This is a genomic window from Streptomyces sp. NBC_00620 (genome assembly GCF_026341825.1).
GTDB lineage: Bacteria > Actinomycetota > Actinomycetes > Streptomycetales > Streptomycetaceae > Streptomyces.
The window spans coordinates 971719-1029389 of sequence record NZ_JAPENY010000002.1; the positions used below are offsets into that span (position 1 = coordinate 971719).

Sequence of the window (57671 nt, forward strand, 5' to 3'; positions counted from 1 at the left end):
GCTGCAGACCAAGTCCAGCCTGGTCGGCGCGCGCCGTGCGATGGAGGCGCTGGGTCTGGAAGTGCCGCTGATCTGTTCGCTCGCCTTCGAGACCACCGGCGTCATGCTGCTCGGCTCGGAGATCGGTGCGGCGCTGACCGCGCTGGAGCCGCTCGGTATCGACCTGATCGGCCTGAACTGCTCGACGGGCCCGGCCGAGATGAGCGAGCACCTGCGCTATCTGGCCCGGCACTCGCGTACGCCGTTGATGTGCATGCCGAACGCGGGCCTGCCCATCCTGACCAAGGACGGCGCGTACTTCCCCCTCACCCCGCCCGAGATGGCCGACGCGCAGGAGAACTTCGTCCGCGACTACGGCCTTCAGCTGGTCGGCGGCTGCTGCGGTTCGACGCCGGAGCACCTGCGCCAGGTGGTCGAGCGCGTCCGCGAGTTGGAGCCGGGGACGCGTGACCCGCGCCCCGAGCCGGGCGCCGCCTCCCTCTACCAGACGGTGCCGTTCCGTCAGGACACCGCCTATATGGCGATCGGTGAGCGGACGAATGCCAACGGGTCGAAGAAGTTCCGTGAGGCGATGCTGGAGGGCCGCTGGGACGACTGTGTGGAGATGGCCCGCGACCAGATCCGCGAGGGCGCGCACATGCTCGACCTCTGTGTCGACTACGTGGGCCGCGACGGCGTCGCGGACATGAAGGAGCTGGCCGGCCGCTTCGCCACCGCCTCCACCCTCCCGCTCGTGCTGGACTCCACCGAGGTCGACGTGCTGCGCGCGGGCCTGGAGAAGCTCGGCGGCCGTGCGGTCATCAACTCCGTCAACTACGAGGACGGTGACGGCCCGGAGTCGCGGTTCGCGAAGGTCACCCAGCTCGCGCAGGAGCACGGTGCGGCGCTGATCGCGCTGACCATCGACGAGGAGGGCCAGGCTCGCACGGTCGAGCACAAGGTCGCGATCGCCGAGCGGCTGATCGGGGATCTGACCGGCAACTGGGGTATCCACGAGTCGGACATCCTCATCGACACCCTGACCTTCACGATCTGCACCGGCCAGGAAGAATCCCGCAAGGATGGCATTGCGACGATCGGGGCGATCCGCGAGCTGAAGCGGCGTCACCCGGACGTCCAGACCACGCTGGGGCTGTCGAACATCTCCTTCGGCCTGAACCCGGCCGCCCGTGTGCTGCTCAACTCGGTCTTCCTGGACGAGTGTGTGAAGGCGGGCCTGGACTCGGCGATCGTGCACGCGAGCAAGATCCTGCCGATCGCCCGGTTCACCGAGGAAGAGGTGCAGACGGCCCTCGACCTGGTCTACGACCGCCGCGCGGAGGGTTATGACCCCCTGCAGAAGCTGATGGCTTTGTTCGAGGGCGCCACCACCAAGTCCCGGACGGCGGGCCGGGCCGAGGAGCTGGCCGCCCTGCCGCTGGACGAGCGGCTCAAGCGGCGCATCATCGACGGCGAGAAGAACGGCCTGGAGGCCGATCTCGCCGAGGCCCTGCAGAGCCGCCCCGCCCTGGACATCGTCAACGACACACTCCTGGACGGCATGAAGGTGGTCGGCGAGCTGTTCGGCTCCGGCCAGATGCAGCTGCCGTTCGTGCTGCAGTCCGCCGAGGTGATGAAGACCGCGGTGGCCTATCTGGAGCCGCACATGGAGAAGTCGGACGCGGAGGGCAAGGGCACCATCGTGCTGGCCACCGTGCGCGGCGACGTCCACGACATCGGCAAGAACCTCGTCGACATCATCCTGTCGAACAACGGCTACAACGTGGTCAACCTGGGGATCAAGCAGCCGGTCTCGGCGATCCTGGACGCCGCGCAGGAGCACCGGGCCGACGTGATCGGCATGTCCGGGCTGCTGGTCAAGTCCACGGTGATCATGAAGGAGAACCTCCAGGAGCTCAACCAGCGCAAGATGGCCGCCGACTACCCGGTCATCCTCGGCGGTGCCGCTCTCACCCGCGCCTACGTCGAGCAGGACCTGTACGAGATCTACGAGGGCGAAGTCCGCTACGCCCGTGACGCGTTCGAGGGCCTGCGCCTGATGGACGCGCTCATCGGGGTCAAGCGGGGTGTCCCCGGAGCCGTGCTGCCCGAGCTGAAGCAGCGCCGGGTGCGTCCGGCGGTCGCCGCCACCGAGGTCGAGGAGCGCCCCGAGGAGGGGCACGTCCGTTCCGACGTCGCCGTCGACAACCCCGTGCCCACCCCGCCCTTCGCGGGCACCCGCGTCATCAAGGGCATCCAGCTCAAGGAGTACGCCTCCTGGCTCGACGAGGGCGCGCTCTTCAAGGGCCAGTGGGGCCTGAAGCAGGCCCGTGCGGGCGATGGGCCGACCTACGAGGAACTGGTCGAGACCGAGGGCCGGCCCCGGCTGCGCGGTCTGCTGGACAGGCTGCAGACCGACAACCTGCTGGAAGCGGCCGTGGTCTACGGCTACTTCCCGTGCGTGTCCAAGGACGACGACCTGATCATCCTGGACGACGCCGGCAACGAGCGGACCCGCTTCACCTTCCCGCGCCAGCGCCGCGGCCGCCGACTGTGCCTGGCGGACTTCTTCCGCCCGGAGGAGTCCGGCGAGATCGACGTCGTCGGCCTCCAGGTCGTCACCATGGGCTCCCGGATCGGCGAGGAGACCGCCAAGCTCTTCGAGTCCAACTCCTACCGGGACTACCTCGAACTGCACGGCCTGTCCGTCCAGTTGGCCGAGGCGCTCGCCGAGTACTGGCACGCCCGGGTGCGCTCCGAACTCGGCTTCGCCGGCGAGGACCCGGACGCGATGGAGGACATGTTCGCCCTGAAGTACCGGGGCGCCCGCTTCTCCCTCGGCTACGGAGCCTGCCCCAACCTGGAGGACCGCGCCAAGATCGCCCAGCTCCTCGAGCCGGAGCGCATCGGCGTCGTGCTCTCCGAGGAGTTCCAGCTCCACCCGGAGCAGTCCACGGACGCGATCATGATCCACCACCCGGAGGCGAAGTACTTCAACGCGCGCTGATCGGACACGACGTACACTGGTCGGTCCACTGCAGGCCGGTTGCCCCTTTGGCAAAAAGGGCGACCGGCCTGATCGTCCCTCAAGGAGGTGCGCCCGGATGACCAGTACGGTCCCCGCGCTCGGTACCCGTACGGCCGAAGGCTCTGCCCTGGAGGCCGTGCTCCTCGACATGGACGGCACTCTGGTGGACACCGAGGGCTTCTGGTGGGAGGTGGAGGCCGAGGTCTTCGCGTCCCTCGGCCATGTGCTCGACGAGTCCTGGCGCCATGTGGTGGTCGGCGGCCCGATGACCCGCAGCGCCGGCTTCCTGATCGAGGCCACCGGCGCCGACATCACCATCGCCGAGCTGACGGTGCTGCTCAACGACGGGTTCGAGGCCCGGATCGGCCACTCGCTGCCGCTGATGCCGGGGGCGGCCAGACTGCTCGCCGAGCTGGCTGCGCACGAGATCCCCACCGCCCTGGTCTCGGCCTCGCACCGGCGCATCATCGACCGCATCCTGGCCTCGCTCGGCCCCCAGTACTTCGCGCTGACCGTGGCGGGCGACGAGGTGGAGCGGACCAAGCCGTTCCCCGACCCGTATCTGCTGGCGGCCGCGGGACTCGGCGCGGCACCGGCCCGGTGCGCTGTCATCGAGGACACCGCGACGGGCGTCGCGGCCGCCGAGGCCGCCGGCTGCCAGGTGGTCGCCGTGCCCTCGATCGCCCCCATCGCGCCCGCCGCGCGGCGTACGGTCGTGAACTCTCTGGAAGAGGTCGACCTGCCTTTTCTCCGCGGCTTGATGACGGAAATGCGCTAGACGTTCACCCAGCGTGCGGAACCGAATGCGCGAATAGGCCCGAGCGCCTCCCGAAGGGCGCCCGGTGGATCTGCGCCAGAACCCCCTGAGGGAATTCAATCCCGGCGGGATGGCTGAATTCCGGTGCTCCCCGGCTGAGTTGATGCTGTGAGGTTCGCCACTCGCCGGGGGGTCGACATCGGGTCTGGCATATGCCATCGACACCCTTTGGGGGGTGGGTGACGTGCCCTTGTGTCCCGATTGATGGAAGGCTGCACGAATCCTTCCACTGCCGCGTTATCGGTGTGTCCACGCCCGGTCTCGCAGCGTGATGGGAGCTCAACTCCAGTCACTGGGGGCCTCAGTGGCCCTGCGGACTAATGTCATCGCGAGAACATCGCCGTATCCCTGTGACCCCGCAACACCACCCCTGTATGCCGGGTCGCGGAATCTACAGCTCTGGAGAAACTCGAGCATGAACCGCAAGACTTTGGTGCTGCCGGCCGTGATCGGCCTGCTCACCCCGGTGCTCGCCGCATGTGGGGGGTCCGGCAGTGGGGGCGACAGCGGCGACCCGATCGTCGTCGGTACCACCGACCGGTTCATCGCCTCGAAGGATGCCCCGGCTCCCCTCGACCCGGCGTACGCCTACGACGTCGGCAGCTGGAACATCCTCCGCCAGACCGTGCAGACGCTGATGATCATCCCGCGCGGCGACGGAGAGCCCCAGCCCGAGGCCGCCGAGGAGTGCGGCTTCACCGACACGGGCAACGAGCGCTACGCCTGCACCCTGCGCAAGGACCTGAAGTTCGCGAACGGCGACCCCGTCACCGCGAAGGACGTCAAGTACTCGATCGACCGCGCCTTGTCGATCCAGGCCGACAGTGGTGTGTTCGCGCTGCTGTCCACCGTCGACACCGTCGAGACCCAGGGCGACCGCGAGGTGATCTTCCACCTCAAGACCGCGGACGCCACCTTCCCGTTCAAGCTGTCGACCCCGGTCGCCGGCATCGTCAACCCCGACGACTACGAGAAGGACAAGCTGCGCGACGGCTTCAGCATCGACGGCTCCGGCCCGTACACGTTCAAGGCCGACGTGAAGGACGACGAGCTCGTCAACGGCGTCTTCACCAAGAACCCCAACTACAAGGGTGTTCTGTCGGTCAAGAACAGCCAGGTCGAGATGCGCTCCTTCGCGGACGCCGACAGCATGGGTTCCGCGCTCAACAAGGGCGACATCGACCTGATGACCCGCTCGATGACGCCGGAGCAGATCAAGAAGCTCGGCGCGGCCACGGACAGCGACATCGACCTGATCGAGATGCCCGGCCTCGAGATCCGCTACCTGGCCTTCAACACCGACGACCCGGCGGTCAAGTCCACGGCCGTCCGCCAGGCCATGGCCCAGGTCATCAACCGCAGCGAGCTCGTCGCCAAGGTGTACGGCACGGGCGCCGACCCGCTCTACTCGCTGGTCCCCGCCACCATCACCGGCCACTCCAACTCGTTCTTCAACAAGTACGGGGACCCGAGCGTCAGCAAGGCCAAGGCGATGCTGACCGCGGCCGACATCACCACTCCGGTGAAGCTCACCCTGAACTACACGACCGACCACTACGGCTCGGTCACCGCGGACGAGTTCGAGCAGCTGAAGAAGCAGCTCAACGCCAGCGGCTTGTTCGACGTCGACATCAAGGGCACGCCCTGGGACACGTTCGTGCCGGCCGAGCGCAAGGGCGAGTACGAGGTCTACGGCATGGGCTGGTTCCCGGACTTCCCGGACGCCGACAACTACCTCGCGCCGTTCCTCGACAAGGACAACTTCCTCAAGTCGCCGTACTTGAACAGCGCGATCATCGACAACCTGATCCCGGAGTCCCGGCGCGAGGCCGACCGCCTCACCGCCTCGAAGAGCATCACCGAGATCCAGGACATCGTGGCCGACGACGTACCGGTGCTGCCGCTGTGGCAGGGCAAGCAGTACATCGCCGCGCGGGACGACATCACCGGTGCCGAGTGGGCGCTCAACTCCTCCTCGACCCTCCAGCTGTGGGAGCTCGGCCGCGGAGTGAGCGGCTGACCCGGTTTGCCGTCGCCGGGCCTGCCAACAGGCCCGGCGCCCGCTTGATCCGGTGCTCCGGGACCCGGTGCCCCGAGATCCGGCACTTCTGAGAATCAACGACAAGGCACACGCAAGTGAACATGCGCAACCAGTGGCCAGTCCTGTCCGTCGCGACGGGGCTGGCCGTCGGCCTGCTCACCGGCTGCGGCTCGCAGTCGGGCGGCTCCGGGAACAGCGGCTCCTCCATCGTGATGGGGATGTCCGACGACGTCCTGGCCACCGACCCGGCGTCCGGCTACGACCCGGGCTCCTGGCTGCTGTTCAACAACGTCTTCCAGTCGCTGCTGAGCTTCCCCAAGGGCGGTACGGAACCCGAGCCCGAGGCCGCCAAGGAGTGCTCGTTCACGGACACAGCCACGAAGGTTTACTCGTGTACGTTGCAGAGCGGGCTGAAGTTCAGCAACGGTGACGCGCTCACCTCGGAGGACGTCAAGTTCTCCTTCGACCGCATGCTGAAGATCAACGACGACGCCGGTCCCGCGATCATGTTCCCGATGCTCGCCACGGTGGAGACACCGGACGCGAAGACCGTCGTCTTCAAGCTCAAGTACGCCGACGCCACCTTCCCGAGCAAGATCGCCTCCGGCGCCGGCTCGATCGTGGACCACCAGCAGTACGCCGACAACGGACTGCGCACGGACAACGAGGCCGTCGGCTCGGGACCGTACAAGCTGGAATCGTTCGGCGAGGACGAGGCCGTCTTCTCCGTCAACGAGAGCTACAAGGGCACCGCCAAGGTGAAGAACTCCGGCGTGACGCTGAAGTTCTTCCACGGCGACCAGGCCGCCCTGAAGACCGCGATCGAGAACAACGAGATCGACATCGCCTACCGAGGCCTCGCCGCCGACGACATCGCGGACATCGAGAACGACACCGCCACAGGCACGGGCGTCAACGTCGTCGAGGGCACCAGCGCCGAAGTGCAGCACCTGGTCTTCAACATGGACGACCCGGTGGCGGGCCAGCTCTCGGTGCGCAAGGCCATCGCCTACCTCCTCGACCGCCAGGCCCTGGTCGACGAGGTCTACCAGGACACGGCGACGCCGCTCTACTCGATCATCCCGGCCGGCATCGCGGGCCACAACACGGCCTTCTTCGACACCTACGGTGCCAGCCCCTCCCGCTCCAAGGCCCAGGCCGCGCTGCGCGCCGACGGCATCACCGACAAGGTGAAGCTGACCCTCTGGTCGACGCCGTCGCGCTACGGACCGTCCACCGACCAGGAGTTCAAGGCGATCGCCAAGCAGCTCAACGCCAGCGGACTCTTCGAGGCGACCGTCAAGTCCGTCGCCTTCGACGAGTACGAGCAGGACATCGCCGACGGCAAGTACGGCGTGTACGTGAAGGGCTGGGTGCCCGACTACCCGGACCCGGACAACTTCACGGCGCCCTTCTTCGGCGAGGGCAACGTGCTGAGCAACAACTACACCAACAGCACGATCACCGGCCGGCTCATCCCGGACACCGCCGCCGAGAGCAACCGCGCCTCGACCGAGGCCGACTACGGCAAGCTCCAGGACATCGTGGCCGACGAACTGCCGATCATCCCGCTCTGGCAGGCCAAGCAGTACGCCGTCGTCCGCGACAACGTCTACGGCCTGGAGTACTGCCTCGACGCCTCGACCGTCTTCCGCTTCTGGGAGATCAGCAAGGACTGACCCCGGCTCCGCGTACGCAGAGGGCGGCCCCTTCCTCCCGGAGGAAGGGGCCGCCCTCTGCGCTGTTGTGCGGGTCTACTGCGCGCCGGGGCGCACCAACCCGCTCTCGTACGCGTACACCGCCGCCTGTACCCGGTCGCGCAGCCCCAACTTGGTGAGGACGTGCCCGACATGCGTCTTGACGGTGGTCTCGCTGACGAACAGGTCGGCAGCGATCTCGGCGTTGGACAGTCCGCGCGCCACCAGCTTGAGCACCTCGACCTCGCGGTCGGTCAGCGTGTGCAGTGTGTCCGGCACCGGCTCGTCACCGGACGGCAGATGGCTCGCGTACTTGTCGAGCAGCCGGCGCGTGATGCTCGGCGCGAGCATGGCCTCACCCGAGGCGACCACCCGGATCGCCTGCACCAGCTCATTGGCCGGTGCGTCCTTGAGCAGAAAGCCGCTGGCGCCCGCGCGCAGCGCCTCCACCACGTACTCGTCGAGGTCGAAGGTCGTCAGCACCAGCACCTTCGCCGGACCGTCCCGGCCGGGGCCGGTGATCTGCCGGGTCGCCTCGACACCGTCCATCCGCGGCATGCGGATGTCCATCAGAACCACATCGGGCTGCAGGGCGCGGACCTGGTCGAGCGCCTGGAGACCGTCGCCGGCCTCGCCGACGACCGCAAGGTCCTGCTCCGCTTCCAGGATCATCCGGAAGCCGGTGCGCAGCAGTGGCTGGTCATCGACCAGTAGGACGCGGATGGCCACGTAAGTCTCCTTCGCTAGTCCGGCCCCATTCTGCCCTGCGGGGTACCACCGGACTCCGGCGCCCTGACCTGCAGGGGGTAGGGCGGGGGAGTACCGCCGAATTCCGGACATACCGCTTGGTGATCGCACCAGCCGCAGAGTTTGGTGGGCCGGGGCCGCCAGTCGCCCGTCTCGGTGGCCTCCCGGATCGCGTCCCACAGCGCGTGCAGCTTGCGCTCGACGCGCTCCAGGTCCTCGATCACCGGGTCGTACGTCAGGACGTCACCGCTGCCGAGATAGACGAGCTGGAGCCGGCGCGGGACCACCTGCTTCAGCCGCCACACCACCAGGGCGTAGAACTTCATCTGGAACAGGGCACCCTCGGCGTACTCGGGTCTGGGGGCCTTGCCCGTCTTGTAGTCGACGATCCGCACCTCGCCCGTCGGCGCCACGTCGACACGGTCGATGATGCCGCGCAGCTTGAGCCCGGAATCGAGCCGCGCCTCGACGAACAGCTCCCGCTCGGCGGGTTCGAGCCGGGTCGGGTCCTCCAGCGTGAACCAGCGCTCCACCAGCTGCTCGGCCTCGCCGAGCCAGCGCGCAAGACGCTCGCCCTCGGGATCGTCGGCGAACAGCTCCACGACCTCGGGCCGGGTCTCGCGCAGCCGGTCCCACTGGCCGGGGATCAACGACTTGGCGCGCGGCGCCGTACGCTCCGTCGCAGGGGCGTCGAAGAGCCGCTCGAGCACCGCGTGCACCAGCGTGCCGCGGGTGGCCGCCTCGCTCGGCTTCTCTGGGAGCTTGTCGATCACCCGGAACCGGTAGAGCAGCGGGCACTGCATGAAGTCGCTCGCGCGCGAGGGCGAAAGGGACGCGGGTGCCACGGCCGCCCGGGCCGCCACGGGTTCGCCGGGCTCGGCGCCGGTGCCGGTCCCGACCACGCCCTCGGCACTGGTCTCCACGACGCCCTCGGTGCTGGTTTCCATGACGACAGACCTTACGGCTCACCACTGACAGTGACCCACCCGCGGCTCGTGCGACGGCGCGGAAAACAGAGGGGGTGCCGGGGCGGAACGCATCGCGACGGCCGCATACCATCGACCACAGACCCTCCTGCTCCGCATGATCGGGAGCGGGGGACGCTTCGAACGAGGGGACATCGTGGACGAGAGCGGCGGGAGCGGGCAGCCGCGGTCCGGTACCGACGAAGCGACCGAGCGCCACGAGGGGCCCCAGGCCTCCACGGGTCCGGCCGCGGACGCCCCGCGCCCCGGACCGGAGAGTCCGGAGGACCCCACCGGGCCCAAGCCCACGGAGCCGGGCGGCAGCACCGAGACCCCGCGACCCGCGGAGGGGACCGAGCCTGCCACCCGTCCCTCGGACGAGTCCCCGGCCACCCCCCGTCCCTCCGACGAGCCCCCGGCCACCCCCCGTCCCTCCGACGAGCCCCCGGCCCACCCTGACCCCACGGACGACACCCCTTCGCACTTTGGTGCCCCGAGTGACCCCGAGACCACGGGATCCGCCCGGACCTTTGCCAAGTCCGGCTCCGGCAAGGGACGGCCACCGCGGCGCGAGAAGGGACCCGGCGGCGGGCTGCTCATGGGACGTCCCTTCGGCGTACCCGTGTACGTGGCGCCCAGCTGGTTCCTCGTCGCCGCCCTGATCACCTGGGTGTTCGGCGGCCAACTCGACCGTGTGCTGCCCGAGCTCGGCGCCCTGCGCTACCTCGTCTCCCTCTTCTTCGCGGTTGCCTTCTACGCCTCCGTACTCGTCCACGAGCTCGCCCACACGGTCGCCGCCCTGCGCTTCGGGCTGCCGGTGCGCCGGATCCAGCTGCAGTTCTTCGGCGGGGTGTCGGAGATCGAGAAGGAGTCCGAGACCCCGGGCCGGGAGTTCGTGCTGGCCTTCGTCGGGCCGCTGCTCTCCCTCGTCCTCTCCGGTGTCTTCTACCTCGCCATGCAGACCGTCGAGCCGGGCACCGTGCCCGGCGTCCTGCTCGGCGGCCTGATGATCTCCAACCTGATCGTGGCCGTCTTCAACCTGCTGCCCGGGCTGCCCCTCGACGGCGGCCGCATGCTCCGCGCCGTCGTCTGGAAGATCACCGGCAAGCCGATGAGCGGCACGATCGCCGCCGCCTGGGTGGGCCGCGCCCTTGCCGTCTCGGTACTGATCGGGCTGCCCCTGCTGACCCAGTCCGGAGCACTCGGCGACGCCTCCGAGGACATCGGCGGCATGGACACCGTCATGGACGCGCTGCTCGCCGCCATCCTCGCCGCGATCATCTGGACCGGCGCCGGAAACAGCCTCCGGATGGCCCGCCTGCGCGAACACCTCCCGGAACTGCGCGCCCGCGCGCTCACCCGGCGCGCGGTCCCGGTCGAGACCAGCACCCCGCTCTCGGAGGCGCTGCGCCGCGCCAACGACGCGGGCGCCCGCGCCCTGGTCGTGGTCGACGCCGACGGCCAACCGCTGTCCCTCGTCCGCGAGGCCGCCATCGTCGGCGTACCCGAGCACCGCCGCCCCTGGGTCGCGGTCAGCGGCCTCGCCCAGGACCTCACCGACGGCATGCGGGTCTCCGCCGAGCTCGCCGGCGAGGACCTCCTCGACGCCCTGCGCGCGAACCCCGCCACCGAGTACCTGGTGGTCGAGGAGTCCGGCGAGATCTACGGCGTCCTGTCCGCCGCCGACGTGGAGCGCGCCTTCGTGAAGGCCATGGCCCGCCCCTCCTAGTGGTGGCCCGCGGAGTGGTCCACGGCCCCGTCCAGGACCGGTAGGCTGGTCACATGTCCGAACCGACCGGTGCCGCCCGCAGGCGCGGGCCCTTCAAGGTCGGGGACCAGGTTCAGCTGACCGACCCCAAGGGCCGCCACTACACGTTCACGCTCGAAGCCGGAAAGAACTTTCACACCCACAAAGGTTCCTTCCCGCACGACGAGCTGATCGGTGCTCCCGAGGGCAGCGTTGTCCGCACCACGGGGAACGTCGCCTATCTCGCGCTGCGCCCCCTGCTCCCCGACTACGTCCTGTCCATGCCCCGCGGCGCCGCCGTGGTCTACCCCAAGGACGCGGGGCAGATCCTGGCCTTCGCCGACATCTTCCCCGGCGCCCGCGTCGTGGAGGCGGGCGTCGGCTCCGGCTCCCTCAGTGCCTTCCTGCTGCGCGCCATCGGCGACCAGGGAATGCTGCACTCCTACGAGCGCCGCGAGGACTTCGCCGAGATCGCCCAGCAGAACGTGGAGCGCTACTTCGGCGACAAGCACCCCGCCTGGCAGCTCACCGTGGGCGACCTCCAGGACAACCTGTCGGACACCGACGTCGACCGCGTCATCCTCGACATGCTGGCCCCCTGGGAGTGCCTGGAGGCCGTCTCCAAGGCGCTCGTCCCGGGCGGCATCCTCTGCTGCTACGTCGCCACCACCACCCAGCTCGCGCGGACCGTCGAGTCCATCCGCGAGATCGGCTCCTTCAACGAGCCGACCGCCTGGGAGTCGATGGTCCGCAACTGGCACGTCGAGGGCCTGGCCGTCCGCCCGGACCACCGGATGATCGGCCACACCGGCTTCCTGCTCACCGCCCGCCGCCTCGCGGACGGAGTCGAGCCGCCCATGCGCCGCCGCCGCCCCTCCAAGGGCGCCTACGGCGACGACTACACCGGTCCGAACGCCGACGGCGGCATGGGCCGCTGAGGTAACCAACGCACCACAACTGTGGCCGAGTTCCCGGGACAGCCGGGGAACTCGGCCACAGTGCTTTCCTGTTGACGCGCCGCCAGAACTCCGTCGGAAGTCCCTCAGAAGTCCTGACCCCGCCGTTCCACCGCACTGTGACGTGTGGCACCATGCGGGACACCCCCACCGGCACAGCCCTCACAGGAGACACTCCTAGTGCAGCAATCCGCCGTCCCGGAACTGGCACACACGCACACCAGCCCCATCCAGTGGGTCGCCACGGCCACCGCCATCGCCGGAGTCGTCGCGTTCTCCTCCGTACTGCAGCCCGACCCGGCGACAGCGGCCCAGGCCGCCGGTCCCGGCGCGAAGCCGGCCCAAGCCTCCGCCGCGGCTCCCGATCCGTCCGGCGTCGACTTCCCGATCGAGTGCGGGCCCACCAAAGTCCTCGTCCAGAAGAAGGCCTCTGGAGACCTCGACGGCGACGGGCGCCCGGAGACCGTCGCCGTGGTCCGCTGCGACGCGGGCTCGGGGACCCCGCCCAACGGCGTCTACGTCCTCACCCAGGCCGCGGACGAGGCCAAGCCCCGCGTCGTGGCCACCCTGGTCGACCCCAAGGACCGCCTGAGCGTCACCGACTTCGCGCTGAGTGACGACGCCGTCACCGCCACACTCCTCGGCTACTCCTCGTCCGACGTACCGAGTTGCTGCCCGGACGTGAAGGATCTCGCCAAGTGGCAGTGGACGAACGGCGCGTTCGTCCGCTCGACACCCGCCGGAGCCCAGGGCGTCTGAACGCCCTCCGAAGCTCCGGGCATATGAGAACACCCTCCGCGCCGCGGAGGGTGTGAGAAAACAGACTTCGGTGACGCCGGGTGCACCTCAGGTCACTCCGCGTCAGGTCCGTACACCTCGACCTTGTCCGAAACCCGACGTACGTGGATACAGTCGCCCGGACACTCCTTCGCGGAGTCCGTCACATCGCGCAGAAGCGGCAGCGGTACGGGCGTTGTGGCGCCCGGGACCTGCAGCAGTTCGTCGCCTGAGCCCTTCACGTACGCCAGGCCGTCAATGTCCAGCTCAAAGACCTCGGGCGCGTACTGGACGCAGATCCCGTCTCCGGTACAGAGATCCTGGTCGATCCAGACCTCGAGCTCCTCGGCGCCGACTCCGGCCTCCTGCTGCACGGTCACTTCTCCTGCCGTTTCCTGCGCCGAACGACCCGATATCCCTGCAAGTCGGGCCAGCTCTGACGGGTGTTGAACACTTCGACCCTACCTCCGTCCGCTTCCCAATCATGTTGGGTGGGTATTCCACTGGCGTGAGGGAGAGCGCAAGGGTGAAGATCGGACACACCCCGACAGTCTTTGTGATCTAGGGGTTTCAATCGACACCCACCCAGGTAGGGTCTGGAAGCGTCCAGCTCCCCTTGGAGGAGGTGAGGACCGTGGCAGCCCACGACGACGACATGAACCGCGGCATCCGCCCGGGAAGAGGGTCCGATGACCCCGCCGGGCAGATTGCCTACCTTGAGCAGGAGATCGCCGTCCTGCGACGCAAGCTCGCCGACTCTCCGCGACACACGAGGATTCTCGAAGAGCGGATCGTCGAGTTGCAGACGAACCTGGCCGGCGTGTCCGCTCAGAACGAGCGGCTCGCCAACACGCTCCGTGAGGCCCGCGACCAGATCGTGGCCCTCAAGGAAGAGGTCGACCGGCTCGCACAGCCGCCGGCGGGCTTCGGTGTCTTCCTCGTGGCCAACGAGGACGGCACGGCGGACATCTTCACCGGGGGCCGCAAGCTCCGGGTGAACGTCAGCCCCAGCGTGGAGCTCGAAGAGCTCAGGCGCGGCCAGGAAGTGATGCTCAACGAAGCTCTCAACGTGGTCGAGGCCATGGAGTACGAGAGCGTCGGTGAGATCGTCACCCTCAAGGAGATCCTCGAGGACGGCGAACGCGCCCTGGTACAGGGGCACACCGACGAGGAAAGGGTGGTGCGGCTCGCCGAGCCGCTCCTGGACGTCGTCATCCGCCCTGGCGACGCCCTGCTTCTCGAACCCCGTTCCGGCTATGTCTACGAAGTCGTTCCGAAGAGCGAGGTCGAGGAACTCGTCCTCGAAGAGGTCCCGGACATCGGCTACGAGCAGATCGGCGGCCTGGGCAACCAGATCGAGATGATCCGCGACGCGGTCGAGCTCCCGTACCTCTACCCCGATCTGTACAAGGAGCACGAACTGCGGCCGCCCAAGGGCGTCCTGCTGTACGGGCCCCCCGGATGCGGAAAGACCCTCATCGCCAAGGCCGTCGCCAACTCGCTGGCCAAGAAGGTCGCGGAGGTCACCGGGCAGGGCGCCGGCAAGAGCTTCTTCCTCAACATCAAGGGCCCCGAGCTCCTGAACAAGTACGTCGGTGAGACCGAGCGGCAGATCCGCCTCGTCTTCCAGCGTGCACGTGAGAAGGCCAGCGAGGGCACCCCCGTCATCGTCTTCTTCGACGAGATGGAGTCCCTCTTCCGCACCCGTGGATCAGGCGTCAGCTCGGACGTGGAGAACACCATCGTCCCCCAGCTGCTCGCCGAGATCGACGGCGTGGAGGGCCTGGAGAACGTGGTCGTGATCGGCGCCTCGAACCGCGAGGACATGATCGACCCCGCCATCCTCCGCCCCGGCCGACTCGATGTGAAGATCAAGATCGAGCGCCCGGATGCCGAGGCCGCGAAGGACATCTTCGCGAAATACCTCACCGAGCGACTTCCGCTGCACTCCGACGACCTCGGTGAGCACGGCGGTGACCGGGCGGCGACGGTCAACAACATGATCCAGACCGCCGTGGAGCACATGTACGACGAGTCCGAGGAGAACCGCTTCCTCGAGGTCACGTACGCCAACGGCGACAAGGAAGTCCTGTACTTCAAGGACTTCAACTCCGGCGCCATGATCGAGAACATCGTCGGCCGCGCCAAGAAGGCGGCCATCAAGGCCTTCCTCGACCAGAACCAGAAGGGTATTCGGGTCTCCCACCTCCTCCAGGCATGCGTGGACGAGTTCAAGGAGAACGAGGACCTGCCGAACACCACCAACCCGGACGACTGGGCCCGAATCTCCGGCAAGAAGGGCGAACGGATCGTTTACATCCGTACCCTGGTCACCGGAAAGCAGGGCGCGGACACCGGACGCTCCATCGACACGGTGGCCAACACCGGTCAGTACCTGTAAAAGACAGGGCGGCTGCGGGTGCCCTTCGCGGGTACCCGCAGCCGACTGTTTTTCGGGTCAAGGCTGGAGCGAGGCAATGACGCAAATGATCTCCCCACCAGCGCAAAGGCGCTCTAGGCTCTTTCGTACCGCCGAGTCGCGCGTTGCGGGGTCGGGCACCGCACACGCACCGGAGCACCAGCGGTACTTGAGCAGCGTCCCCGACCGAGGACGCTGCCGGGCAAGGAGGGCCGCATGACCGTACGGCGAGTAATGGGCATCGAAACGGAGTACGGGATCTCCGTCCCCGGCCACCCCAACGCCAATGCCATGCTCACCTCGTCCCAGATCGTCAACGCGTACGCGGCGGCGATGCACCGGGCCCGGCGGGCCCGCTGGGACTTCGAGGAGGAGAACCCGCTGCGGGACGCGCGGGGCTTCGACCTCGCCCGCGAGGCCGCCGACTCCAGCCAGCTCACCGACGAGGACATCGGTCTGGCCAACGTCATCCTCACCAACGGGGCGCGGCTGTACGTGGACCACGCACACCCGGAGTACAGCTCGCCGGAGGTCACCAACCCGCTGGACGCCGTCCTGTGGGACAAGGCCGGCGAGCGCATCATGGCGGAGGCCGCGGAGCGCGCGGCCCAGCTCCCCGGCGCCCAGCCGATCCACCTCTACAAGAACAACACCGACAACAAGGGCGCCTCGTACGGCACGCACGAGAACTACCTGATGAAGCGGGAGACCCCCTTCTCGGACATCGTGCGCCACCTCACGCCGTTCTTCGTCTCACGCCAGGTCGTCACCGGAGCGGGCCGCGTCGGTATCGGTCAGGACGGGCACGAGCACGGCTTCCAGCTCAGCCAGCGCTCCGACTACTTCGAGGTCGAGGTGGGCCTGGAGACCACCCTGAAGCGCCCGATCATCAACACCCGCGACGAGCCGCACGCGGACGCCGAGAAGTACCGCAGGCTGCACGTGATCATCGGCGACGCGAACCTTTCCGAGATCTCGACCTATCTGAAGCTGGGCACGACGGCCCTGGTCCTCTCGATGATCGAGGACGGCTTCATCGCCGTGGACCTGGCGGTCGACCAGCCCGTACGCACTCTCCACCAGGTCTCGCACGACCCCACGCTCAAGCGACTGGTCACGCTCCGCAGCGGCCGGACACTCACCGCTGTCCAGCTGCAGATGGAGTACTTCGAGCTGTCCCGCAAGTACGTGGAGGAACGGTTCGGGTCGGACGCCGACGAGCAGACCGTGGACGTCCTGCTCCGCTGGGAGGACACTCTTAACCGCCTGGAGAACGACCCGATGAGCCTCTCCGGAGAGCTCGACTGGGTCGCCAAGCGGGAGGTCATGGAGGGCTACCAGCGCCGTGACGGCCTCGACTGGGACGCCGCCCGGCTGCACCTGGTCGACCTCCAGTACGCCGACGTACGCGCCGAGAAGGGCATCTACAACCGTCTCGCGGCGCGCGGCAAGATGAAGCGACTCCTGGACGAGCAGGACGTCGAGAGGGCCCGTACGAAGCCGCCTGAGGACACCCGTGCCTACTTCCGCGGACGCTGCCTGGAGCAGTACGCGGACGACGTCGCGGCGGCCTCGTGGGACTCGGTGATCTTCGATCTGCCGGGCCGGGACTCGCTCCAGCGCGTCCCAACCCTTGAGCCGCTTCGCGGAACGCGTAATCACGTCAAGGAGCTCCTCGACCGCTGCCGCACGGCTGAAGACCTGGTCAAGGTCCTGTCGGGCGGCTGAGCGGCCGCGCCGGGGCCTGCACGGCCGAAGCGGCGGATCGGGGTGGAAAGAAGCCGCGTCCGGGAATCATCGAGGTGGCTCCCGGACGTTGTAGCAACTGCGGGGCCGATGTCGGACCCTGCTTGTAGGGTCTGATCAAGAACGTCGAACCGAGCGGGGTGAGGGTTTATGGCGACCAAGGACACCGGCGGCGGACAGCAGAAGGCCACGCGTTCCACCGAGGAGGTCGAGGAGCAGGCGCAGGAGGCGCAGGCTTCCGAGGACCTCAAGGAACGCCAGGAGAAGCTGAGCGACGATGTCGACTCCGTACTGGACGAGATCGACGACGTCCTCGAGGAGAACGCCGAGGACTTCGTGCGTTCCTTCGTTCAAAAGGGCGGAGAGTAACGCCAGTTGTCCGCCCCGGAGTCGGCCTGATCCAGCGGGTCGGCGCCGGGACGGATGATCGGCGTTCGCGCGGGTATGGTCCGTGCACAGATTTGATGATCGGCTCGGCCGTCCACGGCGGGCCGCAGCCTACGTGGAAGGAATCGCGTGGAAGCCAACCCTCGTAGCACCGGGCGTCTGCCGGCTGCCTTCCTGACGCCCGGGTCGTCGTCCTTCATGGACTTCCTGTCCGACCACCAGCCGGACATGCTCCCGGGCAGGCGGCAGCTGCCGCCCACCCAGGGTGTGATCGAAGCCCCGCACGGCACGACCATCGTGGCCGTCACCTTCCCCGGTGGTGTGGTCCTCGCCGGTGACCGGCGGGCCACCATGGGAAATGTCATCGCGCAGCGTGACATCGAGAAGGTCTTTCCCGCCGACGAGTACTCGGCGGTAGGCATCGCCGGTACGGCGGGTCTGGCCGTGGAGATGGTCAAGCTGTTCCAGCTGGAACTCGAGCACTTCGAGAAGGTGGAGGGCGCCACGCTCTCCCTGGAGGGCAAGGCCAACCGCCTCTCCACCATGATCCGTTCCAACCTCGGCATGGCCATGCAGGGCCTCGCCGTGGTTCCCCTCTTCGCGGGCTACGACGTGGACCGCGAGAGGGGCCGCATCTTCTCCTACGACGTCACCGGCGGCCGTTCCGAGGAGCACGGCTTCGCCGGCACCGGCTCCGGCTCGGTCTTCGCGCGCGGTGCCATGAAGAAGCTCTACCGCAAGGACCTTTCCGAAGCGGAGGCCACGACCCTCGTCGTCCAGGCCCTGTACGACGCGGCCGATGACGACTCGGCGACCGGTGGTCCCGATGTCGCCCGCCGGATCTACCCGATCGTCACCGTGATCACCGAGGACGGATTCCGCCGTCTGGGAGACGAGGAGTCCTCCGAGATCGCCCGCTCGATCCTGGAGCGGCGCCTTGAGCAGCCCGACGGTCCGCGGGCCGCGCTGCTCTGACAGCGGCTTCTCGACGGCCGCTCCGGCAGCGGTTTCCTGACAGCCGCTCCGGCAGTGGCTTCTTGGCAAAGTGATCCAGTGACTTCGATAGAAAGGGACGGATAACCGGTGTCGACGCCGTTCTATGTCTCACCCCAGCAGGCGATGGCCGACCGGGCGGAATACGCCCGGAAGGGCATCGCCCGTGGCCGCAGCCTCGTCGTGCTGCAGTATGCCGACGGCATCGTGTTCGTCGGCGAGAACCCGTCCCGTGCGCTGCACAAGTTCAGCGAGATCTATGACCGGATCGGCTTCGCCGCCGCCGGCAAATACAACGAGTACGAGAATCTGCGGATCGGCGGTGTTCGTTATGCCGATCTGCGGGGTTACACCTATGACCGTGACGATGTGACCGCCCGCGGTCTTGCCAATGTGTATGCCCAGACGCTCGGCACGATCTTCTCCAGTGCGGCCGAGAAGCCGTACGAGGTGGAGCTCGTGGTCGCCGAGGTGGGGGACACCCCCGAGGGCGATCAGATCTACCGGCTGCCGCACGACGGGTCGATCGTGGATGAGCACGGGTCGGTCGCGGTGGGTGGCAATGCCGAGCAGATCAGCAGTTATCTGGACCAGCGCCATGAAGACGGCATGTCGCTTGCCGAGGCGTTGAAGCTGGCCGTGCAGTCGCTGTCCCGTGAGGCGAACGGGGGGGAGCGGGAGATTCCCGCGGAGCGGCTCGAGGTTGCGATTCTTGACCGGACGCGGCCGCAGCAGCGGAAGTTCAAGCGGATTGTTGGGCGGCAGCTGGCTCGGTTGCTCGAGGCGGACGGGGCGTCTACGGCTACCGAGGCGGAGGATCCTGAGGACGACGAGTGAGTCTCGTCCTTGCCTTGCTCGGCGTGTGCCCCGGTCCCTTGTGGTCGGGGCGCGCGGCGTTTTGGGGCGTCTGCGGGTGGGTGGGTCGGGGCCGGGGGCCGGTACATCCGCCCGTCGCCGATGGGCACTTTTGTTGGTTGTAGGGCTTGGGGGCGGTGTGACCACGTACGCGACGGGCATTTGATGTACCGGCCCCCGGCCCCTTCCGCCGGTGGGCGGCTGCGGGTGCCTGGGGGTGCGCCGTGGTGCTCAGGCAGTGGGGCTTGGCGGGGCTGTGGAGCCTCGTACGACCAGTTCCACTGGGATGTCGCCCTGTGGGGGTGTCTTGCCCTCCAGGACGGCCAGGAGAGCTTGCATGCCTCGTTCGCCGAATAGTTCTGCGTTCAGGCGGACTGTGGTGAGTTCTGGGTCGATGGCTCTGGAGAGGGCCAGGTCGTCCAGGCCGGTGATGGAGAGGTCGTCCGGGATGTGCAGGCCCAGGCGGCGGGCGGCCTTGTAGGCGCCTGCGGCCAGTTTGTCGTCGTCGCAGACCAGGGCTGTTGGGCGGGGGCCTGGGGCTCTCAGGGCGGTCTCGGCGGCCTCCAGGGCGCCCTCTATGGAGATGGGGGCGCGGGCTGTGCGGAGTTCTGTGCCGGGGACCTCTGCCAGGCGTGCGGACAGTTCGTGGGCTCGTACCTCGAAGGTCCAGGAGGGGATGTCGGCCGCCAGGTGCAGGAAGCGGCGGTGGCCGAGGGTCAGGAGGTGTTCGGCCACCTGGCGTACGCCGTCCCTGATGTCCAGGTTGACGGTCGCGGCGCCCAGGCTGCCTGCGGGGTCGCTGTCCAGCATGACCAGGGGGAGCTGGTCGCCGCGGATCGCGGTGAGGGCGTCTGCGGCCATGGAGGAGGCGATCACGCCGTCCAGGGCCGCGGGTGCCGAGCCGAAGGGGTCACGGGCGGGGCCGATGCCTTCGGGGGAGGGGTAGAGGACTACTCCGAAGCCGTGCTCGGACGCCACCCGGGCGGCGCCCGTGTAGACGCCGGCGAAGAACTCGGTGGTCAGCGCGGGGACCACTAGGAGGACGGTGCGGGTGCGGCCGAGGCGGAGGTTGCGGGCGGCGACGTTCGGGCGGTAGCCGAGCTCCTGGGCGGCTTCCCGGACCCGTTCCGCTGTGGCTTCGGAGACCCGGCCGCGCCATTTGTCGCCGAGCACCAGCGAGACGGCGGCCTGGGAGACCCCGGCGACCTGGGCGACGTCCCGGCTCGTGGGGCGCGTGCTACCTCGTGCCACCGTCGACCTGCTCCCTCGTCTGGACTCGCGGACTGCGCACATGGTACGTATGGGAGAGGACGTTATACGTAAAACTTCAGGCGTCACGGGATTACGAGAAGGGCACGTCATGGCCGCGGGATATCTGGAGATCCTCCGGGCGAGGCATGCTGCCCGGCTGCTCACCGGGACGCTGATAGGGCGGCTGCCGAACGCGACCGCTGCCATCGCCGTCGTGCTCTTCATCCGCGCGGAGGGCGGCAGCTACAGCCTGGCGGGTGCGCTGGCCGCCGTGTACGGGGTGTCCAACGCGGTGGGGCAGCCGCTGCTCGGGCGGCTCGTGGATATGTACGGGCAGCCGCGTGTGCAGTTGCCTGCCGCGCTCGTCTCGGCTCTCGGGATGGCTCTCTTCGCGTTCGCGGGCACGGACCCGCTGCCGGTCGCGTACGTCGCGATGGCGGTCGCCGGGCTCTTCACGCCGCCCCTGGAAGGCGGTCTGCGAGCGCTGTGGCCCTCCGTCCTCCGCAAGGAGGAACAGGTGCACACCGCGTACGCGATGGACGCCGTGGCGCAGGAAATCATGTTCACCGTCGGGCCGTTGCTCGTGACGCTGTGCGTGGCGCTCTGGTCCGCCCAGGCAGCGCTGCTCGTCCTGAACGTCATCGGCGTCCTGGGCGCCCTCTCCGTGGTCGTGTCGCCCCCCTCGCGCGCGTGGCGCTCGGCTCCCCGCGAGGCGCACTGGCTCGGAGCGCTGCGTTCGGCGGGTCTTGTGGCCCTGCTCGGCGCGTTCCTGTTCGTCGGTATCGCGCTCGGCTCGATCACGGTCGCAGCGTTGTCGTACTCCGACAGCCATGGCGGGGACGCGGTGTACGGCTGGCTGATGGCGGGCATCGGGCTCGGGGCCCTCGTCGGCGGCACGGTGTACGGCGCGCGCCGGTGGACCGGTGCGCCCGAGCGGCGACTGAGCCTGCTCGTGGCGCTCCTGGCGGTGTGTTACGTGCCACTGATGCTGGTGCCGGGTCCGGTCGCCATGACGGCGCTCACCGCGCTCGCAGGGGTGTTCCTGGCGCCCTGCATCGCCTGCGCGTTCGTGCTCGTCGTCCGGCACGCTCCCAGGGGCACCGTCACCGAGGCGTTCTCCTGGCTTGTCACGACGTTCACCGTCGGCGCGTCCGTCGGAACGGGCCTCGCGGGCCCCGTCGTCGAGTGGGGCGGGGCGGTGTGGGGCTTCGCCGTACCGGGTGTCGCGGGGGCCGCCGCGCTGGTGGTTCTGCTGGCCACGGGGCGGGTCCTCGCAGCTACCGGGAACACGGAGGTGGTTGCGGTCTCATCGGAAAATGATCCAAACCGTGCCGTCGAACCCCGTTTGCGGTCAGGGGATCGGGCGTAATGTTCAGTCATGGACCGCCGCATTTTCGGGCTGGAGAACGAGTACGGCGTCACGTGTACGTTCAGGGGACAGCGACGCCTGTCTCCCGACGAGGTGGCGCGGTACCTCTTCCGCCGTGTCGTGTCATGGGGCCGCAGCAGCAATGTCTTTCTGCGGAACGGCGCCCGCCTCTATCTCGACGTGGGATCACATCCGGAATACGCGACACCCGAATGTGACAACGTGACCGAACTGGTCACCCACGACAAGGCCGGCGAGCGCATTCTCGAAGGACTCCTGGTAGACGCCGAACGACGCCTGCACGAGGAAGGAATCGCGGGCGACGTCTACCTGTTCAAGAACAACACCGACTCGGCAGGCAACTCCTACGGGTGCCACGAGAACTATCTGGTGGCCCGGCACGGGGAGTTCTCCCGGCTCGCGGACATTCTTATTCCGTTCCTCGTCACCCGCCAACTTCTGTGCGGGGCGGGCAAGGTCTTGCAGACCCCGCGCGGTGCCGTGTACTGCGTGAGTCAGCGGGCCGAGCACATCTGGGAGGGCGTCTCCTCCGCGACGACCCGCTCCCGGCCCATCATCAACACACGCGACGAACCGCACGCGGACGCAGAGCGCTACCGCCGGCTGCACGTCATCGTCGGCGACTCGAACATGTCCGAGACGACCATGCTCCTCAAGGTCGGTGCCACCGACCTCGTGCTGCGCATGATCGAAGCGGGCACGGTGATGCGCGACCTCACCCTGGAGAACCCGATCCGGGCGATCCGCGAGGTCAGCCACGACATCACGGGCCGGCGCAAGGTGCGCCTGGCCAGCGGCCGGGAGGCCTCCGCGCTGGACGTGCAGCGCGAGTACTACGAGAAGGCCGTGGACTTCGTGGAGCGCCGCGGTATCCGTACCGGAGTCGTCGAGCAGGTTCTGGAGCTGTGGGGTCGCACGCTGGACTCGATCGAGTCCGAGGACCTCGACCGGATCGGCACCGAGATCGACTGGGTCATGAAGTACCAGCTCATCGAGCGGTACCGGGCGAAGCACAACATGACCATGTCCAACCCGCGCGTCGCGCAGATAGACCTCGCCTACCACGACATCCACCGTCGGCGAGGTCTTTACTACCTCCTGGAGAGGAAGGGACAAGCCGCCCGTATCTGCAACGACTTGAAGATCTTCGAGGGCAAGTCCGTGCCCCCGCAGACCACTCGGGCGCGGTTGCGCGGCGATTTCATCCGGCGTGCTCAGGAACAGCGCCGGGACTTCACGGTCGACTGGGTGCATCTCAAGCTCAACGACCAGGCGCAGCGCACCGTGTTGTGCAAGGACCCGTTCCGTAGTGTCGACGACCGGGTGGAGAAGCTGATCGCGGGAATGTGAGCCGAGTGTTCCGGCCATGTCCCCCACTCTCGACTTCGCTCGAGAGTGGGGGCCCTCACCGGAACGCAACGCGGGGCGCCGTACGTTTTCCGTACGGCGCCCTTCTCAGGTCGTAGAGTTGCGCGCACTCCATCAACCAAGATCGACCGATACGAGGGCCCCCACCGTGCGCCGACGCTCACTCCTTCTAGCCGTACCCGCTGGACTTGTCACACTCGCCGGATGCGGTGACGACGACTCGGACACGGCCAAGTCCAGCAGCAGCCCGTCGGATGCGGCCTCGGATTCGGCCTCCGCCTCGGCGGCACCACCGCCGAAGATCGTCGACGGTCCGCTGCCCGGCATCACGGCCGGTACGAAGTTCGGCGAGAAGCCCACCGTCGCCAAGGGCAGCGGTGACCCGTCGAAGGACCTGGCCGTCAAGACGGTCATCGCGGGCAGCGGCAAGACGGTCGCGGAGAACGACTACGTGCAGGCCCACTACCTCGGCCAGGTCTGGGCGACGGCGAAGGTCTTCGACAACTCCTACGACCGCAAGACGCCGCTGCTCATCCAGCTCGCGCAGGGCAGCATCATCGACGGCTGGCGCTACGGCCTGGTGGGCAAGAAGGTCGGCAGCCGCGTCGAGATGGCCGTGCCGCCGACCTGGGGCTACGGCACGGAGGGGAACACGCAGGCGGGCATCAAGGGCACCGACACCCTGGTGTTCGTCGTCGACATCCAGAACACCTTCAACTCCAAGAGCTCCGCCGCGGGCAAGACGGTCGCGCAGGACAACATCGACCTCCCGAAGGTCGGCACCAACACCGACGGCAAGGCCCCCTCCATCGACGTGCCGAAGGCGGACGCCCCGACGAAGCTCGTGGCGAACTACGTCCTCGAGGGCGACGGCGCGGAGCTCGCGGCCGACAGCACCGTCCTGGTGCAGTACAAGGGCGTGCTCTGGGCCGACGGCAAGGAGTTCGACTCGACGTACAGCAGGGACGCGCTGACCTCGTTCTCGCTCACGCAGGTCGTCAAGGGCTGGGCGCAGGGTCTGACGGGCAAGAAGGTCGGCAGCCGTGTCCTGATCGTCGTCCCGCCGAGCCTGGGCTACGGCGACAGCCCCCCGGAGGGAAGCGGCATCAGCAAGGACTCCACGCTGGTCTTCACGGTCGACATCCTGGCGAAGATGTAACGCCTTCGGGGATGTGAGACTGTCGGTGTTGCTTTAAGGCCTTTACGCGAACAAGCAGGAGCTAGAGACGTGAGCATCGAGAAGCCCGAGATCGACTTCCCGGGCGGCGAGCCCCCGGCGGACCTCGAGATCAAGGACATCTGGGAGGGCGACGGGGCGGTGGCCAAGGCCGGCGACTTCGTCAAGGTCCACTACGTGGGCGTGGCCTTCTCCACCGGCGAGGAGTTCGACGCCTCCTGGAACCGCGGCACCCCGCTCGAGTTCCAGCTCGGCGTCGGCCAGGTCATCAGCGGCTGGGACAAGGGCGTGCAGGGCATGAAGGTCGGCGGCCGCCGCCAGCTGGTCATCCCCTCGCACCTCGCGTACGGCGACCGCGGCGCCGGTGGCCGGATCGCCCCGGGCGAGACGCTGATCTTCGTCTGCGACCTCGTCGCGGTCTGATCGAGAGGATCGAGAGGGTCACGGTCCGATCTTCGTACATCATCTGGCGAAGTCTGACCGGACTTGATCATCTGGGGCCCATGCCTGTCCGGGCATGGGCCCTCGGCTTTTGCCACGACTGTCCGGAGCGGTACGGTCATCGGTCGGAAGCACCATAGGAAGGGCGTCGATGGCCATTGCCAAGGCCGAGCGGCTGATGAACCTGGCGCTGTGTCTGCTGGGGACACGGCGGCCGCTCAGCAAGCGCGAACTTCGCGAGTCCATCGAGGCCTACCTCGAGGCGAGCTCGGACGACTCCTTCAACAGGATGTTCGAGCGCGACAAGGACGATCTGCGCGAACTCGGCCTGGTCATCGAGACGGTGGAGAACCTCGACGGTGAGGTCGGCTATCTCGCGCGCCGCGACAGCAACCGGCTGCCGGCCATCACGCTCGACGCCGAGGAGGCCGCCGCCCTCGGGCTGGCCGCCAAGGTCTGGCAGCAGGCCCGCCTTGCGGGTGCCGCCAGCGGCGCCCTGCAGAAGCTGCGCGCCGCGGGACTGCCCGAGGACGTCGACCCGTACGAGCCCCATGGCGCCCTGGAACCACACATCCCCGTGCACGAGGCGGCCTTCGAGCCGCTGATGCTCGCCTGCCGCGACCGCCGCCCGGTCGCCTTCGACTACCGCAAGGCCACCGCCGTGCGGCCCGAGCCCCGCCATGTCGAGCCGTGGGCCCTGGAGTGCTGGCGCGGTCACTGGTACCTGGCGGGCTGGGACCGCGACCGCGGAGCCGAGCGCGTCTTCCGGCTCTCGCGGATCACCGGCAAGGTCCGCACCCGGGCGGGCCGGTACACGGCCGAGGTGCCCGACGTCGTCACCGTGCGCGAGACGGTCGCGGGCTGGGCGGGCGAGATCGCCGACCGCTCCGCGCTCATCCGGCTGCGCACCGGGTCCGGCTACCCGCTGCGGGCCAAAGCCGTCTCCGTACGGGAACTGGGCGGGGGCTGGGACGAGTTGGAGATTCCGTACGGGCATGGCCTGGACGCCTGGCTGGTCGAGTTCGGGCCCGATGTGGTGGTCCTGGAACCGTCCGAGCTGCGGGCGGATGTCGTGGACCGGCTGCGCGCCGTGGCCAAGGGCTGAGGGGGAACGTAAGAAAGTGGCAGGAAAACCGGCCAGGCCGACGAACGCGATCGACCAGACCCGGCGGATGCTCTCCCTGGTGACGTATCTGCGTGAGCGCCCCGGCGCGCGCGTCAGCGATGTCGCCCGGGCCTTCGGGATCACCGAGGACGAGCTGATCTCCGACCTCGACGTGCTGCCGCTGTGCGGGACCAGCTTCCGCGGCGGCGATCTGCTCGACATCGACACCGACGGCGACCGGATCTGGTGGCGCAACCCGGGTGCCCTCGGCGCGGACGCGGCCGAGCCCCTGCGGATCGCCGCCGACGAGGCGACCGCGCTGCTCGTCGCCGCCCGTGCGGTGTCCACACTGCCCGGACTGCGCGAGGGCGACCGGCAGGCACTGCTGCGCGCCACCGCCAAGGTGGAGGCCGCCTCGGGCGAGGCGGCCGGGGCCAGCTCCCGGCTGTCGGTCACCTTCGAATCCGAGGGCGGCGTCTTCGCGGACGTCGACCGGGCCATCTCCGAGCGGCGCCGGCTGTGGATCCGCTACTACTCGCCCTCGCGCGACGAGCTCTCCGAGCGTGAGATCGACCCGATCCGCCTGGTCAGCGTCGGCCACACCTATGTGGAGGCCTGGTGCCGCCGCTCCGAGGCGCGCCGCACCTTCCGGCTGGACCGGGTCGCCGAGATCCGCATCCTGGACGAGCCGTCCGCGCCGCCCGAGATCGAGATGCGGGACCTCTCCGAGGGGCTTGTGCAGCCGGCGGCCGAGGACCCCGAGGTGGTCGTGGAGGTCGGCCCCGGCGGACGCTGGGTCGCCGAGTACTACCCGCACGACAGCGCGGACGAGCTGCCGGACGGCGGGCTGCGCATCACCTTGCGGACCCCCGATCCCACCTCGCTGCGACGGCTGGCGCTGCGCCTCGGCCGCGACGGCCGGATCGTGTCGCCGCAGGATCTCGCGGACAGCGCCCAGCAGGCGGCCCGTGAGGCCCTCGCGGCCTACGACGGGCCACAGGGAGCTCAGGACGGGCCGTACGACAGGCAGGAGCAGGGGCTTTGAGCACGTCGACGATGTCTGGTGCGTCGGAGAAGACCGGTGTGGCGGGGAGGACCGGAGCCTCGGAGCGGGCCGGTGTGTCCTCGGGCGCACCGGAGATGTCGGTCGTCACCGCGTTCGCCGGGATGAGAAGAGTGGTCGAGACGGTGTTCAGGGCCGGCTGCCCCGACTGCCGGACCGACTTCGAGCTCAGGGCGAGCGCCCTGATGCTGGCCATCGGCGCCTCCAGCCGCACCACCTTCTACTCCTTCACCTGCCCGGAGTGCGGCGCCGCCGTCCGCAAGCCCGCCGGTGAACGCATCGTCGAACTCCTCACGGTGGGCGGCGTACGGACACTGCGTCTGCACTCGACCGGCTAGGACGGTCTAGGGTCGGCTTCATGTTCTGGCCGATGTTTGCGATCGCTGTGGGTTTCCTGGGAATCGCCGTTCTCGGCGTGCTCGCTGTCCGTGTCTTCCTGGAAGCGGAGCGTCTGGGGCGACAGGTTTCCGACTCCGCTCTGCGCATCGGCAGGGCCGCCGAGGACCTGGAGCGCGCGGCTGTGACCACGGCTCGCTCTGTGGATGCCCTGTGAGTAGTGGCGCACGCCGCGGTTTGTATGGCTTTCGCCCTGTCACCTATCCGGCAACGGCAGGTACGCTCATGGTCGCGGCCCGGATAAACGAGGCGCGGGTCGCGAACTGGGAGTACGCACAGGGATTGCCCCGCGTTTACCCCTGAGCGTTACGATCGCTGTCAGCGCGACGATCGGACACATGTCCGACCGATCGGACAGCCCCCATTCCATGCCGCCTCGGTGAGAAGGTAAAGACTTATGTTCGGAAGGCTCGGCGCTCCCGAGATCATTCTCATCCTCGTCGTCATCATCCTGCTGTTCGGCGCGAAGAAGCTTCCGGACATGGCGCGCTCCCTCGGCAAGTCCGCGCGCATCCTGAAGAGCGAGGCCAAGGCCATGAAGACGGAGGGCCAGGACACGGCCGCCGCTCCGGCCGCCCCGCCGGCCACCGACGAGCAGCCCCCGGCTCAGCGCACCATCCAGGCCGCACCCGGCGACGTGACCAGCTCCCGCCCGGTCACCGAGCCGACGGACTCGACGACCAAGCGCTGACGCAGGGCCGGTGACCTCCGGCCCGCCGCACGAGATGGGAACGTGGGTTGCTGAAGCCTGCCCGCCAGAAGGAGAAGGATCCCGAGGGGCGGATGCCCCTCGCGGAACACCTTCGTGAGCTCCGCAACCGGCTTGCGAAGGCGATGCTGGCCATCGTCGCCATCACTGTCGTCGCCGCCTTCTTCTACAACGACATCATCAACCTCATCACCAGGCCGATCCTCGACTCGGTCGGTTGCGAGCAGAGCTTCGAGCAGCTGGCGAAGTCGACGTCCACCGAGCCGTGCGCGCAGATCACGATCAACGGTCTGCTCACCCCCTTCACGCTCGCGCTGAAGGTGTCGCTGATGGCCGGTGTCGTCCTGGCCTCGCCGGTCTGGCTCTACCAGCTGTGGGGCTTCGTCGCCCCCGGTCTGCACCGGCACGAGAAGAAGTACGCCTACGCGTTCGTCGGCACGGGCGCCCCGCTGTTCCTGGGCGGCGCCTACTTCGCGTACTCCGTACTGCCCACCACGGCGAGGGTGCTGATCGAATTCACCCCGAGCGGTACCGACAACCTCCTGCCGCTGGACGATCTGCTGGACCTCGTCACGCGCATGGTGCTCGTCTTCGGCCTCTCCTTCGAACTGCCCCTGCTGCTGGTCTTCCTCAACCTCACCGGGGCGATCACCGGCAAGCGGATGCTCGGCTGGTGGCGGGGCATGATCATGGGCATCACGGTCTTCGCGGCCGTGGCCACGCCCAGCACGGACCCGCTGACCATGCTGGCGCTCGCCGGCCCGATCTGGATCCTGTACTTCGGCGCGGTCGCCTTCTCGCTGCTGAACGACGGGCGCAGGCGCCGGCGCGACGCCGCGGGACCGGCCGACGACGAGGCCTCCGAACTGGACCTCACGCCCGAGGCCATCGGCGAGGTCGAGACGGTGTCGGCCAGCCGGGCGGCCCTGCCGGAGCAGGCGAGCTCGGACCGTGTCAACGGTTATGACGACGTGACCTGACCAGACGCGGAGAACTCGTAGGGTCAGGCTTGTGACCAGCGAGATCACCCTCTTCGTCAACCCCACCGCGGGACGCGGCCGGGGCGCCCACGCGGCGCAGCCGGCCGCTTCTGCTTTGCGTGCGGCGGGGTTCTCCGTCCGTACGGTCCTCGGCGAGAACGCCGAAGACGCCCTCACGCGCGCGCGTGCGGCCGTCGCGGACGGGACGGGCGCCCTGATCGCCGTCGGCGGCGACGGCATGGCGAACCTGGCCCTGCAGGCCGTCGCCGGGACGCGCACCCCGCTCGGCCTGGTCGCCGTCGGCACCGGGAACGACTTCGCGCGGGCCCTGGGCCTGCCCGTACGCCAACCGGCGGCCGCTGGGCGGCTGATCGCCGAGGCCCTCAAGGGGGCCCGGCTGCGCGATGTCGACCTGGGGCGGGTCGGCGGCACCTGGTTCGGCACCGTCCTCGCCTCCGGCTTCGACTCCCGGGTCAACGACCGCGGCAACCGCATGCGATGGCCCACCGGCCGCTTCAAGTACGACCTCGCGATGCTCGCCGAACTGGCCGCCTTCAAGCCCTTCCCCTACCGGATCACACTCGACGACGGCAAGGTCCAGGAGGTCGAGGCGACGCTGGTGGCGGTCGGCAACGGACCGTCGTACGGCGGCGGCATGAAGATCTGCGCCGGCGCGGATCTGGAGGACGGGCTGTTCGACATCACGGTGGTCGGGGACTGCAGCCGTACGACCCTGCTCAAGGTGTTTCCGAGGGTCTACCGGGGTACGCATCTCGATCATCCGAAGGTCGCCGTGCACCGGGCGGCGAAGGTGGAGCTTGTCGCCGAGGGCGTCACGGGGTACGCGGACGGGGAGCCGTTCGGCCCGCTGCCGCTCACTGCTGAGTGTGTGCGCGGTGCTGTGCGGGTGGCGATTCCCTGAGCTGCGGGGATTCCGGGTTTCACAGGTGCGGATCCGGATATTGATCGTCCTGTTGTCAGTGCCTCCCGGTAGTCTCGAAAGCACGATGACAGAGGACCTCTCCCCGGCCGAGCGGTACGCGGCAGCACGGAAGCGCGCTGTCGAGCAGGCCACCGCGCTCGCCTCCTTCCGCGAGATGTACGACTTCGGCCTCGACCCCTTCCAGATCGAGGCCTGCCAGGCGCTCGAGGCGGGCAAGGGTGTGCTTGTCGCCGCGCCCACCGGCTCCGGCAAGACGATCGTCGGCGAGTTCGCCGTCCACCTCGCCCTCCAGCAGGGCAAGAAGTGTTTCTACACGACGCCGATCAAGGCGCTCTCCAACCAGAAGTACGCCGATCTGTGCCGCCGTTACGGCGCGGACAAGGTCGGCCTCCTCACCGGTGACAACAGCGTCAACTCCGAGGCTCCGGTGGTCGTGATGACCACCGAGGTGCTGCGCAACATGCTGTACGCGGGCTCGCAGACCCTCCTTGGACTCGGTTATGTAGTGATGGACGAGGTGCACTACCTCTCCGACCGGTTCCGGGGCGCCGTCTGGGAGGAAGTGATCATTCACCTCCCCGAGTCGGTGACGCTGGTGTCGCTCTCGGCCACGGTGTCGAACGCGGAGGAGTTCGGCGACTGGCTGGACACCGTGCGCGGCGACACCCAGGTGATCGTCTCCGAGCACCGGCCCGTGCCGCTCTTCCAGCATGTGCTGGCCGGGCGCCGGATGTACGACCTCTTCGAGGAGGGTGAGGGTCACAAGAAGGCCGTCAACCCCGACCTCACGCGCCTCGCGCGGATGGAGGCGAGCCGCCCGTCGTACCAGGACCGCAGACGGGGCCGCGCCATGCGCGACGCGGACCGTGAGCGCGAGCGCAGACAGCGCTCGCGGGTGTGGACGCCGAGCAGGCCCGAGGTCATCGAGCGGCTCGACGCCGAAGGGCTGCTGCCCGCCATCACGTTCATCTTCAGTCGCGCCGCCTGCGAGGCCGCAGTCCAGCAGTGCCTGTACGCGGGCCTCAGGCTGAACGACGACGATGCCCGCGTGCGGGTGCGTGAACTCGTCGAGGAGCGCACGGCCTCCATCCCGACCGAGGACCTGCACGTCCTGGGGTACTACGAGTTCCTCGAGGGCCTGGAGCGTGGCATCGCGGCCCACCACGCGGGCATGCTGCCGACGTTCAAGGAGGTCGTCGAGGAGCTGTTCGTACGCGGCCTGGTGAAGGCGGTGTTCGCGACCGAGACCCTCGCCCTTGGCATCAACATGCCCGCCCGCTCGGTGGTGTTGGAGAAGCTCGTCAAGTGGAACGGCGAACAGCACGCCGACATCACACCCGGCGAGTACACCCAGCTGACCGGGCGCGCCGGACGCCGCGGCATCGATGTCGAGGGCCACGCGGTCGTGTTGTGGCAGCGCGGCATCAGCCCCGACCACCTGGCGGGACTCGCGGGCACCCGCACGTATCCGCTGCGCTCCAGCTTCAAGCCGTCGTACAACATGGCGGTCAACCTGGTCGAGCAGTTCGGGCGGCACCGCTCGCGCGAGCTCCTCGAGACGTCCTTCGCGCAGTTCCAGGCCGACAAGTCGGTCGTCGGGATCTCCCGGCAGGTGCAGCGCAACGAGGAGGGGCTCGACGGCTACAAGGAGTCGATGACCTGCCACCTCGGGGACTTCGAGGAGTACATGGGGCTGCGCCGCGAGCTCAAGGACCGCGAGACCGAGCTGGCCAAGCAGGGCGCGGCGCAGCGGCGCGCGGAGGCGGCCGTCGCGCTGGAGAAGCTCAAGCCCGGCGATGTCATCCACGTCCCGACCGGCAAGTACGCGGGGCTCGCCCTGGTGTTGGACCCCGGGTTGCCCGCCGGACGGTCGAACGGCCACCGGGGCTTCGAGCAGCATGACGGCCCGCGTCCGCTGGTGCTCACCGCCGAGCGCCAGGTGAAGCGGCTCGCCTCGATGGACTTCCCGGTGCCGGTCGAGGCGCTGGAGCGGATGCGGATCCCGAAGTCCTTCAACCCGCGCTCGCCGCAGTCCCGCCGCGATCTGGCCTCCGCGCTGCGCACCAAGGCCGGGCACATCGTCGCGGACCGGCACCGCAAGAAGCGGGCCGATGCCGCCGACGACCGCGAGATCGCCAGGCTGCGCACGGCGATCCGGGCGCACCCCTGCCACGGGTGCAACGACCGGGAGGACCACGCCCGTTGGGCCGAGCGTTATCACCGGCTGCTGCGCGACACCTCGCAGCTGGAGCGGCGTATCGAGGGCCGGACGAACACCATCGCCCGCACCTTCGACCGCATCGTCGCGCTTCTCACCGAGCTCGACTACCTGCGGGGCAACGAGGTCACCGAACACGGCAAGCGGCTCGCGCGGCTGTACGGCGAACTCGACCTGCTCGCCAGCGAATGCCTCCGTGCCGGGGTCTGGGAGGGGCTCAGCCCTCCCGAACTCGCCGCCTGCATCTCGGCGTTGGTGTACGAGTCGCGGGTCGCCGACGACGCGATGGCGCCGAAGGTGCCGTCGGGCAAGGCGAAGGCCGCGCTGGGCGAGATGGTGCGGATCTGGGGGCGGCTCGACGCCCTTGAGGAGGACTTCGGGATCACCCAGACCGAGGGGGTCGGGCAGCGCGAGCCGGATCTCGGGTTTGCCTGGGCCGCGCACGAGTGGGCCTCCGGCAAGGGGCTCGACGAGGTGCTGCGGGAGGCGGAGATGCCTGCGGGTGACTTTGTGCGCTGGTGCAAGCAGGTCATTGATGTGCTGGGGCAGATCTCGGCCGCGGCGCCTGTTTCCGGAGCGGCCGGATCGAGTGTCGCCAAGAATGCGCGTAAGGCGGTGGATGGGCTGCTGCGGGGGGTGGTGGCTTACTCGTCGGTCGGGTGACCGGTTGTGGGGCGGGGGAGTTTTTTCGCCCCCTCCGCCCCTACCCTTCCCGTCTTTCTGGGGCTCTGCCCCAGGCCCCGCCAGGGGGCGCTGCCCCCTGGACCCCCGCTCCTCAAACGCCGGAGGGGCTAATAGAGCGCAGGTATGCGCGCCAGCCTCCGTGTGTCGTGATGTCCTCGGCTCCTTCGAGTGCGGACGGTTCGCAGAGGAAGCCGGGGACGTGACTGCCGTCGGTGAGTTCGACGCGGCCCAGGGTCATCGGGCGGGGGAGCTCGGCGAGTAGGCGTCCTAGGCCCTCGGCGGGGAGTCGCCATACTTCGGCCTCGATGGCGGCGCCGGGGTCTTCCGTGCCGACGTGGACCAGGCCCGGCTTGGGCGGTGTGGTGGACAGGGCGTGCAGGCGGTAGACGGGTGCCGTGGTTGTCGTACGTTCCAGTTCCGCGCCCAGGGAGAGGAGCTGGGGGTTGAGCGGCTGGCCGGACAGGTGTGCGCCAAGCACCGCGATCCGGAGCTGCGGCTGCAGCAGGCCCGCGATCCGGGCGAGGCGTTCGTCGGTGAACGCCGGGCCGATCAGCATCACGCCGAAGGGCAGGCCGTCCACCATGCCCGCGGGGACGGCTACCGCGGCCAGGTCGAAGAGGTTCGTGGAGTTGGTGAAGCGGCCCAGGCGGGCGTTGGCGCCCAGTGGGTCGGCGGCGACCTCGGCGAGGGTGGGGTGGCCGGGGGCCGTCGGCAGCAACAGGGCGTCCGCGTCGCCGAGTTGGGCGAGGGCGCGGGTGCGGAGGTCCGCAAGGCGGTCCTGGTCGGCGTACAACTGGTGGGCCGGGATGTCCCGGGCCCGGGTGATGATCCCGGCGACGGTCGGGTCGAGCCCCTCACCGCCCTCAGTGATCAACTTGTCGACAAAGCTCCCCACGGCTGTGTAGCGCTCGGCGACGAACGCGCCCTCGTAGAGCATCGCCGCGGCCTCGGTGAACGGGGTGAGGTCGAGGGTGCGCAACTCGGCGCCCGCCGCGGTGAGTTGCGCCACGGCCGCTTCGTACGCCGCCGCCCAGCCCTTGTCCAGCTCTCCGAGCTGTTCGGGTGCGGCGACGGCGATGCGCCATGGGCCGGGCGTCCGCTGGGGGAGTGCCGGGAGGTCGCGTCCCGAGGGGGAGGTCATGTACGCGAGGGCCTGCTCGGCCTCCGGGAGCGTACGGGCGAAGACGGTCACGCAGTCGAGGGAGGCGCAGGCGGGGACGACGCCGGTCGTCGGCACCAGGCCGCGGGTCGGCTTGAGGCCGACGATGCCGTTGAAGGCGGCGGGGACGCGGCCCGAGCCTGCGGTGTCCGTGCCGAGGGCGAGGTCGACGATTCCCAGGGCTACGGCGACGGCCGATCCGGAGCTCGAGCCGCCGCTGATTCTGGCCGGGTCGTAGGCGTTGCGTACGGCGCCGTGGGGGGAGCGGGTGCCGACCAGGCCTGTGGCGAACTGGTCCAGGTTCGTGGTGCCGAGGACGATCGCGCCGGCGGCTCGGAGGCGGGCGACTGCGGGCGCGTCGCCTTCTGGGGTGTACGCGTATGCCGGGCAGCCGGCGGTGGTCTTGAGGCCTGCCACGTCGATGTTGCCCTTCGCGGCGAGGAGCTTGCCTGCGAGGGGGAGGTGCTCGCCTGCGGCGACGCGTTCGTCGATGGTCCTCGCCTCTTGGTCGACCTCCGCCTGGGGGCGGAGGTCGATCCAGAGCTCGGGGCGGTCGGTGGCCTCGATGCGGGCGTATGCCCTCTGGACTCGGGTGACGGCTGACATCGGTGCTCCTTGGCTGGGGTCTCGTGCTCGACTGCGGGCCGGTGGGTGGTGTGTGCCCACCCGTTCCGCCCTGCGGAACGCCTGCCCACACACCGCGCCATGGGGACGTCAGGTCACCGGCGCCAGCACTATCAGTGCTGTCCCCGCCTCCACCTGGTCCCCCGGTTTTGCGAGAATCTCGGTCACCACGCCGTTCATCGGGGCGGGGACCCTGGACTCCATCTTCATGGCCTCCAGGGCCAGGAGGGGCTGGCCCCGGGTCACCTTGTCGCCGGGGCGGACGTTCAGCTGCCAGACCGAGGCGGCGAATTCGGCCTCTATCAGGCGGCCGCCCTCGGGGACGGTCACCTCGGCGGGGGGAGCCGCGGGGGCCGACACGGACTCCGCCCGGGTGAACTCGCCCGCTGCTTCCCACGCGTCCCGCTCCGCGGAGAACGCGCCGCCCTGCCGGACCCGGAACTCCGCGATGGAGCCGGCGTTCTCGGCGAGGAAGGACTCGTACCCGGCGAGGGAGAACTCGCCCTCCTCGATCCGGGGGACGAAGCGGCCGGAGATGATGTCGGCGCGCAGGTCGAGGAGTTCGTCGGGTTCGACGGGGTACCACTTGACGCGGTCGAAGAAGCGCAGCAGCCAGGGCGAGCCCGGCTCGAACGCGCCGCGTTGCTGCCAGGGCGACCACACCTGGGTCGTACGGCCGACGAACTGGTAGCCGCCTGGACCCTCCATGCCGTAGATGCAGAGGTAGGCGCCGCCGATGCCGACCGAGTTCTCGGCGGTCCAGGTGCGCGCCGGGTTGTACTTGGTGGTGACCAGGCGGTGGCGCGGGTCCAGCGGTGTCGCCACCGGCGCGCCCAAGTAGACGTCGCCGAGGCCCAGTACGAGGTACTCCGCGTCGAAGACCGTCCGGTACACGTCGTCCACCGAGTCGAGGCCGTTGACGCGGCGGATGAACTCGATGTTCCAGGGGCACCAGGGCGCGTCGTCGCGGACGCCCGCCATGTAGCGGGCGATCGCCTCACGGGTGGCCGGGTCGTCCCAGGAGAGGGGGAGGTGGACGGTGCGGGAGGGGACGACGAGTTGGTCGCTCGGTGGGAGCGTCGCCACGATCTGCCGTACGGCCGCGAGGAGTTCGCGCTGCGGGAGCCGCCGCGGATCCGTCTGGATCTGCAGGGAACGGATGCCCGGGGTGAGGTCCGTGACCCCGTCCAGTGCGGCGCCCGCCACCGCCTCCATCAGCGCGTGCACCCGCATGCGCAGGGCCAGGTCCAGCTGCATGGGACCGAATTCGACCAGCAGGTTGTCGTCGCCGCTGCGCCGGTACGTCACGTCGCCGTCCCGGGCGAGTACGCCGCTGTCGACGATCGCGGCCCGCGGCGAGCCGTCGTCGGCGACCGGCGTGAAGCGGACCGTGTCACCGGGGCGCAGCTGCCCGAGCTTCCAGCGCTCCGAGCTGACGACCGTCGCGGGGCAGACGAAGCCGCCGAGCGAGGGACCGTCCGGGCCGAGCAGCACCGGCATGTCGCCGGTGTAGTCGACGGCACCCACCGAGTAGGGCGTGTCGTGGATGTTGGACGGGTGCAGCCCCGCCTCGCCGCCGTCCTTGCGAGCCCAGCGGGGCTTGGGACCGACCAGCCGTACGCCCGTGCGCGCCGAGTTGAAGTGGACCTTCCAGTCGGCGGCGTAGAACTCGTGGATGTCCTCCTCGGTGAAGAACTCCGGTGCGGCATGCGGGCCTTCGAGCGCGCCGATGTGCCAGCGCGCCCCGAAGACCGGTCGGTCGGCAGCTGCCACCGCGGTGCCCGGGACCACCGCGCCCCCGTGCAGCACATCTCCCGTCCGCAGCGTCCGGCCACCGTGCCCGCCGAACCGGCCAAGGGTGAAGGTGGACGCGCTGCCCAGGAACGCGGGCACGTCCAGGCCGCCGCCCGCGAAGAGCACGTACGTGCGCAGGCCGTGCTGGGTGGGAGCGCCGACCTCCAGGACGGACCCCGCCGGCACCGTGACCGGCTCCCACTGCGCGGCCGCCGTGCCGTCCACGGTGACCGCCGCCGGAGCACCCGTCACGCAGACGGTCGTGGCGTGCGTGAAGCGCAGGGCCGGTCCCTGAAGGGTGCACTCCAGACCGGGTGCCCCTTCGTGGTTGCCGAGGGCCCGGTTGCCGAGCCGGAAGGACAGGTCGTCCATCGGGCCGCACGGCGGCACCCCGACCTGCCAGTAGCCGGTGCGGCCGGGCCAGTCCTGGACGGTGGTGAGCGTGCCGCCCGAGACGACCTCGACGCGCGGTGTCGGATCGGAGACGGCGGCGAGTGTCGCCGTCGAATGCGTCGCGGCCCGGAAGGAGCTGTCCGACAGTGCCGCGCGCACCAGCCCGAGGTTCGTCTCGATACCGTCGACGCGGGTCCTGGCCAGCGCCTCGTCGAGCCGTTCCAGCGCATGGGCGCGGTCCGAGCCGTAGGCGATGACCTTCGCGAGCATGGGGTCGTACGAGGTCGTGACCTCCGTCCCCGTCTCCACCCAGCCGTCGACCCGGACCCCGCCGGGGAACTCGACGCGCGTCAACAGGCCTGCGCTGGGCCGGTGTTCGCGCGAGGGATCCTCGGCGTAAACCCGTGCCTCGACGGCATGACCGCGGGGCGCCCCCGGGTCCCGTACGACATCGGACTCGCCGCGAGCCAGCCGCAGCATCCAGGCGACGAGGTCGACTCCGTAGATCTCCTCGGTGACCGGATGCTCCACCTGGAGACGGGTGTTGACCTCCAGGAAGTACGCCTCCTGGCGGGCGGCGTCGTACACGAACTCGACGGTTCCGGCCGAGCGGTAGCCGACCGACGCGCACAAGTCGCGTGCCGCCGACGCGAGTTGCTCGCGTACGGGGGAGGGGAGCCCGGGCGCGGGAGCCTCTTCCAGCACCTTCTGATTGCGACGCTGGAGCGAGCAGTCGCGGTCGCCGAAGGTGACCACGCGGCCCCGGCCGTCGCCGAAGACCTGTACCTCCACATGGCGGGCCCGCTCCACCAGCCGTTCCAGGAAGACCCCGGCCGAGGAGAATGAGGCAGCGGCGACGCGCTGCACGCTCTCCCAGGCCTCGGTCAGTTCATCGGCTGAGCGACATGCCGACATACCGATGCCACCGCCACCGCCGGTGGCCTTGAGCATCACGGGATAGCCGATGCGGTCGGCTTCGAGCAGGGCTTCAGCGAGGTCGGAGAGCAGTCCTGTGCCCGGTGCCAGGGGCACTCCGGCCGCCTGAGCCGCCGCCCGCGCCGTGTGCTTCGCCCCGAACAGCTCCAGCTGCTCCGGCGTCGGCCCCACGAACACGATCCCCGCCTCCTCGCAGCGCCGCGCGAAGTCCGCGTCCTCGGAGAGGAAGCCGTACCCGGGGTGGATCGCCCCGGCGCCGGTCTCCTTCGCCGCCTTGAGGACGAGGTCGGCGTCGAGGTACGACTCCTTGGCGGGCGCGGGTCCGAGCCGTACCGCCTCGTCGGCCAGCCGTACGTGCGGTGCCGAGCGGTCCGGGTCGGAGTACACCGCCACCGTACGCAGGCCGAGTTCGCGGGCCGTCCGGATGATCCGGACCGCGATCTCGCCCCGGTTGGCGACGAGCAGCGTGTCGAAGCTCATTCCGGAGCCCCAAGGGTCATCTGGACCGCGGTCGGCTCGAAGCCGTTGCAAGGGTTGTTGATCTGGGGGCAGTTGGAGACGAGTACGAGTACGTCGCGCTCGGCGCGCAAGGTCAGCTTCAGCCCCGGGGCCGAGATGCCGTCGACGATGCCGAGGGTGCCGTCCTTCTCGACCGGCACGTTCATGTACCAGTTGATGTTCGAGACCAGATCCCGCTTGCCCAGCCCGTACTTGGCTCCCTCCGCGAGGAAGTTGTCCACGCATGCGTGCTGCGACCAGGTGTGATGCCCGTACCGGAGCGTGTTCGACTCCTTGGAGCAGGCGCCGCCGACCGTGTCGTGCCTGCCGACCTCGTCCTCGACGACCGTCATCAGCGGCGTGTGCTCGTTGGACATCAGCACACTGCCGGTGGTGAGGAAGAGGTTGCCCTGCGCGTGGATCGTGTCCGGCGCGCTGTACCGGACAGCCGTGTCGTGGGCGTCGTACACCAGGAAGTCGACGGCCTGGTTGCCGTGCAGGTCGGTGATGGTGAGCGTGCCGCCTTCGGGCACGACGGCGGACCAGGCGGCGCGGGCCGGTACTTCCACGGTCTTCATATGAGCCCCCTCGCGGCAAGGAATTCGGCGGTGTTCAGGAAGGCGCGACGGCCCTCGGGCGTGGCTTCCCACAGCGGATCGCCCGCCTTGGTCGCCTCCGAGCGCCAGGCGAGCACCTCCAGCGGGGAACTGACGTACTCCGGACGGGGATCGGCCGGATGCGGCACGTTCGCGATCAGCACGGTGACGTCCTGCTCGGCGCGCAGGGTCACGCTGCCGCCCGGACCGGCCGAGCCGGTGAAGTCGAGGGAGCCGTCGTCGCGTACCGCCACGCCCTGGAAGAAGGAGAGCGAGGGCGGCAGATCGCGCGGTTCGAGTCCGTTCTTGGCCGCGGCCAGCTTGAAGAGCTCACGCCCGGCCGGGGACGCGGACTGCGGCGTCCCGTCCCCGTACCGCGCGGTATTGCGTACGAGCGTGGAGGTGCCGCACAGCGCGTCGTGCCGCCCGGAGGTGTCGGCGATCAGCGAGGCGAGCACGCGGCCCTGGTCGGACAGGAGGAGCTGACCCTCGCCCAGGTACGCGTTCCACTGGACCTTGACCGTGTCCGCCACATTCAGGCGCTCCCACGGGCGCTCGGCGGCGTGCAGGAGCAGATGCGCGCAGGCGTCGCCGGTCAGGTCGGTGAGGCGCAGTTCGGTGCCGCGGGCCAGCACTCTGTGCGTGTAGTTGCCGCCGGCCACGGTCTCCGCCCACACCAGGTGGCCGGCCTCGCAGGGCGGCGCGGGCCAGCCGCTGGCCGGGACGACGGGCATGGCCTCGGCACGGGTCCCGTCCTGGGAGCGGGCGTGGGCGCGTGCTCCGTATGGGGTTGCTGTCGCCATCGCGGGTCCTCCGGCTCCGGGGTTTCGGTCGAGCGACGTTGTTTCCGTCGCTCACCATTTCTGTCGCTCGACAGAAATTAGGAGCGGAGCGGGTCGACGCCGTGTCTCGTGCGTTGCCGTCCGGTTACCGATCCCTCACGGTGATCGCCGCGTGACCCGGTGTGCGAGGATCGAACACATGGGAACCGGTGGTGGACGACGGGTCGGCCGGCCGCGTGCGGCTCAGCGGCCGGACAGTGGTCTGTCGCCGCGCGACGAACTGCTCGACGCCGCCGCCGACTTGTTCACGACCCGTGGATACGCCGCCACGACCACCCGGGCCGTCGCCGAGCGGGCGGGCATGCGGCAGGCGTCGATGTACCACTACGTCTCCGGCAAGGAGGAGCTGCTCGCCGAGCTCCTGGAGTCCACGGTCACGCCCTCGCTCACCCTCGCCCGGGAACTCCTCGCCGACGACGCGACCCCGGCCGAGGACCGGCTGTGGGAGCTGTGCCGCACGGACGTCGAGCTGCTCTGCGGCGGCCCGCACAACCTGGGCGGTCTCTATCTGCTGCCCGAGGTGCGCGCCGAGGGCTTCGCAGGCTTCCATGCCGTACGGGCCGAACTGAAGGACACCTACCGGCAGTTGCTCGCCGCGACGGCCGCGGGGGGCGCGCTCGCCAAGAGTGAGCTGGATCTGCGGACGGATCTGCTGTTCGGCCTCATCGAGGGTGTGATCCTCGTGCACCGCTCCGATCCGGAACGGCCGGTGTCCGCGTTCGCCGAGGCCACCGCGGACGCGGCGCTGCGCATCGCCGGTATCTGACCAACGGGCCCGCTCGGGACGGTTTTCGCATGCCCGTACGCCGTCACGCACCGTGTGCGAATGAAGCCTCAGCGTACAAATGGAGCCGAGGGTACTCCTGTCGCGTGGGCGATTTCAGGTGCTTGCTGAATATGACACGGCGTTGATCCGGTCGGACTAAGCTCGCCCGCAGCGCACCGAGTTGAGATGTATTCGTGCGCTTGTTCCCAAAAGTTCCGAAGATTCAGTTTGAACCATGCCGTTTCCCCCACAAACTTCCCCGATCCCCCAGTCGACTTGTCTCAGAGGGCATACATGGTGAGTGTTCAATCGCCTCCCGGTGGCCGTGAACTTCCCTACGCGCGCGTGCTGTTGCTGCCGGCCATAGTGATGGCCGCGGCGACCGGAGCCGCCGTCGCCATGGTGACGGACCCGGCCCGGGCCGCCGTCGGCTGGTGCGGAGCCATCGCGACGCTCCTGGTCATCGTGATCGGCGCCGAAGCCGTACGGCGTGGCCGCGTCGCCCGCGATCTGCGCGCCGATCTGGTGCACCGCACCGCATATCTGGAACAGCGCATCGCCGCCCACGATCAGGAGATCCGGCACTTCTCCCGCAAGGTCCTGCCCGTAGGGCTCGACCGACTGCACGCCGGCGCATCCCCCTCGGAGGTGATCCGCACCCTCGGCGAGACCGATCCGGATCTCGGCGAACTCCCCGAGCCGCAGCGCGACTTGCTGGAGACCGTGCTCAACAACATCGACCGCGAGGAATCGATGCGCGACTCCGCGCAGCGAGCCTTCGTCAACATCGCCCGCCGTGTCCAGGCGATCGTCCACCAGCAGAACAAGGAACTGCGCGAGATGGAGGAGGACCACGGGCGCAACCCCGAGGTCTTCGACGACCTGCTGCGCATCGACCACGGCACCGCGCTGATCGGCCGCCTCGCCGACTCCATCGCGGTGCTCGGCGGTGGCCGTCCCGGACGTCAGTGGCCCGAGCCCGTACCGCTGTTCAGCGTGTTGCGCGGCGCGATGTCGCGCATCCTGGAGTACCGCCGCATCGAGCTGCACAACGTCGTCGAGGTCGCCGTCAACGGCGTGTCCGTCGAACCGATCATCCACGCCGTCGCCGAACTCCTCGACAACGCCACGCGCTACTCGCCGCCGCACACCAGGGTGCACGTCACCGCCATCGAGGTGCAGACCGGCATCGCCATCGAGATCGAGGACGGCGGCGTCAGCCTGAGCGACGAGGCCCGCGGAAAGGCCGAGGATCTGCTCCGGCAGGCCGCCCTCGGTGTCGACTTCGACGCCCTCGGCGCGAACCCGCGGCTCGGCATGGCCGTCGTCGGCCGGCTCTCGAAGATGTACAACATGCAGGTCTCGCTCAGGCAGTCCGCGTACGGCGGTGTCCGCGCCGTCCTCGTCGCGCCCCGGGACATGCTCACCACCGACGACGCCCCCGGTCTCGCGCACGGCGTCGGCATCGCCTCCGTCCCGACCATGGACACGGGCGGGGTCGAGGGCCCCAACCGCAAGCCCAAGAAGCGCCGCCCGACCACCGGCCCCCGGCTCACCACTCCCAACGGTGACTCCCAGGAGGACGACGTCCCCCAGGTCACCGAGTGGACGGCCAACGGCCTGCCGCAGCGCCGCAGCCGCGTCAAGGTCTCCTTCCACCAGCGGGCCGCCGATGCCCGCGCGGATGCCGAGGCGGCCGAGCGCGCCGCTGCGGCGGCCGCCGCCACGCCCTCGTGGGCGGCACCCGTCCCGGAGGAGAAGGAGCCCGAACCCGGCCTGTGGGTCGAGGCGTTCATGGAAGGGCTCAAGGGCGACCCGGACCCGGCCGCCGCAACCGGCACGACGATCAAGCCGGCCCCTGTCGAGGCCGACGACGAAGGGGACCCCAAGTGATCCAGCAGCGAGCCAACTTCGACTGGATGCTCAAGGAACTCGCCGACGGGGTACCCGGCGTCCAGCAGATCGTGGTGCTCTCCGCCGACGGGCTGCGCATCGCGCGGTACGGCGGCGACCCGGACGCCGCCGACCGAGTCGCCGCCGCCTGCGCGGGCCTGCAGAGCCTGGCCGGAGCCGTCGCCAGCGAGATCCCCAACAGCGACGGCCGGATGCGCATGGTCATCATCGAGATCAACGGCGGCTACTTCTACCTGATGTCGGCGGGACCCAACGCCTATCTCGCGGTCCTCGCCAACCAGACCGCGGAGCCCGGACTGATGAGCAACCGCATGCGCGACCTCGTCGTCCGGATCGGAGCCCATCTCACGAGTCCGCCGCGGCGCAACGGGCAGACCGTATGACTTCTCCGCAACGCCGACGGCGCTACCCCAAGGAAGAACCCGCGGGACCCCCCATCGAGGGAATCGAGGGACTTCTCAACGAGGACCCCTCCCAAGAGGGACCCTCGAACGAGGGATCTCCGAAAGACGGCCAGGACCGGAAGAACCCCGAGCGCCTGTATCTGCTCACAGGCGGGGCCGAGGGCGGCGACCGGGCCGCCCTCGACCTGGTCACGTTAATCGTGGCGCGCGCCGAGGCGCCGCCGTCCAACGCCCAGCCGGAGAAGTCGGCGCTGGTCCGGCTCTGTACGGCTCCACTGTCCGTGGCCGAGATCTCGGCCTATCTCAGTCTGCCGGTCAGCGTGGTGACCGTGCTGCTCACCGAGCTGCTGGCGGCCGAACTGGTGCAGGCGCGCGCCCCGATCGTCCGCTCGGCGCTCCCTGAACGTTCCCTCCTCGAAGCGGTGATGCATGGACTTCAAAAGCTCTGACACCATCACGGGCCCTCGCGCCGAGGACCATCTGCCGCACACGATCCAGGCAGCCGTGAAGATCGTCATCGTCGGGGGCTTCGGAGTCGGCAAGACGACCATGGTGGGCTCCGTCAGCGAGATCAAGCCGCTGACCACGGAGGAGACCATGACGCAGGCCGGGATCGGAGTCGACGACAACTACGGCTCCGAGACCAAGACGGCCACCACCGTCGCCATGGACTTCGGCAGGATCTCGATCACCGAACAGCTGGTGCTCTACCTCTTCGGCACACCGGGCCAGGAACGCTTCTGGTTCCTCTGGAACGGCCTCTTCGAGGGAGCACTCGGCGCGGTCGTCCTGATCGACACCCGCCGCCTGGAGGTCAGCTTCGACGTGATCGGCCGCCTGGAGGAGCGCGGGGTGCCGTTCGTCGTCGCCATAAACGACTTCCCGGACGCGCCCCGCTATCCGGTCGAGGAACTGCGGACCGCGCTCGACCTCTCCGAGGACATCCCGATCATCAAGTGCGACGCGCGCCGCAGGGCCTCCAGCCGGGATGTCCTGATGACGCTGATGCGCTTCCTGCACTCGCTGGCCATGACACGCACCTGAGCCCCCCGTACGCGTCGAATCAGTACGCAGCTACGCCAACTCCCAAGACACCGGATCCACTTCAGTTTCGGAGCGATCACCGTGACGCCTGAATCCCACTCCCAGACCGGTACGGACGACACCACGCTCGGTCCGCCGCCCGGCTGCCCCGCCCACGGCCTCGGTCCCGGCGGACTGCGCCGGCTGTACGGCCCCGACGCCGAGGATCTGGGAGCCGTGTACGAGAAACTCCGGGCCGAGCACGGCGTGGTGGCTCCCGCCCTGCTCCACGAGGACGTGCCGATCTGGGTGGTGCTCGGTCACGGCGAGAACATGCACATGGTGCGCACTCCCTCGCAGTACTCCCGTGACACCCAGTTGTGGACCGCCCTGCAGGACGGCACGATCAAGCCCGATCACCCGCTCATGCCGATCGTCGCCTGGCAGCCCATCTGCTGCCACGCGGAGGGCGACGAGCACCTGCGACTGCGCGGGGCGGTCACCGGCGCGATGACGACCATCGACCACCGGGGCCTCCGCCGCCACATCAACCGCGCGACCCAGCACCTCGTCAACAAGTTCTGCGAGGAGGGCAGGGCCGAACTGGTCGGCCAGTTCGCAGAGCACCTGCCGATGGCGGTGATGTGCGAGATCCTCGGCATGCCGGAGGAGTACAACGACCGGATCGTGCAGGCCGCCCGGGACATGCTCAAGGGCACCGAGACCGCCATCGCCAGCAACGCGTACCTCATGGACGTCCTGATGCGGCTCACCGTCCGCCGCCGGGCCGAACCCAGGGACGACTTCACCAGCCACCTGATCAACCACCCGGCGAGGCTCACCGACGAGGAGGTCGGCCAGCACTTGCGCGTCGTCATGATCGTCTCGTACGAGGCCACCGCCAATCTGCTCGCCAACGTACTGCGAGTGGTACTCACCGACCCGGGGTTCCGCGCCCGGCTCAACGGCGGCCAGATGACGGTGCCCCAGGCGGTCGAGCAGTCCCTGTGGGACGAGCCGCCGTTCAGCGCCATCCTCCCCTACGTCGCCAAGCAGGAGACCGAGCTGGGCGGCCAGCGCATCCGCAAGGGCGAGGGCCTCATTTTCGGCATCGCGCCGGGCAACGTGGACCCGTGTGTCCGCCCCGACCTCAAGGCCAACATGCAGGGCAACCGCTCCCACCTCGCCTTCGGCGGCGGCCCCCACGAGTGCCCGGGGCAGGACATCGGCCGCGCCATCGCCGACGTGGGCGTCGACGCGCTGCTGACCCGCCTCCCGGACGTTCAACTCGCGTGCGAGGAGGACGAGCTGCGCTGGCGGGCGTCCATCTCGAACCGGCACCTGGTGGAACTGCCGGTGAAGTTCGCGCCGAAGCCCCAGCAGGACGTCATGCAGCGGCCCTCCATCAACCCGCTGCCGCCGCAGCGCGCGAACAACTGGCAGGTGAGCACGCCACAGCCGCAGTCGCAGGCACAGCCACAGTCCACAGCTCCGGAGCCCGCCGCTCCGACGTCGGCGGCGACGCCCGAACCGGCCCGTCGGCCGGGCGTGTTCCGGCGCATCCTGCGCTGGTGGCGCGGCAACTGAGCCGACCGGACGCTGGGGCTACCCGGCCCACTCCTCGTACGACGACCAGGCCTGCAGCACGCGCGGGCTGGCGAACCGGTGCTCGTGCCCCGTGACCGGATCGGTGAACTCCAGGACCCGCGCCAGCAGTTGGAGCGGGCGCCGGAAGTCACCGTCCGCCACGGGGCCGGTCACCACGGGATAGAGGGGATCGCCGAGGATCGGCACCCCCAACGCGTTCATGTGCACCCGCAGTTGGTGTGTCTGCCCGGTGCGGGGTCTCAGCCGGTAGCGGGCCAGGCCGTCGTCCCGCTGTTCCAGCAACTCCACCTCGCTGACGGCATTGGGCTCGCCCTCGACCTCGCGCGCCGCCATGACCCCGCGCTCCTTCACGATCCGGCTGCGCATGGTGCGCGGCAGGGCGAGCGCCGGATCGTACGGGGCGACGGCCTCGTATTCCTTGGTGATGAGCCGGTCGCGGAACAGCGACTGGTACGCGCCGCGCTCCGCCGGGCGCACGGTGAACAGGACCAGCCCGGCGGTGAGCCGGTCCAGGCGGTGGGCCGCGCCCAGTGTGGGAAGGCCCAGCTGCCGGCGCAGCCGCGCAAGCGCGGTCTCCGTGACATGGCTGCCGCGCGGTGTCGTGGCCAGGAAATGAGGCTTGTCGGCGACGACGATGTGCTCGTCGCGGTACAGGACGTCCAGCGCGAACGGCACCGGCACCTCGTACGGCAACTCCCGGTGGAACCACACGAACATGCCCGGCACATACGTCATGTCCCGCGGCACGGCACGCCCGTCGGCGTCCACGATCAGCCCTGCGTCCAGCATCCCGTCGATCACCCCCGCCCCGGCCGCGAGCCGCTCCACCAGATGATCACGCACGGTTGCCCACGAGGCCCCCTGCGGCAGCCGCACCCGCACCGGATCGACCCCGTCGCGCTGCGGCAGGGGGGAGGGCGGGGGCGGAGTACGTCGTCTCATCACGATCAAGCGTACGAGGGGGCACTGACAGCGGCGGTACGAGCCGGTCCCGACCTTGGCTCCTGGGGTCTCCGGCTCAGCTCGGCCGCCGCTCAAACCCCGACCCCAGTGGGGGGCGTGCGCGTCCTGATCGGGCGACCGTTCAAATGTGAGTGCAACACGTTCAAGCCTGGATCAACGGCGGCCACTTCCGGTCTGGACCGAACTGCGATGTGATAGAAGCCGCAACCGCCGAAGGCGGCGCGCCTTGTTCGCGCCACCGCGGAAGGGAGAGCCCGTGGCGCCACTCGTCCCGTCGTCGCCCGCCGTGGCCGCCGCTGCCCCGGCCCTCTTGGAGCACGCCCGTGAGTGGGCACGCCAACAGCGCAGACGGAGATGTCCTCGGACGACACCGTGAAGTACCGATAATCCATCAACTGCTCGGCTTCTCGCTGCCTCGCCCGGCTTCGCGAATTCCGGTGCCATAGAAATGGAGGACTTAGTGCTCACTATGATTCCGACGTATGCGGAGCCCACCCCCCCGACCGTAAGTCCGTACACTCAGAGGATCGAGGAGTACGTTCGCTCACTCGGAGAGAGCCTGGGGCTGAAAGAGACACAGGGTGGCCGAGATCGGCTGGAAGCAGGCTACGGGCAATTTGTTGCCTGGACCTATCCGGAAGCCTCGTTCCGCGATCTCTGCCTCTGCGCGGAATGGCTTTTCTTTACCTTCATCCTGGACGACCTGCACACGTTGAAGGTCTACGACGATCCGGAAGTCTGGGCTCCGGTCCACCGACGCCTGATGGGCATCATCAACACCGGAAAGGACCCTGCCCCCGCCCGGGAGCGGACTCCTTTCACCGAGGCGCTCACCAATCTGTCCATCCGTACTCGCGAAAGGCTCTCGCCGGCGCTCCACCGACGACTGAACCGGCACCTGGACCTGTTCTTCCAGGGATTCACCGAGGAATCCGAGAACCGGTTCCGCGGCACTCCCCCTGGAATTGAAAGTTTCACCCGGACCAGGCGCTTGTCGGTGGGTATGGAGTTCGGCTTCGATCTGGTCGAACTCAGCCAGCGCAGGGAGGTGCCTGAAAGCATCTACGAGACGGGCTTGTTCAGGGAGATCGTCGAAGCTGCGAGCGATGTGGTCGCCTGGCAGAACGACCTGCATTCGATTCACCTGGATGACATGCGTGGAGATTTCCACAACGTTGTCATCGTCATGCAGCATGCCGACGGAGTCACGCTGCAGGAAGCCATCGCCTCGGCCGTTGCCAAGGTTCAGGGACGAGTGGCCGACTTCCTGGCCGCCGAAAGGCAGCTCTGGCCCTTCCTGAAGAGCCGTGGTGTGCCGCCCCGCACCCGTGAAGACATCCTGAAGGTCACTGCGGGAATGCGGCAGTGGACGAACGGATGCCTGCACTGGTACGGGAACACCACCCGCTACACCATCCCCACCGGCTCGGACGAGTCGGATCAGCAGCATGCCCACCTGCAAGAGATGCTCCCGAGCCAGGATCATGCGCTCCGGCACAGTTGCGGGTGATCAGCAAGGAATACGGGCTGGATCGACAAGAAGGGGCAACACGCCATGGCAACGGACCATGAAGGCATCACACAGGCTCCAGGGGCACTGCCGATCGTCGGGCATCTGATTCCCCTGCTCCGTGACCCACTGCGTTTCCTGAAAACCCTCTCCGCCCACGGCGACTTGGTGCAGATACGGCTGGGACCGCAGAAGGCCGTCGTGGTCTGCCGGCCCGAGCTCGTCCAGCAGGTTCTCCTGCATGACCGCATATACGACAAGGGCGGACCCATCATCGAGCGGATCGGGAACGCGCTGGGGAACGGCCTTGCCTCGTGCCCCCACAGCGCTCATCGCCGCCAGCGGCGCAGCTTGCAGCCGGCCTTCTCTCGCGCTTGCCTGCGTGAATACGCGGCCATCATGACCGAGCAAATCGACACGCTCACCATCAACTGGAGCGACGGACGGACTGTCGACGTAGCCGAGCAGATGTACACCTTCGCGAGTGACACCATCGCTCGAACATTATTCACGGCTCCATCCGCGGCACCCGCCATAGACACCGTCAAGGAATGTCTGCCGGATATCTTCCGAGGTATCTACCAGCAGGCTGTCCTCCCGCCTTCGGTGAACCGTCTGCCGCTGCCCTCCAACGTGCGCTACAAGCGGGCTCGCGGCCGAGCATGGGCCGAGGTCAGCAAAACCATCAGCTTGTACCGGCAGGACGACGAGACCCACGGCGATGTGCTGTCGATGCTCCTCAAAACGCGTGACGACGAAGGGGGAGCGCTCGGCGACGCCGAGATCCACGCTCAGATCATGACCCTGCTCGTCGCCGGCATCGAATCCACCGCAGTGGCTCTTACCTGGGCCATGCATCTCCTCTGCCAATACCCCGATGTCCAGGAGCGATTGCGCACCGAGACAGCCGAGGTTCTCGGCACCCGCACCGCCACCTGGGATGATCTTCCCCGGCTCGACCTGGCACGCCGGGTCATCACCGAGACTCTGCGTCTCTACCCGCCCGGATGGATCTTGACTCGAACGACCGCCACCGAAGCGCGGCTGGCGGACGTCGTGATCCCTCCCGAAACCACCCTCATCTACAGCCCGTACCTCATCCATCACGACGCACGATTCAATCCGCGCCCCGACGTCTTCGATCCCGACCGGTGGCTTCCGGAGCAGCAACACGTCCGCGGCGCTTTCATTCCGTTCGGCGGAGGTGCACGCAAGTGCATCGGTGACAACTATGCGATGACCTTGGCGACACTCGCCCTGTCCTCGATCGTGACCCAATGGCGGTTCTCGAGCGCCGAGGAGCAACCGCCGCACATCGAACCCCGTATGACCCTGACCCCGCACGGGGTCCAGGTCCGAGCGGAGTGTCTGCAGGGAGCGCCTGGCTAACGGCGTTTTGCCCAACTGTGCCAGGGCCCCGTGCGCGAAGACACCCTGGGGTTTCGCTGAGCAGTACGCGCCAATACGGTGGCCCGATGATGTCGATCAAGAAGTTCCAGGTCACCTTTGACTGCGCGGAGCCTGAGCGCCTCGCTCGTTTCTGGTGCGAGGTGTTGGGGTACGTCGTGCCGCCGCCACCGGAGGGGTTTGCCACCTGGGACGATTTCAAGCGCTCGCAGCCACTTGAGCAGCAGGACGCATGGTTCGCCTGCGTCGACCCCTCAGGCGTGGGTCCGCGACTGTACTTTCAACGCGTCCCCGAAGGGAAGGCCGCCAAGAACCGGCTGCATCTTGACGTGCGGGTCGGCACCGGGCTCGTGGGTGAAGAGCGCCTCGCCGCACTTGAGGCAGAGTGCGCACGACTCGTCCCGCTCGGGGCGGTACACGTGCGAACACTGTATGACGGCACTGATTCGTGCATCCCGATGCAGGACATCGAGGGCAACGAGTTCTGTATCGACTGAGGGCCCCGCGAACGTGCCCTCGGTCGGTCATGTCCCGCAGAGCGGTGTCCTCCCACACCGTTCGGCGAGACGCCGGCGCACTTCGATGTGCCCCAGACGAGGCGGAAGTCGCAGGTCGCAGCCTGGAACGGTGCAGGAGAACAGTCGTGGCCGCGGACGGCGGAGCCTCAACGGCTGGATTCTGCGGGCACTTCCAGCGGTGCCCCTTCTTCCTCGGCAACCTGCCCTCGATGTGCGCTCTGCCACCGGTACAGGCACCCCAGTGCCACCGTCACCAGCAAGAACAACACCGTGAACCACTGGAAGTACCAGTGCCCGCCCGCCGGGTCGTACACCGCCGCGCGGGGCCAGGCGAGGTTGACGGTCATGAAGAGGCCGTAGACGAGGGCGATCGCGTTGACCGGGATGCCCCAGCGGCCGAGGGAGAAGAGGGGGCGGCCCTCCTCGTCGACGCCGTCCGGGCCGGGGAACTGTCCGCGCAGGCGTCGCACCAGCAGGGGCCCGGTGACCATCGCGTACGCCAGGTACAGCATCACGATGCAGGTGGTGCCGATGGCCAGGAAGGCTTCCGGGGAGGCGAAGTTGAGGAGTAGGACGGCTGCCGCGAGGACGCCGACGACCAGGGCCGGGGCGTTCGGCATACCCGTGCGCGGGTTGACCTTGGCGAGGCGGGCGGAGAAGGGGAGCCGGCCGTCGCGGGCCATGGAGAAGAGCATCCGGGAGGCGGCCGTCTGGATCGCCAGGGTCGCCACCGCGATGGCCACCACCACGTCGGCGAGCAGGGCGCGGCCGACACCGTCGCCGAGGGTGCTGGTCAGCACGTAACTCAGGCCCTCGATCCCGAGTCGTCCGTCCGTGAGGCTGGGGGCGGCGAGCAGTCCGCCGAGGACGATCAGACCGCCGAGCAGGCCCGCCGCGCCGAGCGCGGTGAGGATCGTACGGGGTGCGGTACGGCGTGGATCGCGGGTCTCCTCGCTCATCTCGCCCGCGCTGTCGAAGCCGATCATCACGTACGCCGCCATGAAGGAGCCCACCATCAGCGCCCCGAAGAGGCCGGTGCTGCCCTCGGCGGTGTGGAAGGTGATGCCGGGGGAGCGCTCGGAGTGCGTGAACAGGAGCACGATGATCAAGGCGGCGCCGATGATCTCGGCGGTCACACCGACCCGGTTGATCACGGACATCACCCGGTTGTCGAGGACGTTCACCAGCGTGGTCAGGACGAGCAGGATCACGCCGAAGACCGCCGCGTTGGCCGCACCGTCGGCACTGGTGGGCGTCGGATCGCTGCCCACCAGCTGGAAGCCCGACCAGATCGCCGGCAGCACCATCTGCAGCGCGAGCGCCGCCGCCGCGACCACCACGATCTGCCCGATCACCATGATCCAGCCGGCGAACCAGCCGAAGGAGAGGTTCGAGAGCCGCGAGGACCACTGGTAGATCGCGCCCGAGATCGGATAGCGCGCGGCCAGCTCCGCGAAGCACGCGGCGACCATCAACTGGCCCACGAGGACGGCCGGCCAGGTCCAGAAGAAGACGGGGCCGCCGAACGCGTACCCGAAGGCGAAGAACTGGAAGACGGTCGTCAGTACGGAGATGAAGGAGAACCCGGCGGCGAAAGAGGCGTACCGGCCGAGGCTGCGGTGCAGCTCCTGGCGGTAGCCGAACTCGGCGAGGGAGCCGTCGCCGGGGGACTCGGGAGGGTCGGGGCGGACGTCGGAGGGGGCGGTGGTCGTCACGTGGCACCTGCCTTCGGCGCGGAAGGGTGGGCGGAATTCCTGTCGGGTGACAGAAATTAGGGAGGGCCTGTTTCGCTCGTGTGACGTGGCCATGTCTGGGGCGGGCCTAAGTTCTCACGCCCTTGAGTCGGCAGTCCTCACGCCCTTGCGCCGGGCTCGGAAACGCCCAAGCACCCTTGCGCCCGGCTTCGAATCGCGATACATCGTGTCTATTGACGACTACCCGGAGACGCGATATGTTCGGCCACGGATATTCGGAGACGAGGTGAGGTCGTCATGGCCCTGAAACGGCGCAAGCTGAGCAACCCGCTGGCGCTTGCCGTGATGACGACCCTCCTGCAGAAGCCGATGCATCCGTACGAGATCGCCCAGACGCTGCGCCGCCAGGGCAAGGACACCAGCACGAAGATCAACTACGGATCGCTCTACACGGTGGTGCAGAACCTGGAGAAGCACGGCTTCGTCGAGGTCACGGACGTGGAGCGACAGGGCAACCGCCCGGAGCGCACGATCTACGGCATCACCGACTCCGGGCGCCAGGAGATGACCGAGTGGCTCTCCGACCTGATGGCCGTCCCGGCGCGGGAGTACCCGATCTTCGAGACCGCGCTCTCGCTGATGGGCGCGCTGCACCCCGACGAGGTGACGCGCCTGCTCGAAGAGCGGCTCAACTCCCTCGAGGTGCAGGCCGCGAGCGGCCGGGGAGCGCTGGAGAAGCTGTACGAGTCGCTGCCCCGGATCTTCCTCGTGGAGACCGAGTACCAACTGCACATGGTCGAGGCGCAGGCGGAGTGGGTCCGCGGCTTCCTCGCTGAGATCAAGGCGGGCGCCCTGCCCGGCGTGCAGGCCTGGCGGAGTTTCCACGAGACCGGGGAGATGCCGTCGGAGTTCCAGGACTTGGAGGACCGCCCCATCGACGAGTGACCCGATATGAACAGACCCCGGCAGGGCTGTTGGAGCAGCCCCGCCAGGGTCTCGAACCCCGAACCGGACCCGCGGTGAGGCAGGCCAGGCGATCGAGGTGCGGCACACCCAGGATAGCCCGGCGCTCTTCACGCGGATCGGTCCACATCCGCTGCCTGCGGATGTGCAGTCGTCCGCTCACAAGGAGAGCAGTCGTCATGAATACCCGTGCGCCCGCAGTGCAGGCGCGTCAGCTGATCAAGACCTATCCCGGTGACGTCACCGCCCTGCGCGGCATGGACGTGACCGTCGAGGCGGGCACCGTCTTCGGGCTGCTCGGCCCGAACGGCGCCGGCAAGTCCACCACCGTCAAGATCCTCACCACCCTGGCCCGCCCCGACTCGGGCACCGCCACCGTCGCGGGCCACGATGTGCTGCGCCACCCGGACCGGGTGCGCCGTGCGATCGGCGTGGTCGCCCAGAGCTCCGGCGCGGACCCGGTGGCGACCGGCCGGGAGAACCTTCAACTCCAAGGCAGGCTCTACGGGTTGAAAGGCGCCGACCTGGGCCGCCGGGTGGACGAGCTGCTCGGCCGCTTCAAGCTCGCGGACGCGGCGAAGCGCCCGGTCAAGGGCTACTCGGGTGGCATGCGACGCCGCCTCGATGTCGCCCTCGGCCTGGTTCACCGCCCCGAGGTGCTCTTCCTCGACGAGCCGACCACCGGCCTGGACCCCGAGGCACGCACGGCCATGTGGGACGAGATCGCCCGCCTCGCCGGGGACGAGGGACTGACCATCCTGCTGACCACGCACTACCTCGAAGAGGCCGACCGGCTCGCCGAGCGCATCGCGATCGTCGACCGGGGCCGAGTGGTCGTCGAGGGCACGCCGGACGCCCTCAAGGGTGAACTCCGCGGGGACGCCGTTCACTTGGAGCTGCGCGAAGCGATCGGCGAAGCCGGTCGTACGCTGCTGAACGGCGCCCTCACCCAACTGGGAGGCGTGCACGAGGCGTTGTTCGACGGGCGCCGGATCAGTGTCCGCGCCGACGACGGTGCCTCCGCGATGCCCGCCCTGCTCGGGGCACTTGAGCGGGCCGGGGTCGGCGTCGCCGCCGCGACCGTGGCCCGGCCCTCGCTCGACGACGTCTATCTCCGCTACGCGGGCCGCCGTTACTCCGAGGCGGAGGCCGAAGCGGCCGACTCCACCGGGAACCTCGCACTCGCCGGAGGTGCGCGATGAGCACGGCCGTCTCCCAGACCTGGTACATGACGCAGCGTCAACTCATGGTGTTCGTAAGGCAGCCGGCCTTCCTGCTGATCACGCTGATCCAGCCGGTGGTCTGGCTGTTCCTGTTCGGCAACCTCTTCAAGAAGGTCGTCGAGCTGGGCGGCTTCGGCACCACCTCGTATCTCGACTACCTCGTCCCCGGCGTGGTCGTGATGAGCGCGCTCAGCTCCAACATGTGGGCGGGCATGACCACGCTCGACGAGATCCAGCGGGGCACGCTCAACAGGTTCCTGACCACGCCCGTCAGCCGGGCGGCCCTGATGAACGGCAATGTGGTCAACAACGGCCTGGTCACCGCGTTGCAGTCGGTCATCATCGTGCTGCTCGGACTGCTCGGCGGCGCGGATTATCCGGGCGGGACCGGTGGCGTCCTCATCCTGATCGTCGCCTCGGTGCTGCTCGGCACGATCTTCGGGGCGCTGTCCAACGCGCTGGGCATGCTGGTCCAGGAGCGTGAGTCGATCATCGGCATCAACACGTTCCTGCTGCTGCCGCTGACGTTCCTGTCCACGGCGTTCATGGCACCGTCCCAGATGCCGGGCTGGATGCGGCACATCGCCGACTTCAACCCGCTCAACTGGGCGATGGTGGCGGGCCGTTCGGCGCTTTCCGCGGACCCCGACTGGGGAGACGTGCTCAGCCGGGGCGGTGCGCTGCTCGCGCTGGCGGTCGCGGCGGTGTGGCTGTCGATCCGGACGTTCAGGTCGTACCAGCGGGCGGTCTAAGCAGGTCGGGCGAAGTCCGCTGCGGTTCGGCAGCGCCCTGAAGGGGCGCGGGGAACTGCGCGACCAGCCACGACGGCGCCGCAGACGAGCAAGGGCACATCGTGGCACTTCCAGCGGAGCGCTCAGCACGCGCTGCGCTGGTACGAGGCTTGTCCCGTACGGCGGTTCAGGAGGCGGTCACCCGAGCGTGGCCGCCTTCCGCCGTGCACGTCTCCGGGCGATCAGGCGGACGCCTCCTGCTCCGCCTCCACCTGCGCGTTCCACTCCCGCTTCGTCGCCTGCCAGCCGTCCTCGTTGTGTCCGAGCCGCCAGTAGCCGGAGATCGACAGGTCCTCGCGCGAGAACTCGCGCTCGACCCGCAGCAGCCGGCGCAGCTCCTTCACGAAGCCCGCCTCGCCGTGCACGAAGGCGTGCACCCGGCCCTCGGGGAACTCCAGCGAGCGGACGGCCTCGACGAGCGCCTGGCCGACGGGCCGACCGCCTCGGTGCAGCCAGACGACGTCCACGTCGGAGTTGATCTTCTGCTCCTCCTCGGGCCCAGAGACCTCGACGAAGGCGTGCGCCACGGCGCCGTCGGGCAGCGCCTCCAGGGCGGCCGCGATCGCGGGCAGCGCGCTCTCGTCACCGGCGAGCAGATGCCAGTCCGCGCTCGCGTCCGGTGCGTAGGCGCCGCCGGGGCCCATGAACCGTACGAGCTCGCCCGGCTGGACGTTCGCCGCCCAGGGGCCGGCGAGGCCCTCGTCGCCGTGCACCACGAAGTCGAGGGTCAGCTCGCGGTGTTCGGCGTCCCAGTGGCGCACCGTGTACGTGCGCGTCACGGGCCACTGGTCGCGCGGGAACTCCTCGCGGATGACCTTCATGTCGAACGGCTCGGGGTAGGTGACGCCCTCGGCGCCGAACAGCAGCTTCACATAATGGTCGGTACTGGTGCCGACGGTGAATTCGGCGAGGCCCTCGCCGCCGAGGACGACCCGCTGCATGTGTGGGGTCAGCCGCTCGGTCCGCACCACCAGCGCGGAGTGAGGCTTCGGGGTCCTGCGCTCCGGACGCTCTGCCATGAAGGCCTCCCAATTCACTGTGCTTAGGCTTGCCTAAGTTAGCACCTCTCTCTAGTTAACACCTCAAACCTGAAGAGTCGAGAGCAACCTGTGCAACGAACCGCCCAAACCCCAGCGTACGGCCAGTTCGTCCAGGGCTGCCGGATCGCGCGGCGTGTGCGGCAGCGCGGTGTCGACGTCCGGCAGGGGGACGTCGCCGGCGACCTTGACGACGGTGGGTGCCACGGCGACGTAGGGCCGTGACTCGTCGAGGCGCTTGCGCTGCGAGGGCGTCAGCTTGGCCTTCGGGTCGTCGACGGCGGCCATGATCCCGGCCAGGTCACCGAATTCGGCGAGCAGCTTGGCCGCCGTCTTCTCCCCGATGCCGGGGACACCGGGCAGTCCGTCGCTGGGGTCGCCGCGCAGCAGCGCCAGATCCGCGTAACCCGGGCCGTCGACGCCGTACTTCTCGCGCAGCCATGCCTCGTCGGTGACTTGGAGCATGCCGACGCCCTTGAGGGGATAGAGGACGCGGACTCCCCGCTTGTCGTCGACCAGTTGGTACAGGTCGCGGTCGCCGGTGACGATGTCGACCGGGCCGGTGGAGCGTCCGGCGAAGGTGCCGATCACGTCGTCCGCCTCGTACCCCTGGACGCCCACGCGCGCGATGCCGAGCGCGTCCAGGACGTCCTCGATGACGGGCACCTGGGGGGACAGCGTGTCCGGCACCTCTTCCTCGTCCGGGCCTGTCTCGGTCTCCACCGCCACGCGGTGCGCCTTGTAGGACGGGATCAGATCGACCCGCCACTGCGGGCGCCAGTCCGCGTCCATGCAGGCCACCAGGTCGTCCGGGTGGTGGTCCTTGACCAGGCGGTCGATGAATTCCAGCAGCCCGCGCACGGCGTTCACAGGCGTGCCGTCCGGGGCCTTCACGGAGTCGGGAACCCCGAAATAGGCCCGGAAGTACAGGGAGGCGGTGTCGAGCAGCATCAGGCGTCTGGTCACCCTTCGCATCATGCCGTACGGCACTGACAGCGACCGCCCCACAACGTGACCTGAACCACTCTTGTGTTTGCTGCGCATAAGCGGGGGCAGGCGCCGCTTCTGAGCAGAGCCGGTTGCGTCTTCAACCGTCGTGCAAACGACGTTCGACGGACCAGCCGTTCAAGCGCTCCACCGTCGCAGCGCTCAAACCGTCCGACCGAAAGGCACACGTGGCATCCAGGCTAGAAGCCGAGCACCTGTACAAGGTGTTCGGCAGACGACCCGAAGAGGCGATGGAGCGACTCCAGCAAGGAGTCGACCGTGAGGAACTGCGCGCCGACGGCATCACCGCCGCGGTGATCGACGCCTCCTTCACGGTGGAGCCGGGCCAGATCTTCGTCGTCATGGGCCTGTCCGGTTCCGGTAAGTCGACGTTGCTGCGCATGCTCAACGGACTGCTGGAGCCGACCGGGGGCCATGTGCGCTTCGACGGCCAGGACCTGACGCAGCTCAGCGCCCGCGAACTGCGCGAGGTTCGGGCAAGGAAGATCAGCATGGTCTTCCAGCACTTCGCGCTCTTCCCGCACCGCAGTGTCCGCGAGAACGCGGCGTACGGCCTTGAGGTGCAGGGCGTGCCGCGCGCCGAGCGCAACGAGCGCGCCGCCAAGGCACTTGAACTGGCGGGCCTCGCGGGCTGGGAGAAGTCCTGGCCCGACGAGCTGTCCGGCGGTATGCAGCAGCGCGTTGGCCTGGCCCGCGCGCTTGCCACCGACGCCGATCTGCTGCTGATGGACGAGTCCTTCAGCGCCCTCGACCCGCTGATCCGCCGCGACATGCAGGACCAGCTGATCGAACTCCAGAAGAAGCTCAAGAAGACCATCGTCTTCATCACGCACGACCTCAACGAGGCCATGCGCCTGGGCGACCGGATAGCCGTCATGCGCGACGGCCGCATCGTCCAGATCGGCACCGCCGAGGACATCCTGGTGCGCCCCGCGGACGACTACGTCGCCTCCTTCACCCAGGACGTCGACCGTTCCCGTGTCCTGACCGCGGGCGCGCTCATGGACACCTCGGTCACGCGCGAGGCCCCCCTCTGCGCCTGCGAGACCGCGACCGCCGAGACACCGTTCGCGGAACTGTGCGCGATCAGCGCCCGTCTGTCGCACCGCGTCTCGGTCGTG

The 57671-nt window shown here is 68.8% G+C and carries 49 protein-coding genes and 1 pseudogene (2 of these 50 only partly in view); 38 read left to right on the top strand and 12 right to left on the bottom strand.

Features of this window, described 5'->3' with window-relative positions; translation table 11 throughout:
• The 4 genes from metH to OG246_RS23565 form a co-directional block, all read left to right on the top strand.
• Positions 1-2986, top strand: partial view of a methionine synthase gene (gene metH, locus OG246_RS23550; protein ID WP_266467017.1) — the 3' portion only. The gene continues 545 nt to the left of window position 1, outside the view; 2986 of the gene's 3531 nt are visible here — the last part of the coding sequence; the start codon falls outside the window, past its left edge; it ends in the stop codon at positions 2984-2986.
• 97 nt (positions 2987-3083) lie between these two features.
• Entirely contained in the window at positions 3084-3785 is a 702-nt protein-coding gene (locus OG246_RS23555; protein WP_266467022.1) for an HAD family phosphatase, read from the top strand.
• A gap of 454 nt (positions 3786-4239) precedes the next feature.
• Positions 4240-5844 carry an ABC transporter substrate-binding protein gene (locus OG246_RS23560; protein WP_266467025.1) on the top strand — a complete coding sequence of 535 codons (1605 nt, stop codon included), beginning with the start codon at positions 4240-4242 and terminating at the stop codon, positions 5842-5844.
• Positions 5845-5960: 116 nt separating this feature from the next.
• Positions 5961-7544, top strand: coding sequence for an ABC transporter substrate-binding protein (locus OG246_RS23565; protein WP_266467027.1), 1584 nt, complete (start codon positions 5961-5963; stop codon positions 7542-7544).
• A 75-nt stretch (positions 7545-7619) separates the two neighbouring features.
• Here the strand turns inward: OG246_RS23565 and OG246_RS23570 are convergent, their stop codons facing one another.
• Both OG246_RS23570 and OG246_RS23575 read right to left on the bottom strand, forming a co-directional pair.
• Positions 7620-8291: a response regulator transcription factor gene (locus tag OG246_RS23570; RefSeq protein ID WP_266467029.1), complete on the bottom strand. Its 672-nt coding sequence runs from the start codon at positions 8289-8291 to the stop codon at positions 7620-7622.
• 14 nt (positions 8292-8305) lie between these two features.
• Entirely contained in the window at positions 8306-9256 is a 951-nt protein-coding gene (locus OG246_RS23575; RefSeq protein WP_266467031.1) for a RecB family exonuclease, read from the bottom strand.
• A gap of 175 nt (positions 9257-9431) precedes the next feature.
• Between OG246_RS23575 and OG246_RS23580 the strand changes: the two genes are divergently transcribed.
• The 3 genes from OG246_RS23580 to OG246_RS23590 all read left to right on the top strand — a co-directional run bounded on the left by OG246_RS23580 (position 9432) and on the right by OG246_RS23590 (position 12736).
• A complete protein-coding gene (locus OG246_RS23580) occupies positions 9432-11003 on the top strand; it encodes a site-2 protease family protein (RefSeq protein WP_266470823.1) in 1572 nt (523 codons plus the stop codon).
• A gap of 53 nt (positions 11004-11056) precedes the next feature.
• Positions 11057-11959, top strand: a complete 903-nt coding sequence (locus tag OG246_RS23585; RefSeq protein WP_266467034.1) for a tRNA (adenine-N1)-methyltransferase — start codon at positions 11057-11059, stop codon at positions 11957-11959.
• Positions 11960-12157: 198 nt separating this feature from the next.
• Entirely contained in the window at positions 12158-12736 is a 579-nt protein-coding gene (locus OG246_RS23590) for a hypothetical protein (protein ID WP_266467037.1), read from the top strand.
• Positions 12737-12828: 92 nt separating this feature from the next.
• Here the strand turns inward: OG246_RS23590 and OG246_RS23595 are convergent, their stop codons facing one another.
• Positions 12829-13134: a ferredoxin gene (locus OG246_RS23595; protein ID WP_266467040.1), complete on the bottom strand. Its 306-nt coding sequence runs from the start codon at positions 13132-13134 to the stop codon at positions 12829-12831.
• Between the two features lie 254 nt (positions 13135-13388).
• Here OG246_RS23595 and arc point away from each other — a divergent pair, with 254 nt between their 5' ends.
• From arc to prcA, 6 genes and pseudogenes are all read left to right on the top strand, one after another.
• On the top strand, positions 13389-15155 hold the full coding sequence (arc, locus tag OG246_RS23600; protein ID WP_266467043.1) for a proteasome ATPase: 1767 nt from the start codon (positions 13389-13391) through the stop codon (positions 15153-15155).
• A gap of 234 nt (positions 15156-15389) precedes the next feature.
• A complete protein-coding gene (gene dop, locus OG246_RS23605) occupies positions 15390-16901 on the top strand; it encodes a depupylase/deamidase Dop (protein ID WP_353962476.1) in 1512 nt (503 codons plus the stop codon).
• 168 nt (positions 16902-17069) lie between these two features.
• Positions 17070-17288 (top strand): ubiquitin-like protein Pup, encoded by a 219-nt coding sequence (locus OG246_RS23610; RefSeq protein WP_108147781.1) that lies wholly within the window; start codon positions 17070-17072, stop codon positions 17286-17288.
• Positions 17289-17403: 115 nt separating this feature from the next.
• Positions 17404-17484, top strand: a pseudogene (locus tag OG246_RS23615) (recombination endonuclease VII); the annotation flags it as partial.
• Positions 17466-18281: a proteasome subunit beta gene (prcB, locus tag OG246_RS23620; RefSeq protein ID WP_266470831.1), complete on the top strand. Its 816-nt coding sequence runs from the start codon at positions 17466-17468 to the stop codon at positions 18279-18281. The pseudogene OG246_RS23615 and the gene prcB, both read left to right, overlap by 19 nt.
• Positions 18282-18389: 108 nt before the next feature.
• Positions 18390-19136, top strand: a complete 747-nt coding sequence (prcA, locus tag OG246_RS23625; protein WP_266467056.1) for a proteasome subunit alpha — start codon at positions 18390-18392, stop codon at positions 19134-19136.
• 249 nt (positions 19137-19385) lie between these two features.
• Here the strand turns inward: prcA and OG246_RS23630 are convergent, their stop codons facing one another.
• Entirely contained in the window at positions 19386-20405 is a 1020-nt protein-coding gene (locus tag OG246_RS23630) for a LacI family DNA-binding transcriptional regulator (protein WP_266467059.1), read from the bottom strand.
• A 109-nt stretch (positions 20406-20514) separates the two neighbouring features.
• Here OG246_RS23630 and OG246_RS23635 point away from each other — a divergent pair, with 109 nt between their 5' ends.
• The 12 genes from OG246_RS23635 to OG246_RS23690 all read left to right on the top strand — a co-directional run bounded on the left by OG246_RS23635 (position 20515) and on the right by OG246_RS23690 (position 32858).
• Positions 20515-21774, top strand: a complete 1260-nt coding sequence (locus OG246_RS23635; RefSeq protein ID WP_266467062.1) for an MFS transporter — start codon at positions 20515-20517, stop codon at positions 21772-21774.
• Positions 21775-21783: 9 nt separating this feature from the next.
• The gene (pafA, locus tag OG246_RS23640) at positions 21784-23145 is read left to right on the top strand and encodes a Pup--protein ligase (RefSeq protein ID WP_266467065.1); all 1362 of its coding nucleotides are present in this window, start codon (positions 21784-21786) and stop codon (positions 23143-23145) included.
• A gap of 166 nt (positions 23146-23311) precedes the next feature.
• Positions 23312-24322 (top strand): FKBP-type peptidyl-prolyl cis-trans isomerase, encoded by a 1011-nt coding sequence (locus tag OG246_RS23645; RefSeq protein ID WP_266467068.1) that lies wholly within the window; start codon positions 23312-23314, stop codon positions 24320-24322.
• Between the two features lie 69 nt (positions 24323-24391).
• Positions 24392-24763 carry an FKBP-type peptidyl-prolyl cis-trans isomerase gene (locus OG246_RS23650; RefSeq protein WP_266467071.1) on the top strand — a complete coding sequence of 124 codons (372 nt, stop codon included), beginning with the start codon at positions 24392-24394 and terminating at the stop codon, positions 24761-24763.
• Between the two features lie 169 nt (positions 24764-24932).
• Positions 24933-25886: a YafY family protein gene (locus OG246_RS23655; RefSeq protein WP_266467074.1), complete on the top strand. Its 954-nt coding sequence runs from the start codon at positions 24933-24935 to the stop codon at positions 25884-25886.
• A 16-nt stretch (positions 25887-25902) separates the two neighbouring features.
• Positions 25903-26931 carry a YafY family protein gene (locus OG246_RS23660; protein WP_266467077.1) on the top strand — a complete coding sequence of 343 codons (1029 nt, stop codon included), beginning with the start codon at positions 25903-25905 and terminating at the stop codon, positions 26929-26931.
• A gap of 95 nt (positions 26932-27026) precedes the next feature.
• Positions 27027-27287, top strand: a complete 261-nt coding sequence (locus OG246_RS23665) for a hypothetical protein (protein ID WP_266470834.1) — start codon at positions 27027-27029, stop codon at positions 27285-27287.
• A 20-nt stretch (positions 27288-27307) separates the two neighbouring features.
• Positions 27308-27502, top strand: a complete 195-nt coding sequence (locus OG246_RS23670) for a hypothetical protein (protein WP_266467079.1) — start codon at positions 27308-27310, stop codon at positions 27500-27502.
• A 240-nt stretch (positions 27503-27742) separates the two neighbouring features.
• Positions 27743-28036 (top strand): Sec-independent protein translocase subunit TatA, encoded by a 294-nt coding sequence (tatA, locus tag OG246_RS23675; RefSeq protein WP_266467080.1) that lies wholly within the window; start codon positions 27743-27745, stop codon positions 28034-28036.
• 47 nt (positions 28037-28083) lie between these two features.
• Entirely contained in the window at positions 28084-29034 is a 951-nt protein-coding gene (gene tatC / locus OG246_RS23680) for a twin-arginine translocase subunit TatC (RefSeq protein ID WP_266467081.1), read from the top strand.
• Between the two features lie 31 nt (positions 29035-29065).
• A complete protein-coding gene (locus OG246_RS23685; RefSeq protein WP_266467083.1) occupies positions 29066-29956 on the top strand; it encodes a diacylglycerol kinase in 891 nt (296 codons plus the stop codon).
• Between the two features lie 40 nt (positions 29957-29996).
• Positions 29997-32858 carry an RNA helicase gene (locus OG246_RS23690; RefSeq protein WP_266470838.1) on the top strand — a complete coding sequence of 954 codons (2862 nt, stop codon included), beginning with the start codon at positions 29997-29999 and terminating at the stop codon, positions 32856-32858.
• A gap of 112 nt (positions 32859-32970) precedes the next feature.
• Here OG246_RS23690 and atzF read toward each other — a convergent pair whose 3' ends face one another.
• The 4 genes from atzF to OG246_RS23710 all read right to left on the bottom strand — a co-directional run bounded on the left by atzF (position 32971) and on the right by OG246_RS23710 (position 39682).
• A complete protein-coding gene (gene atzF / locus OG246_RS23695) occupies positions 32971-34644 on the bottom strand; it encodes an allophanate hydrolase (RefSeq protein ID WP_266467085.1) in 1674 nt (557 codons plus the stop codon).
• Between the two features lie 108 nt (positions 34645-34752).
• Entirely contained in the window at positions 34753-38265 is a 3513-nt protein-coding gene (locus OG246_RS23700) for a 5-oxoprolinase/urea amidolyase family protein (RefSeq protein ID WP_266467088.1), read from the bottom strand.
• Positions 38262-38861 (bottom strand): urea amidolyase associated protein UAAP2, encoded by a 600-nt coding sequence (locus OG246_RS23705; protein WP_266467091.1) that lies wholly within the window; start codon positions 38859-38861, stop codon positions 38262-38264. The genes OG246_RS23700 and OG246_RS23705 overlap by 4 nt, the downstream gene beginning before the upstream one ends.
• Positions 38858-39682, bottom strand: coding sequence for an urea amidolyase associated protein UAAP1 (locus tag OG246_RS23710; RefSeq protein WP_266467094.1), 825 nt, complete (start codon positions 39680-39682; stop codon positions 38858-38860). The genes OG246_RS23705 and OG246_RS23710 overlap by 4 nt, the downstream gene beginning before the upstream one ends.
• A 178-nt stretch (positions 39683-39860) precedes the next feature.
• Here OG246_RS23710 and OG246_RS23715 point away from each other — a divergent pair, with 178 nt between their 5' ends.
• From OG246_RS23715 to OG246_RS23740, 6 genes are all read left to right on the top strand, one after another.
• Complete coding sequence (locus OG246_RS23715; RefSeq protein WP_266467097.1) at positions 39861-40487, top strand: TetR/AcrR family transcriptional regulator; 627 nt, start codon at positions 39861-39863, stop codon at positions 40485-40487.
• A 294-nt stretch (positions 40488-40781) separates the two neighbouring features.
• On the top strand, positions 40782-42380 hold the full coding sequence (locus OG246_RS23720) for an ATP-binding protein (protein WP_266467099.1): 1599 nt from the start codon (positions 40782-40784) through the stop codon (positions 42378-42380).
• A complete protein-coding gene (locus OG246_RS23725) occupies positions 42377-42784 on the top strand; it encodes a roadblock/LC7 domain-containing protein (protein ID WP_266467101.1) in 408 nt (135 codons plus the stop codon). Before OG246_RS23720 ends, OG246_RS23725 begins: the two co-directional genes overlap by 4 nt.
• Positions 42781-43254 carry a DUF742 domain-containing protein gene (locus OG246_RS23730; RefSeq protein WP_266467103.1) on the top strand — a complete coding sequence of 158 codons (474 nt, stop codon included), beginning with the start codon at positions 42781-42783 and terminating at the stop codon, positions 43252-43254. Before OG246_RS23725 ends, OG246_RS23730 begins: the two co-directional genes overlap by 4 nt.
• The gene (locus OG246_RS23735; RefSeq protein ID WP_266467105.1) at positions 43235-43849 is read left to right on the top strand and encodes an ATP/GTP-binding protein; all 615 of its coding nucleotides are present in this window, start codon (positions 43235-43237) and stop codon (positions 43847-43849) included. Before OG246_RS23730 ends, OG246_RS23735 begins: the two co-directional genes overlap by 20 nt.
• 81 nt (positions 43850-43930) lie before the next feature.
• Positions 43931-45415 (top strand): cytochrome P450, encoded by a 1485-nt coding sequence (locus OG246_RS23740; protein ID WP_266467107.1) that lies wholly within the window; start codon positions 43931-43933, stop codon positions 45413-45415.
• Between the two features lie 18 nt (positions 45416-45433).
• Here the strand turns inward: OG246_RS23740 and OG246_RS23745 are convergent, their stop codons facing one another.
• Positions 45434-46378: an RluA family pseudouridine synthase gene (locus OG246_RS23745; RefSeq protein ID WP_266467108.1), complete on the bottom strand. Its 945-nt coding sequence runs from the start codon at positions 46376-46378 to the stop codon at positions 45434-45436.
• Positions 46379-46868: 490 nt separating this feature from the next.
• Here OG246_RS23745 and OG246_RS23750 point away from each other — a divergent pair, with 490 nt between their 5' ends.
• The 3 genes from OG246_RS23750 to OG246_RS23760 all read left to right on the top strand — a co-directional run bounded on the left by OG246_RS23750 (position 46869) and on the right by OG246_RS23760 (position 49813).
• Entirely contained in the window at positions 46869-47909 is a 1041-nt protein-coding gene (locus OG246_RS23750) for a hypothetical protein (protein ID WP_266470842.1), read from the top strand.
• 45 nt (positions 47910-47954) lie between these two features.
• The gene (locus tag OG246_RS23755; protein WP_266467110.1) at positions 47955-49298 is read left to right on the top strand and encodes a cytochrome P450; all 1344 of its coding nucleotides are present in this window, start codon (positions 47955-47957) and stop codon (positions 49296-49298) included.
• A gap of 86 nt (positions 49299-49384) precedes the next feature.
• A complete protein-coding gene (locus OG246_RS23760; protein ID WP_266467112.1) occupies positions 49385-49813 on the top strand; it encodes a VOC family protein in 429 nt (142 codons plus the stop codon).
• Positions 49814-49980: 167 nt separating this feature from the next.
• Here OG246_RS23760 and OG246_RS23765 read toward each other — a convergent pair whose 3' ends face one another.
• Positions 49981-51549: an amino acid permease gene (locus tag OG246_RS23765; protein ID WP_266467115.1), complete on the bottom strand. Its 1569-nt coding sequence runs from the start codon at positions 51547-51549 to the stop codon at positions 49981-49983.
• Between the two features lie 276 nt (positions 51550-51825).
• Here OG246_RS23765 and OG246_RS23770 point away from each other — a divergent pair, with 276 nt between their 5' ends.
• The 3 genes from OG246_RS23770 (at position 51826) to OG246_RS23780 (ending at position 54466) form a co-directional block, all read left to right on the top strand.
• Complete coding sequence (locus tag OG246_RS23770) at positions 51826-52473, top strand: PadR family transcriptional regulator (protein WP_266467117.1); 648 nt, start codon at positions 51826-51828, stop codon at positions 52471-52473.
• Positions 52474-52670: 197 nt separating this feature from the next.
• Complete coding sequence (locus tag OG246_RS23775) at positions 52671-53693, top strand: ATP-binding cassette domain-containing protein (protein ID WP_266467119.1); 1023 nt, start codon at positions 52671-52673, stop codon at positions 53691-53693.
• Positions 53690-54466 (top strand): ABC transporter permease, encoded by a 777-nt coding sequence (locus OG246_RS23780; RefSeq protein ID WP_266467121.1) that lies wholly within the window; start codon positions 53690-53692, stop codon positions 54464-54466. Before OG246_RS23775 ends, OG246_RS23780 begins: the two co-directional genes overlap by 4 nt.
• 221 nt (positions 54467-54687) lie before the next feature.
• Here the strand turns inward: OG246_RS23780 and OG246_RS23785 are convergent, their stop codons facing one another.
• Positions 54688-55524 carry a siderophore-interacting protein gene (locus OG246_RS23785; protein ID WP_266467124.1) on the bottom strand — a complete coding sequence of 279 codons (837 nt, stop codon included), beginning with the start codon at positions 55522-55524 and terminating at the stop codon, positions 54688-54690.
• Positions 55525-55587: 63 nt separating this feature from the next.
• Complete coding sequence (locus tag OG246_RS23790; protein WP_266470844.1) at positions 55588-56517, bottom strand: 5'-3' exonuclease; 930 nt, start codon at positions 56515-56517, stop codon at positions 55588-55590.
• 200 nt (positions 56518-56717) lie between these two features.
• Between OG246_RS23790 and OG246_RS23795 the strand changes: the two genes are divergently transcribed.
• Positions 56718-57671: the 5' portion of a glycine betaine/L-proline ABC transporter ATP-binding protein gene (locus OG246_RS23795; protein ID WP_266467127.1), read on the top strand. It continues 123 nt past the right edge of the window; the window shows 954 of its 1077 coding nt (coding positions 1-954); its start codon is at positions 56718-56720; its stop codon lies off the right edge, out of view.

Excerpts from the sequence above, each read along its gene's own strand:
- OG246_RS23715 (WP_266467097.1), top strand. The coding sequence starts at position 39,861 with ATGGGAACCGGTGGTGGACGACGGGTCGGCCGGCCGCGTGCGGCTCAG.
- OG246_RS23750 (WP_266470842.1), top strand. The coding sequence starts at position 46,869 with ATGATTCCGACGTATGCGGAGCCCACCCCCCCGACCGTAAGTCCGTAC.
- OG246_RS23760 (WP_266467112.1), top strand. The coding sequence starts at position 49,385 with ATGATGTCGATCAAGAAGTTCCAGGTCACCTTTGACTGCGCGGAGCCT.
- OG246_RS23745 (WP_266467108.1), bottom strand. The coding sequence starts at position 46,378 with ATGAGACGACGTACTCCGCCCCCGCCCTCCCCCCTGCCGCAGCGCGAC.
- OG246_RS23610 (WP_108147781.1), top strand. The coding sequence starts at position 17,070 with ATGGCGACCAAGGACACCGGCGGCGGACAGCAGAAGGCCACGCGTTCC.
- pafA (WP_266467065.1), top strand. The coding sequence starts at position 21,784 with ATGGACCGCCGCATTTTCGGGCTGGAGAACGAGTACGGCGTCACGTGT.
- OG246_RS23575 (WP_266467031.1), bottom strand. The coding sequence starts at position 9,256 with ATGGAAACCAGCACCGAGGGCGTCGTGGAGACCAGTGCCGAGGGCGTG.
- OG246_RS23755 (WP_266467110.1), top strand. The coding sequence starts at position 47,955 with ATGGCAACGGACCATGAAGGCATCACACAGGCTCCAGGGGCACTGCCG.
- OG246_RS23730 (WP_266467103.1), top strand. The coding sequence starts at position 42,781 with ATGACTTCTCCGCAACGCCGACGGCGCTACCCCAAGGAAGAACCCGCG.
- OG246_RS23790 (WP_266470844.1), bottom strand. The coding sequence starts at position 56,517 with ATGCGAAGGGTGACCAGACGCCTGATGCTGCTCGACACCGCCTCCCTG.
- OG246_RS23585 (WP_266467034.1), top strand. The coding sequence starts at position 11,057 with ATGTCCGAACCGACCGGTGCCGCCCGCAGGCGCGGGCCCTTCAAGGTC.
- tatA (WP_266467080.1), top strand. The coding sequence starts at position 27,743 with ATGTTCGGAAGGCTCGGCGCTCCCGAGATCATTCTCATCCTCGTCGTC.
- OG246_RS23700 (WP_266467088.1), bottom strand. The coding sequence starts at position 38,265 with ATGAGCTTCGACACGCTGCTCGTCGCCAACCGGGGCGAGATCGCGGTC.
- atzF (WP_266467085.1), bottom strand. The coding sequence starts at position 34,644 with ATGTCAGCCGTCACCCGAGTCCAGAGGGCATACGCCCGCATCGAGGCC.
- OG246_RS23555 (WP_266467022.1), top strand. The coding sequence starts at position 3,084 with ATGACCAGTACGGTCCCCGCGCTCGGTACCCGTACGGCCGAAGGCTCT.
- OG246_RS23770 (WP_266467117.1), top strand. The coding sequence starts at position 51,826 with ATGGCCCTGAAACGGCGCAAGCTGAGCAACCCGCTGGCGCTTGCCGTG.
- OG246_RS23720 (WP_266467099.1), top strand. The coding sequence starts at position 40,782 with ATGGTGAGTGTTCAATCGCCTCCCGGTGGCCGTGAACTTCCCTACGCG.
- OG246_RS23705 (WP_266467091.1), bottom strand. The coding sequence starts at position 38,861 with ATGAAGACCGTGGAAGTACCGGCCCGCGCCGCCTGGTCCGCCGTCGTG.
- OG246_RS23560 (WP_266467025.1), top strand. The coding sequence starts at position 4,240 with ATGAACCGCAAGACTTTGGTGCTGCCGGCCGTGATCGGCCTGCTCACC.
- dop (WP_353962476.1), top strand. The coding sequence starts at position 15,390 with ATGACCGTACGGCGAGTAATGGGCATCGAAACGGAGTACGGGATCTCC.
- OG246_RS23665 (WP_266470834.1), top strand. The coding sequence starts at position 27,027 with ATGTCGGTCGTCACCGCGTTCGCCGGGATGAGAAGAGTGGTCGAGACG.
- OG246_RS23785 (WP_266467124.1), bottom strand. The coding sequence starts at position 55,524 with ATGGCAGAGCGTCCGGAGCGCAGGACCCCGAAGCCTCACTCCGCGCTG.
- OG246_RS23735 (WP_266467105.1), top strand. The coding sequence starts at position 43,235 with ATGGACTTCAAAAGCTCTGACACCATCACGGGCCCTCGCGCCGAGGAC.
- OG246_RS23635 (WP_266467062.1), top strand. The coding sequence starts at position 20,515 with ATGGCCGCGGGATATCTGGAGATCCTCCGGGCGAGGCATGCTGCCCGG.
- OG246_RS23775 (WP_266467119.1), top strand. The coding sequence starts at position 52,671 with ATGAATACCCGTGCGCCCGCAGTGCAGGCGCGTCAGCTGATCAAGACC.
- OG246_RS23655 (WP_266467074.1), top strand. The coding sequence starts at position 24,933 with ATGGCCATTGCCAAGGCCGAGCGGCTGATGAACCTGGCGCTGTGTCTG.
- OG246_RS23670 (WP_266467079.1), top strand. The coding sequence starts at position 27,308 with ATGTTCTGGCCGATGTTTGCGATCGCTGTGGGTTTCCTGGGAATCGCC.
- OG246_RS23710 (WP_266467094.1), bottom strand. The coding sequence starts at position 39,682 with ATGGCGACAGCAACCCCATACGGAGCACGCGCCCACGCCCGCTCCCAG.
- OG246_RS23780 (WP_266467121.1), top strand. The coding sequence starts at position 53,690 with ATGAGCACGGCCGTCTCCCAGACCTGGTACATGACGCAGCGTCAACTC.